The organism is Nocardia sp. NPDC059240 (assembly GCF_042753865.1).
In the GTDB taxonomy this organism is placed as follows: Bacteria; Actinomycetota; Actinomycetes; order Mycobacteriales; family Mycobacteriaceae; genus Nocardia.
Genome location: NZ_JBHZAC010000001.1, coordinates 1,074,472 through 1,132,142 on the forward strand (window position 1 = coordinate 1,074,472; position 57,671 = coordinate 1,132,142).

52 protein-coding genes (2 of these 52 only partly in view) are annotated in these 57,671 nt (G+C 65.0%); 21 read left to right on the forward strand and 31 right to left on the reverse strand.

Annotated elements, in window-relative coordinates; genetic code table 11:
• Positions 1-1,149, reverse strand: the 5' portion of a protein-coding gene (locus ACFXHA_RS05065) for a sensor histidine kinase (RefSeq protein WP_379353049.1). Its footprint begins 36 nt before the window's first position; only the first 1,149 of its 1,185 coding nucleotides appear in the window; it begins with the start codon at positions 1,147-1,149; the stop codon falls past the left edge of the window.
• Between the two features lie 114 nt (positions 1,150-1,263).
• Between ACFXHA_RS05065 and ACFXHA_RS05070 the strand changes: the two genes are divergently transcribed.
• Positions 1,264-2,784, forward strand: coding sequence for a cytochrome P450 (locus ACFXHA_RS05070; protein ID WP_379353051.1), 1,521 nt, complete (start codon positions 1,264-1,266; stop codon positions 2,782-2,784).
• A gap of 76 nt (positions 2,785-2,860) precedes the next feature.
• Here the strand turns inward: ACFXHA_RS05070 and ACFXHA_RS05075 are convergent, their stop codons facing one another.
• Positions 2,861-4,063, reverse strand: a complete 1,203-nt coding sequence (locus tag ACFXHA_RS05075; RefSeq protein WP_379353053.1) for an FAD-dependent oxidoreductase — start codon at positions 4,061-4,063, stop codon at positions 2,861-2,863.
• 324 nt (positions 4,064-4,387) lie between these two features.
• On the opposite strand from ACFXHA_RS05075, the gene ACFXHA_RS05080 reads away from it, so the two are divergent.
• Complete coding sequence (locus ACFXHA_RS05080; RefSeq protein ID WP_379353055.1) at positions 4,388-5,068, forward strand: MHYT domain-containing protein; 681 nt, start codon at positions 4,388-4,390, stop codon at positions 5,066-5,068.
• A 25-nt stretch (positions 5,069-5,093) separates the two neighbouring features.
• On the opposite strand, the gene ACFXHA_RS05085 is transcribed toward ACFXHA_RS05080, so the two are convergent.
• The 3 genes from ACFXHA_RS05085 to ACFXHA_RS05095 form a co-directional block, all read right to left on the reverse strand.
• Positions 5,094-5,714 carry a hypothetical protein gene (locus ACFXHA_RS05085; RefSeq protein ID WP_379353057.1) on the reverse strand — a complete coding sequence of 207 codons (621 nt, stop codon included), beginning with the start codon at positions 5,712-5,714 and terminating at the stop codon, positions 5,094-5,096.
• Between the two features lie 141 nt (positions 5,715-5,855).
• Positions 5,856-8,150 carry a WXG100 family type VII secretion target gene (locus ACFXHA_RS05090; protein ID WP_379353059.1) on the reverse strand — a complete coding sequence of 765 codons (2,295 nt, stop codon included), beginning with the start codon at positions 8,148-8,150 and terminating at the stop codon, positions 5,856-5,858.
• A 26-nt stretch (positions 8,151-8,176) separates the two neighbouring features.
• Entirely contained in the window at positions 8,177-8,485 is a 309-nt protein-coding gene (locus tag ACFXHA_RS05095; protein ID WP_379353061.1) for a type VII secretion target, read from the reverse strand.
• Positions 8,486-8,718: 233 nt separating this feature from the next.
• Between ACFXHA_RS05095 and ACFXHA_RS05100 the strand changes: the two genes are divergently transcribed.
• The gene (locus ACFXHA_RS05100) at positions 8,719-10,821 is read left to right on the forward strand and encodes an MMPL family transporter (protein ID WP_379353063.1); all 2,103 of its coding nucleotides are present in this window, start codon (positions 8,719-8,721) and stop codon (positions 10,819-10,821) included.
• Positions 10,822-11,102: 281 nt separating this feature from the next.
• Here ACFXHA_RS05100 and ACFXHA_RS05105 read toward each other — a convergent pair whose 3' ends face one another.
• Together ACFXHA_RS05105 and ACFXHA_RS05110 are read right to left on the reverse strand one after the other, a co-directional pair.
• On the reverse strand, positions 11,103-11,567 hold the full coding sequence (locus ACFXHA_RS05105) for a hypothetical protein (protein ID WP_379353065.1): 465 nt from the start codon (positions 11,565-11,567) through the stop codon (positions 11,103-11,105).
• A gap of 421 nt (positions 11,568-11,988) precedes the next feature.
• Positions 11,989-12,393: a hypothetical protein gene (locus ACFXHA_RS05110; protein WP_379353067.1), complete on the reverse strand. Its 405-nt coding sequence runs from the start codon at positions 12,391-12,393 to the stop codon at positions 11,989-11,991.
• A gap of 184 nt (positions 12,394-12,577) precedes the next feature.
• On the opposite strand from ACFXHA_RS05110, the gene ACFXHA_RS05115 reads away from it, so the two are divergent.
• Both ACFXHA_RS05115 and ACFXHA_RS05120 read left to right on the forward strand, forming a co-directional pair.
• The gene (locus ACFXHA_RS05115) at positions 12,578-14,005 is read left to right on the forward strand and encodes a serine/threonine-protein kinase (protein WP_379353069.1); all 1,428 of its coding nucleotides are present in this window, start codon (positions 12,578-12,580) and stop codon (positions 14,003-14,005) included.
• Between the two features lie 117 nt (positions 14,006-14,122).
• Entirely contained in the window at positions 14,123-14,803 is a 681-nt protein-coding gene (locus ACFXHA_RS05120; RefSeq protein ID WP_379353071.1) for a hypothetical protein, read from the forward strand.
• A gap of 39 nt (positions 14,804-14,842) precedes the next feature.
• Here ACFXHA_RS05120 and ACFXHA_RS05125 read toward each other — a convergent pair whose 3' ends face one another.
• On the reverse strand, positions 14,843-15,571 hold the full coding sequence (locus ACFXHA_RS05125; protein WP_379353073.1) for an alpha/beta fold hydrolase: 729 nt from the start codon (positions 15,569-15,571) through the stop codon (positions 14,843-14,845).
• Positions 15,572-15,724: 153 nt separating this feature from the next.
• Here ACFXHA_RS05125 and ACFXHA_RS05130 point away from each other — a divergent pair, with 153 nt between their 5' ends.
• Complete coding sequence (locus tag ACFXHA_RS05130; RefSeq protein WP_379353075.1) at positions 15,725-16,111, forward strand: winged helix-turn-helix transcriptional regulator; 387 nt, start codon at positions 15,725-15,727, stop codon at positions 16,109-16,111.
• Positions 16,112-16,515: 404 nt separating this feature from the next.
• Here ACFXHA_RS05130 and ACFXHA_RS05135 read toward each other — a convergent pair whose 3' ends face one another.
• Positions 16,516-17,682, reverse strand: coding sequence for a serine hydrolase domain-containing protein (locus tag ACFXHA_RS05135; protein ID WP_379353077.1), 1,167 nt, complete (start codon positions 17,680-17,682; stop codon positions 16,516-16,518).
• 159 nt (positions 17,683-17,841) lie between these two features.
• Between ACFXHA_RS05135 and ACFXHA_RS05140 the strand changes: the two genes are divergently transcribed.
• Positions 17,842-18,423: a TetR/AcrR family transcriptional regulator gene (locus tag ACFXHA_RS05140; protein ID WP_379353079.1), complete on the forward strand. Its 582-nt coding sequence runs from the start codon at positions 17,842-17,844 to the stop codon at positions 18,421-18,423.
• A gap of 152 nt (positions 18,424-18,575) precedes the next feature.
• Here ACFXHA_RS05140 and ACFXHA_RS05145 read toward each other — a convergent pair whose 3' ends face one another.
• Positions 18,576-18,815: a hypothetical protein gene (locus ACFXHA_RS05145; protein WP_379353081.1), complete on the reverse strand. Its 240-nt coding sequence runs from the start codon at positions 18,813-18,815 to the stop codon at positions 18,576-18,578.
• 276 nt (positions 18,816-19,091) lie between these two features.
• A complete protein-coding gene (locus ACFXHA_RS05150; RefSeq protein WP_379353082.1) occupies positions 19,092-20,426 on the reverse strand; it encodes a neutral zinc metallopeptidase in 1,335 nt (444 codons plus the stop codon).
• Between the two features lie 195 nt (positions 20,427-20,621).
• On the opposite strand from ACFXHA_RS05150, the gene ACFXHA_RS05155 reads away from it, so the two are divergent.
• The 5 genes from ACFXHA_RS05155 to ACFXHA_RS05175 are packed head-to-tail and all read left to right on the forward strand — an operon-like array spanning position 20,622 to position 23,330.
• Complete coding sequence (locus ACFXHA_RS05155; protein WP_379353084.1) at positions 20,622-21,347, forward strand: LpqN/LpqT family lipoprotein; 726 nt, start codon at positions 20,622-20,624, stop codon at positions 21,345-21,347.
• 20 nt (positions 21,348-21,367) lie between these two features.
• Entirely contained in the window at positions 21,368-21,670 is a 303-nt protein-coding gene (locus ACFXHA_RS05160) for a DUF4333 domain-containing protein (protein ID WP_379353086.1), read from the forward strand.
• Between the two features lie 16 nt (positions 21,671-21,686).
• Positions 21,687-22,076 carry a TM2 domain-containing protein gene (locus ACFXHA_RS05165; RefSeq protein ID WP_379353088.1) on the forward strand — a complete coding sequence of 130 codons (390 nt, stop codon included), beginning with the start codon at positions 21,687-21,689 and terminating at the stop codon, positions 22,074-22,076.
• Between the two features lie 11 nt (positions 22,077-22,087).
• A complete protein-coding gene (locus ACFXHA_RS05170; RefSeq protein WP_379353090.1) occupies positions 22,088-22,438 on the forward strand; it encodes a hypothetical protein in 351 nt (116 codons plus the stop codon).
• A gap of 4 nt (positions 22,439-22,442) precedes the next feature.
• Complete coding sequence (locus tag ACFXHA_RS05175; RefSeq protein WP_379353092.1) at positions 22,443-23,330, forward strand: hypothetical protein; 888 nt, start codon at positions 22,443-22,445, stop codon at positions 23,328-23,330.
• 9 nt (positions 23,331-23,339) lie between these two features.
• On the opposite strand, the gene ACFXHA_RS05180 is transcribed toward ACFXHA_RS05175, so the two are convergent.
• From ACFXHA_RS05180 to ACFXHA_RS05195, 4 genes are all read right to left on the reverse strand, one after another.
• Positions 23,340-26,417: a BTAD domain-containing putative transcriptional regulator gene (locus tag ACFXHA_RS05180; protein ID WP_379353094.1), complete on the reverse strand. Its 3,078-nt coding sequence runs from the start codon at positions 26,415-26,417 to the stop codon at positions 23,340-23,342.
• A 195-nt stretch (positions 26,418-26,612) separates the two neighbouring features.
• Complete coding sequence (locus ACFXHA_RS05185) at positions 26,613-27,314, reverse strand: hypothetical protein (protein ID WP_379353096.1); 702 nt, start codon at positions 27,312-27,314, stop codon at positions 26,613-26,615.
• 5 nt (positions 27,315-27,319) lie between these two features.
• Positions 27,320-28,114: a MerR family transcriptional regulator gene (locus ACFXHA_RS05190; protein ID WP_379353467.1), complete on the reverse strand. Its 795-nt coding sequence runs from the start codon at positions 28,112-28,114 to the stop codon at positions 27,320-27,322.
• Between the two features lie 470 nt (positions 28,115-28,584).
• Positions 28,585-29,226, reverse strand: coding sequence for a TetR/AcrR family transcriptional regulator (locus ACFXHA_RS05195; RefSeq protein WP_379353098.1), 642 nt, complete (start codon positions 29,224-29,226; stop codon positions 28,585-28,587).
• Between the two features lie 80 nt (positions 29,227-29,306).
• Here ACFXHA_RS05195 and ACFXHA_RS05200 point away from each other — a divergent pair, with 80 nt between their 5' ends.
• Complete coding sequence (locus tag ACFXHA_RS05200; protein ID WP_379353100.1) at positions 29,307-30,845, forward strand: FAD-dependent oxidoreductase; 1,539 nt, start codon at positions 29,307-29,309, stop codon at positions 30,843-30,845.
• A gap of 586 nt (positions 30,846-31,431) precedes the next feature.
• Here the strand turns inward: ACFXHA_RS05200 and ACFXHA_RS05205 are convergent.
• Positions 31,432-31,878 (reverse strand): MarR family winged helix-turn-helix transcriptional regulator, encoded by a 447-nt coding sequence (locus ACFXHA_RS05205; protein WP_379353102.1) that lies wholly within the window; start codon positions 31,876-31,878, stop codon positions 31,432-31,434.
• A 55-nt stretch (positions 31,879-31,933) separates the two neighbouring features.
• On the opposite strand from ACFXHA_RS05205, the gene ACFXHA_RS05210 reads away from it, so the two are divergent.
• On the forward strand, positions 31,934-32,899 hold the full coding sequence (locus ACFXHA_RS05210) for an amidohydrolase family protein (protein WP_379353104.1): 966 nt from the start codon (positions 31,934-31,936) through the stop codon (positions 32,897-32,899).
• A 126-nt stretch (positions 32,900-33,025) separates the two neighbouring features.
• Positions 33,026-33,655 (forward strand): LysE family translocator, encoded by a 630-nt coding sequence (locus ACFXHA_RS05215; protein WP_379353105.1) that lies wholly within the window; start codon positions 33,026-33,028, stop codon positions 33,653-33,655.
• A 326-nt stretch (positions 33,656-33,981) separates the two neighbouring features.
• Here ACFXHA_RS05215 and ACFXHA_RS05220 read toward each other — a convergent pair whose 3' ends face one another.
• A complete protein-coding gene (locus ACFXHA_RS05220; RefSeq protein WP_379353107.1) occupies positions 33,982-34,524 on the reverse strand; it encodes a hypothetical protein in 543 nt (180 codons plus the stop codon).
• Between the two features lie 182 nt (positions 34,525-34,706).
• Positions 34,707-35,777: a hypothetical protein gene (locus ACFXHA_RS05225; RefSeq protein ID WP_379353109.1), complete on the reverse strand. Its 1,071-nt coding sequence runs from the start codon at positions 35,775-35,777 to the stop codon at positions 34,707-34,709.
• Positions 35,778-35,795: 18 nt separating this feature from the next.
• Between ACFXHA_RS05225 and ACFXHA_RS05230 the strand changes: the two genes are divergently transcribed.
• Both ACFXHA_RS05230 and ACFXHA_RS05235 read left to right on the forward strand, forming a co-directional pair.
• Positions 35,796-36,149: a hypothetical protein gene (locus tag ACFXHA_RS05230; RefSeq protein WP_379353110.1), complete on the forward strand. Its 354-nt coding sequence runs from the start codon at positions 35,796-35,798 to the stop codon at positions 36,147-36,149.
• Positions 36,150-36,538: 389 nt separating this feature from the next.
• Positions 36,539-36,943, forward strand: a complete 405-nt coding sequence (locus ACFXHA_RS05235; RefSeq protein ID WP_379353112.1) for a hypothetical protein — start codon at positions 36,539-36,541, stop codon at positions 36,941-36,943.
• 125 nt (positions 36,944-37,068) lie between these two features.
• Here ACFXHA_RS05235 and ACFXHA_RS05240 read toward each other — a convergent pair whose 3' ends face one another.
• A complete protein-coding gene (locus ACFXHA_RS05240) occupies positions 37,069-37,785 on the reverse strand; it encodes a hypothetical protein (RefSeq protein WP_379353114.1) in 717 nt (238 codons plus the stop codon).
• A 410-nt stretch (positions 37,786-38,195) separates the two neighbouring features.
• Between ACFXHA_RS05240 and ACFXHA_RS05245 the strand changes: the two genes are divergently transcribed.
• The gene (locus ACFXHA_RS05245) at positions 38,196-39,752 is read left to right on the forward strand and encodes a recombinase family protein (RefSeq protein WP_379353116.1); all 1,557 of its coding nucleotides are present in this window, start codon (positions 38,196-38,198) and stop codon (positions 39,750-39,752) included.
• On the opposite strand, the gene ACFXHA_RS05250 is transcribed toward ACFXHA_RS05245, so the two are convergent.
• The 3 genes from ACFXHA_RS05250 to ACFXHA_RS05260 form a co-directional block, all read right to left on the reverse strand.
• Positions 39,741-40,052, reverse strand: coding sequence for a hypothetical protein (locus ACFXHA_RS05250; RefSeq protein WP_379353118.1), 312 nt, complete (start codon positions 40,050-40,052; stop codon positions 39,741-39,743). The two genes, ACFXHA_RS05245 and ACFXHA_RS05250, sit on opposite strands and share 12 nt — an antisense overlap.
• Before the next feature lie 759 nt (positions 40,053-40,811).
• A complete protein-coding gene (locus ACFXHA_RS05255) occupies positions 40,812-41,648 on the reverse strand; it encodes a hypothetical protein (RefSeq protein WP_379353120.1) in 837 nt (278 codons plus the stop codon).
• Positions 41,645-45,895, reverse strand: a complete 4,251-nt coding sequence (locus ACFXHA_RS05260; RefSeq protein WP_379353122.1) for a hypothetical protein — start codon at positions 45,893-45,895, stop codon at positions 41,645-41,647. The genes ACFXHA_RS05255 and ACFXHA_RS05260 overlap by 4 nt, the downstream gene beginning before the upstream one ends.
• Positions 45,896-46,885: 990 nt before the next feature.
• Here ACFXHA_RS05260 and ACFXHA_RS05265 point away from each other — a divergent pair.
• Positions 46,886-47,668 (forward strand): hypothetical protein, encoded by a 783-nt coding sequence (locus ACFXHA_RS05265; protein WP_379353123.1) that lies wholly within the window; start codon positions 46,886-46,888, stop codon positions 47,666-47,668.
• 374 nt (positions 47,669-48,042) lie between these two features.
• Positions 48,043-49,125, forward strand: coding sequence for a porin PorA family protein (locus ACFXHA_RS05270; RefSeq protein ID WP_379353125.1), 1,083 nt, complete (start codon positions 48,043-48,045; stop codon positions 49,123-49,125).
• Positions 49,126-49,138: 13 nt separating this feature from the next.
• Here the strand turns inward: ACFXHA_RS05270 and ACFXHA_RS05275 are convergent, their stop codons facing one another.
• The 7 genes from ACFXHA_RS05275 to ACFXHA_RS05305 all read right to left on the reverse strand — a co-directional run bounded on the left by ACFXHA_RS05275 (position 49,139) and on the right by ACFXHA_RS05305 (position 55,153).
• A complete protein-coding gene (locus tag ACFXHA_RS05275) occupies positions 49,139-49,792 on the reverse strand; it encodes a TetR/AcrR family transcriptional regulator (RefSeq protein WP_379353127.1) in 654 nt (217 codons plus the stop codon).
• A 187-nt stretch (positions 49,793-49,979) separates the two neighbouring features.
• Entirely contained in the window at positions 49,980-50,519 is a 540-nt protein-coding gene (locus ACFXHA_RS05280) for a hypothetical protein (RefSeq protein ID WP_379353129.1), read from the reverse strand.
• Positions 50,520-50,947: 428 nt separating this feature from the next.
• Positions 50,948-51,214: a MoaD/ThiS family protein gene (locus ACFXHA_RS05285; protein ID WP_379353131.1), complete on the reverse strand. Its 267-nt coding sequence runs from the start codon at positions 51,212-51,214 to the stop codon at positions 50,948-50,950.
• Positions 51,211-52,362, reverse strand: a complete 1,152-nt coding sequence (locus tag ACFXHA_RS05290) for an acyl-CoA dehydrogenase family protein (protein WP_379353133.1) — start codon at positions 52,360-52,362, stop codon at positions 51,211-51,213. The genes ACFXHA_RS05285 and ACFXHA_RS05290 overlap by 4 nt, the downstream gene beginning before the upstream one ends.
• The gene (locus ACFXHA_RS05295) at positions 52,359-53,198 is read right to left on the reverse strand and encodes a hypothetical protein (RefSeq protein WP_379353135.1); all 840 of its coding nucleotides are present in this window, start codon (positions 53,196-53,198) and stop codon (positions 52,359-52,361) included. Before ACFXHA_RS05295 ends, ACFXHA_RS05290 begins: the two co-directional genes overlap by 4 nt.
• A 25-nt stretch (positions 53,199-53,223) precedes the next feature.
• Positions 53,224-54,084, reverse strand: a complete 861-nt coding sequence (locus tag ACFXHA_RS05300) for a methyltransferase domain-containing protein (RefSeq protein WP_379353137.1) — start codon at positions 54,082-54,084, stop codon at positions 53,224-53,226.
• Positions 54,077-55,153 carry a class I SAM-dependent methyltransferase gene (locus tag ACFXHA_RS05305; protein WP_379353139.1) on the reverse strand — a complete coding sequence of 359 codons (1,077 nt, stop codon included), beginning with the start codon at positions 55,151-55,153 and terminating at the stop codon, positions 54,077-54,079. The genes ACFXHA_RS05300 and ACFXHA_RS05305 overlap by 8 nt, the downstream gene beginning before the upstream one ends.
• Positions 55,154-55,678: 525 nt before the next feature.
• Between ACFXHA_RS05305 and ACFXHA_RS05310 the strand changes: the two genes are divergently transcribed.
• A complete protein-coding gene (locus tag ACFXHA_RS05310; protein ID WP_379353141.1) occupies positions 55,679-56,314 on the forward strand; it encodes a TetR/AcrR family transcriptional regulator in 636 nt (211 codons plus the stop codon).
• Between the two features lie 15 nt (positions 56,315-56,329).
• Here the strand turns inward: ACFXHA_RS05310 and dmpG are convergent, their stop codons facing one another.
• Positions 56,330-57,343: a 4-hydroxy-2-oxovalerate aldolase gene (gene dmpG / locus ACFXHA_RS05315; protein ID WP_379353143.1), complete on the reverse strand. Its 1,014-nt coding sequence runs from the start codon at positions 57,341-57,343 to the stop codon at positions 56,330-56,332.
• Positions 57,340-57,671, reverse strand: the final stretch of a protein-coding gene (locus tag ACFXHA_RS05320) for an acetaldehyde dehydrogenase (acetylating) (protein ID WP_379353145.1). It continues 610 nt past the right edge of the window; 332 of the gene's 942 nt are visible here — the last part of the coding sequence; the start codon falls outside the window, past its right edge; the stop codon is at positions 57,340-57,342. Before ACFXHA_RS05320 ends, dmpG begins: the two co-directional genes overlap by 4 nt.

Sequence of the window (57,671 nt, forward strand, 5' to 3'; positions counted from 1 at the left end):
GCCGGGGCTGGTTGTCACCTCGACCGTCGCACCGATCTCCTGGGCGCGGCTGCGCAAACCGGCGAGGCCGAATCCGTTCACGCCGTCCACGTCGAAACCGATGCCGTTGTCCGCCACCGAGAGTCGGACGCCGTCGCGGGTCCGGGTGAGGTCGACGCGCACACTCTCGGCGCGAGAATGCCGGCGCACATTGGCCAGCGTCTCCTGCGCCGCGCGCAGCAGGACCACCTCGGTGCCGGTATCCAGCTGCGGCACCGTCGAATCCACGTGCACCTGTACCTCGATACCGGTCTCGTCGGTGAGGCGTCGGCAGCGGCGGCGCACCGAGTCGGCCAGGGAGCCGCCGCCCAGGTCCGGCGGCGTGAGCGTCTCCACCATGGTGCGGGCCTCGACGAGGTTCTCGCGCGCGGTCGCCTCGATCAACGCAACGTGGCGGCGCGCGGCGTCCGGCTCGGTGTCGAGTTCGGAGTCGACCGCCTGCGCCAGAGCCGCGATGCCCGCGAAACCCTGGGTCAGCGTGTCATGGATTTCCCGTGCCAGGCGCGCGCGTTCGGCCGCCGATCCCGCTTCCCGCGACAGCCGTTCGACATCGGCGCGGCTGCGTTCCAATTCCTCCAGCAGTACGGCCAGCTGTTCACCCCGGTCGATGGCCAGGGCGATCGTCGAGCCGATCGCCGGGTTGAACACCACGGCGACCAGCGAGATACCCAGTGCGACAGGCACATCCGTGCGCGTCACCAGCGCCGCGACCAACGGCGCGAAGCTGACCGGCGCGGCGACCAGGATCGCGGCTCGCACCGGCAGCGACATATAGATCAGCGCGTACACGACCATGATCGCCGCGACGGCAGATTGCGACCACCAGACGGCGGCCAGGAAGAACGCCAGCGCACCGGTCACGAAGGTCACCGATCGCCGGTTCACCGTGCGGCGGAAGAACGCGTCCGGGTTGCTCAGTCGCGGTGCCAGCTGCGCGGACCACAGCAGCAGGCAGCACAGGGCGGCCGTCGCGGCCCACCCGTCGGCGTGGTCCTGGCGTCGCATCACGATCACCAGCACCACGGTGGCCACACAGCCACCGACCACGTAGGCACACCAGATCCGGTACCAGAAGACCCAGCGTTCGGGCCCCGTGGCGTGCACGTTCATGCTCCGACCATAACCCCTGCTCATTGCCTCGCTGTCCCCCGAACGGTTGACGCGACCGCCCTTCTCCCCTGCCTACGCTGCGACAAAAGCAGCTCGCGAACAAGGGGATTCGCCATGACGACCACGTCCGTCGCACCCGATTCGACCCTCTACCCGCCCCGCTGGCAACCCGCGCCGATGCGCTGGCATCGCACCCGGGTGTCGTGGTGGCAGTCCTGGAAACTCGCCGCCGGCGTGGTGCCGCGCCTGCGGGACAGCACCATCGCCGAGTACTACGGCACCCTGCTGCCCGGGCAGGACGACATCATGGTGGCGCGGATGCCGTTGCTGCGCTTCGTGCTGGTGCGCAGTCCGGAGCTGGCGCGGCACGTGCTGGTCACCAATCAGGACAACTATGTCAAGAGCGCGGAATACGAGATGCTGGCCGTCGCGTTCGGGCGAGGTCTGGTCACCGAGCTCGACGAGCAGCGCTGGCAACGCAATCGACGCCTGGTCGCGCCGGTGTTCGGCAAACGCAATATCGCGACCCTGGCCGGTCCGATCACCGACGCGGCCCGCGATTGCGCACGGCGGATGGCCGCGCTCGGCGCCGACGGCACCCCCGTCGACGTGAGCGCCGAAATGAACCGGCTGACGCTGGATGTGGTGGCCCGCACCATGTTCGGAGTCGATCTGAGCGGGCCGATGGCGGAGATCACGCTGGCGCGGATGCTGCGCTTCTTCGGCGTCGGGTACCTCAGTGGCACCGCACGCCCGCTGCGCGCGCTCGCGAAGATCACCCACCGCCATGATCTGCCGCCGGCCGTCCTGCGCACCGCCAGCTGGGTGCTCTCGCCACGCATGATGACCGATCTACGGCACGTGGAGGGTGTCGTCGACCGGCTCATCGCCGACCACCGCAACGGTGTCCTCACCCGCGGCGACAACCTGCTCGCCCTGCTGATGGCGGCCCGCGACCCCGAAACCGGCCGAACCTACACCGACGCCGAAATCCACGACGAGCTCATGACCTTCCTCGGCGCGGGCATGGAAACCACCGCCACCGCGCTGGCCTGGACGTGGAAACTCCTGGCCGAACACCCCGAGGTCTGCGCCCGCCTGCACAGCGAACTCGACGAGGTACTGGCCGGCTGCACCCCCACCGCCGCCGATATGGACCACCTCCCGTGGACGAAAGCCATTGTCGCCGAGACGATGCGCCTCTACCCGCCCATCGTCGGTCTGGCCCGCGTCGCCAAATCCGACGACCTGCTCGGCGACTTCCCCATCCCCGCCGGCACCACCGTCTCCATCAGCCTGCACGCCCTGCACCATCACCCCGGCATCTGGCCCGACCCCACCGCCTTCGACCCCACCCGCTTCCTCCCCGGCACCCCCACCTCCGCCCAACGCCACTCCGCCCTCCCCTTCGGCGCAGGCAAACGCATGTGCGTGGCCCACACCTTCGCCAACACCGAAGCCACCCTCGCCCTCGCCACCCTCGCCCAACACCTGAACCTCACCCGAGCCACCACCACCCCCATCCGCCCCCAGTTCTCCTTCACCGGCGGCCCCAACTCCCCCATCCCCATGCACATCACCCCGAGAACCACTGCCCCACAACCAACCCCGGCCAACCCCGCCGCACCGTCCTGACCGCGAACCCGGACCAGCTCAACCGCCCACGGTCAACCGGGTCGCGAACGCGGAATCCACTGTGTCTGAATGCGGATCAGTTGTTGGCGCGTTGGATGGAGCGGCGGACCAGGGTGCGGATGCCGGGGAGTTGGATGGCGCGGAGTGCCTGTTCGGCGGCCCATACGTGGAAGCGTGAGGGTGGGGCGAAACGGGCGATTCCTTTGCGGGCCAAGGCTTGTCGTTTGTGGACTTCCGGGCGTAGTTCCGACTCCCAGGCGGCCAGGGCGGCGAGGATGTCGTCGCCGTGCGCCGCCAGTGTGGTGCCTAGGCGGTCGGCGCCGTCGAGTGCTAGGGCGGCGCCGTAGCCGGCGAAAACCGTTACGCACCAGGCGGCGTCGCCGAGGAGGACCACTCGGTCGCGACTCCAGCGGTCCATCACGATTTGGCCGACCGAGTCGAAAAAGACGGTGGCGGGGTCGATTTGCTGGAGGGCTTCGGCGATACCGCCGCCGAGATCTCCGAATGCTCGGGTGAGGGCGGGTTCGGCGCCGAGACTCAGGTCGGCGCCCGGGTCGGGGCAGCGGTAGGCGAAGAATGTCGACGACCGTTGCGGTCCGAGGTTCATCACCGCGGCGGTGCGGCCCGGGCCGATGTAGGTACTGCCGACGCCTTCGGGGATGCGCTCGGGCGGGGTTCGCAGCGGAAAGGCGCCGACCATGTGGCCGAGGTCTACGAAATAGTCGGGCTCGCTACCGAATACGAGCTCGCGGACTCGGGAGTGCACGCCGTCGGCGCCGACCAGGAGTTCTGCCTGCAGGCGGGTGCCGTCACCGAGGGTGACCACGACTTCCCCGGGGGTCTGGACGATCTCCTGCGGCGTGGTGCCGAAACGAATATCGGCGAAGTCGGCCACGGCGTCATACAGTGCGGATTCCAGGTCGCCGCGGAACAAGCTCAGTGCCCTTGTTCCAACGGCGGCCTCGGTGACTTCGGAAGGGACCCTGAGCTTTTCGCGGCCATCCGCGTGGACCAGAACCGAGGTGAAGAAGCCGATATCGCGACGAGTCAGCGCCGGCACCAGCCCGAGCCGCTCGGCAGCGGTGTATCCGGGTCCGTGCAGGTTCAGCAGGTAGCCGCTGCTGCGACGACTCGGTGCGCGTTCGAGCACGACCACGTCCCAACCGTGCTGATGCAGTCGCAACGCGGCAGCCAAACCGGCGATACCGGCGCCGATGACCAGCGCCCGCCGGCGCGATGACCCGGCATGCCGGTGTGCAGTGCTTTCAACAGCTTCCATGGCGACTCCTGGGTCGAGGTGTTGTCGGCGAAGGCCCTCCGTGAACGATCGCCACCTCGTCAACTAATAGTTGACTTGCAGTCAATCGTCAACCATTAGTTGACGCAATGCCGGTCCCGGTCCGCGATCGGCCATTCCGCGCGGGTCAACGTCCACGTCCTCACCCCGTCAGCGCTTACCGAACCTGTGAGTTCGGACGTCGAGCTGCGAAAAGCACAGCCATGCACTAGTTTCCACTCGACTGCTAGAACTCCGGGGGGAGCGAGCGTGTTAGAGCTCGATCAATTCAGCCATGGGTGGGTTACACCGACATTGGCGTATGCCATGTCCGTCATCGGATCGATGCTGGGGCTGCGGTGCGCCGCCCATGCGCGGACGTCCCCGAAACCGGATGCGTGGCTGGCCACGGGCGCGGTGGCATTGGGCGGGGCGGGCATCTGGGTCATGCATTTCACCGCCATGCTGGGATTTTCCATCCACGGAGCCACCATTCGGTACGACGGAGTGGTGACGCTGCTGAGCGCGGCCATCTCGATCGTCGTGGTGTGGATCGGGTTGTCGATCGCGGTGCGCGCCGCACGCAAGGCGGTCGCGATACCGCTCGGCGGTCTGGTCACGGGGACGGGCGTGGCCGTCATGCACTATCTGGGCATGTACGCGATGCATACCAGTGCGCACATCGAGTACCGATTCCCGCTGGTAGCACTGTCATTCGCCATCGCGGTGGTGGCGGCGACCGTGGCGCTGTGGTTCGCCGTCACCGTCCGCGGACTGCGCGCCAGTCTCAGCGCGGCGCTCGTCATGGGGCTGGCGGTGTGCGGAATGCACTACACCGGAATGTCGGCGATGCGGGCCCACATGTCGGCGGATATGTCGCCGCCGGAAGGCTCGCAGGCAGTGCAGCTGGTGACGCCACTGTTCGTTTCGGTCATCATCGTCACCATGGCGCTGATGCTGGTGGTGGGGCTCGCCGAGGTCGATGAGCGCAGCAAGTCGGAAGGTTGAGTCCCCCGGCCCGATCCGGCCGGATTCAACTCGGCCAGCCCGGCACCGGGGGCAACGCCGGCAGCGGCTTGTCGAATGTTCGAGGTGTGGCGCTCCGCAAGTCCGCGGGAACCGGGTTGTCGGACAACGCCGAACATTGGTCCACAAATCGTTGATCCGCGGATAGGTTGGCGTTGGTGACGCTCCACCCTCGGAACACGTCGGTCGAAGGGAACCGTTCGGGTCCGCTGCCGGCGGAGGTTCGCTCGGCCGCAGCGCCGGAGGGCGAGCGCAGTTCTACCCATGCGGCCGTAGGGATCAAGTTCATGGACGTGTCGGTGACATAGTGATCGGCATCCGCCGTGGTGAGTCCATTGATCCAGCTGCACACGGTTATCCGCCACACATCCGGCGACTTGTCGACCGCCATGACGCGCCAGTAGTAAGTCCCGTACACGGATTGCGGCGTCCGAGGCGGATCGAAGTACAGCAGGCTCGCGGGCTCGGTATTCTGCGGCGAGCGCAACAAGGAGGCCAGCTCGGCCTCGTACCCGGGATACGCATTCTTCGTACCCGCCAGCACGGATATCTTGCCGGACTCGAAAAACGCACGTGCGACCACGATTTCGGGCGCGGTCGTATCGACTCCCGATTCCGCGGACCACACATTATTGAAACGAATATTTCCGGGGAGAGTGTAGCCCTGCTCGGATTCGTTCGCGGTCCTCGAACACGAGGACAACACCGTCGCCGAGAGCGCGACAATCGAGACAACCATCGCTCGCCGATATACAGGCATCACGCTCCTTCACCAATCCGATCGGGCGGCACTGGCACCCTGCTGCCAGAGGTCGTCGAACCCCTGCAATCCAGGCCTGAGCACGGGGTTGTTCAGCATATTCTGTTTGAAACCCGGAAGATTCATCACCGGCTTCGAACCGCCGATGAGGTCGAACGATCGGACAGTTCCGTCGGCGTTCAGGTACTCCCGCAAATTCGGATCATTCAGCACGGTCGCGCGTTCCGGCCCGTCCGCCAGACCCTTCAAGATGTTCCAATACTGGTTCGCTCCCGAGGTATGCGGATCAGCGCCGCCGGATCCTCCCGGCAATGCCATCTCCACCAGCTGCCGTTGCAACTGCATCTTCGACCCGGTCCAACCCGCGTCCAGGCCCTGGGTGAGCAGCTTGGTGAACTTGGCGCCGGGTATTTCCTCGATGCCTGCCTTGACAATCGGTTTCAGTGCGTCGAAGTAGGCTCCGGTCCCCTCTTTGAGACCGGACTTATCGAAGTTCCCACCGAGCGAATCGCTCATACCGTATTGCGCGGCCCAATCGATCCGGGATGCGAACTCTCCCAGCTTGATCTCCTTGCACCCGCTCATTCCGAACTCGTAGTCGAGCTGCCCCACGGCCGAATAGGCGGCCTTGTTGAAGTACTCCGCAGCAGCATGATCGGTATCGATCACCGCGAACACGTTCCGCGCCTGGCGACTGGACAGTGGATCGAAGCCACCGGTATCGAGACCGCCGTCGAACCCGACCATATTCGGTATGTAATTGCCGATCGTACGGCTCAGCGCCCTGGCTATTTCCGGATTCGCCTCACCGAGTGAGCCTTTCGGGAAATCACCGAGCGGCCCCTGCGAGCCGGTCAGATCGAAGAGCTTGTCCTCGTTGTCACCGAGGTACTGCGCGAGGGCGTGCGCGGATTCGCCCGCCTGAACCTGCTGGAACCGGTTGGTGGACGCGGCATCCTGGCCGGCCTCCTCGATGAAAGAGACGACGCCTTTGTCGTGGCCGACGTAGTAGCGGTCGAGCAGGCTGCCGATGTGGTCGGTCGGGTCGTAGTGATGCCCCGATTTGACTGTGACATCCATGTTTTGGCCCGTCAGGGCGTCGTGCACGGCGATGTGATCGCTCTTCGCCACGGTGAGGATATTGCTCACCATGTCCCCGGCGGACCGGATCGTCATGGTGTCCGAGTCGAGGCCGGTGCCGTCCTGCCGTGTCGTCGTGAGGCGTGGATCCTTGGTGGCTCCGGCGATTTCGGATGCCTGTTTGATCAAACCCCGGTTCAGATCCGAGCCTTGGGCCACCCCCTGGTCGCCCTTGCCCAGCAAACGAGTCAGCGCCTCCATATCGGCCGAGCGCCCGAAATACGCCCCACCCCAAGGACCTTCGCGGACCAGCTTATCGGTGAGGAGGCTTTGGACGGAGGGCGGGAGGGCGGCCATTCCGCCGCGGGTTCCATCGATCGGAGCACCGTCCACGGTGGCGGCGTGCACGTTCGGATCGGAGATGATGCGCAGCGCGTCGGCGATTCCGCCGGTGACCGCATCGCGTTGACCTCCGGAGAGTTTCGCGCCGATTCCGGCGATGTCCTGCACACCCATGTCCCGCATGCCGTCCATGAGCCCGCCGAGGTAACCGTATTGCGGGAGGGCGGCCGTCTTGCCACCGGCGAGGTCGGTGCGGTCCTCGTCGGCCAGGTCGGTGGCCAGGCGGATTCGAGCCAGCGCTGCCGGGCTCGCCGTCCCATCGCGCCAGTCCGCGAGATCTTTTCGGGCACGGTCCGGGGTCAATTCCGCGAACGGCGACGTGTCCAGATGACCGGCGACGATGGCGGCGACCGCGGACTCGGGCGCGAAGGCTCGCAGGTCTTCGATCGCTGTGCTCATCGCGGCGGCGAACTTGTCATCGTCGGCGCCGAGGGTGGTGGCCAGCCCCTGCAGCCGCGCCGTCTCGTTCGCCGCTCGCTCGGCCCGCCCCGCATCCGCATGCTTCACGGTGAAGTCTTCGCCGACGGTGAATCCGTCCTGGTGCAATAGACCTACGGCCGTCCGGATTTCAGCGGCCACATGATCCATGCTGTCGAAGGCTTGTTTGCAGGCCGTCCCGAGTCGGTCGTACGCCCCCGCGAGCGCGCGAACCTGGGTGCGCTCGCGGTCGGCGCGGTCGGTGGCCGCGTTCGCCGCCGGTCCCGACCAGTCCAATCCGTGCAGGGTCCGATTCATGCTTTCGGCGCTCGCATCGATCGCGGTGACGATCGTGCCGCAATCGGTGGCGATATCGGACAGGGCTTGCAGCTTCCACCGCAACACCTGGGACAGGGTGGGTGCCGGCACGGCTACTGCGCCGAATTCAGGTCGCCGAGCCCGTGGATCGCGTCGGCCAACTCCACGTCACTGTCGTGATATGTCTTGGCGGCGTTGAACAACAGGGTGGCCATCGCGTCGTAGCGAAGGTGCACGGCCTGCTTGGCCTGTGTACTGGCGGCGTCCGCCGAGCCGAGCGCCGCGGCGATCGCGGAGCCCGCGCTGCCGGCCACACCTCGGGCAGCTCCGAGGTGGGGCACTCGCTCGGTGTCGTCGATGTCTTCACCCGCCCGGCCCAGTTGCGCTGCCGCGTCGATCAGAGATTGCGGTGTCACCTTCACCGTTCACGATCCCTTCCTGGCCGAATTCCCGCTCCCAGCTCCCCGCCGGGCCACTGTATCGGCTGTTCGGACGGGTTTGGCGTAGGCGACGATTCAACCCCGACGATCGGCACTGTGACGGAACCCTCAGGGTTTACCCGGAGGTGTCGAGAGCTGTTGTCGACCATAGTTACTCGTGTCTTATGTTCACGCCGCAGACAGGGGGGCGCGTGTCCGCGCCGACTGATCCAGATATGACCGACCTGCTCGGTCGATTGTCCAGAATTCCGAGTGGCAGACGCAGCAAGTGGGTTGTGGTGGGGGTGTGGCTCATCGCGTTCATCGCGTTGGCCGCCTTCGCCCAGCAGCTCACCGGTGCCCAGAAGAACGACAACGTGGCATGGCTGCCCGGCGGCGCCGAGTCCACCCAGGCATACCATCTCGCGGAACCGTTCGGCAGCGCCGACGAGGCCCCCGTGGTGATCGTCTACGAACGGCCCGCGGGCATCACCGAGGCGGACCAGAACGTCGCCCGCACCGATGCCGAGAAGTTCAGGAAAGTCGACCATGTCGTCGGCGCGAAAGTGATCGGGCCGATCGTCGCCAAGGACGGCCAGGCCCTCGAAACGGTGGTGCCGATTCGCATGGGCACCGGCGGCTGGAATCAGCTGGCAGACACGGTGAAAGCGCTCCGGAACGCCGCCGGGGAGCGGCCGGACGGGTTGTCCTTCCTGCCGACCGGACCGGCGGGTTATGCCGCCGAGTTCGGGTCCGCGTTCAAGGGAATCGACGGGATGCTGCTGTATTCCGCCGCGGCGGTCGTGATCGTCGTGCTGCTGGTGACCTACGGGCCGATGCTGTGGCTGTTGCCGATCATCGCGGCGGCCGTCGCCTTGACCATCGCCCAGAGCGCCGTATTCGGGGCGACCAAGCTGGGATTGACGGTGAACGCGCAGAGCGCGGCGATCCTGATGATCCTCGTGTTCGGCGCGGGCACGGACTACGCGCTGCTGCTCATCGCACGCTACCGCGAGGAGTTGCGCCGGCACGAGGACAAGCACGAGGCGATGGCCGTCGCCCTGCATCGCGCCGGGCCGGCGGTGCTGGCCAGTGGGGCCACCGTGATCATCGCCATGCTGACATTGCTTGTCGCGGAACTGAATTCCACCGCGGGCATCGGGCCGGTCGCCGCGATCGGCATCACCGTGGGTCTGCTCGCGATGCTGACCTTGCTGCCCGCCATGCTGGTCATCGCGGGCCGATGGATCTTCTGGCCACGGCACCCCAACTTCGGCACCGAGGATCAGACGGCGACCGGAATATGGTCCCGCGTAGGCGGTTTCGTCGCGACCCGGCCGCGAGCCGTGTGGGCGGTCACCGGATTGGCGTTGGTGGCACTGGCATTCGGTATGACCGGATTCGACGCCAACGGGGTCGCCAGCCAGGACTCGTTCACCACCAAGGTGGACGCGGTGCGCGGAACCGAGGTGATGGCGAAGCACTTCGACATGGGCACCGGTAGCCCGGTCGTGGTGGTGGCCAAGCAATCCGGGGCCGACACCGTGCATGACGTGCTGGCCGCGACGCCGGGCATCGTGTCCGCGACACCTCCGGTGAGCAAGGACGGCTACGCGTACATGGAGGGCACGCTGGCGGACGCGCCGGACAGTCGAGCCGCCGACGCGACCATCGACCGGGTCCGCGAACGCGTGCACGCCGTCGAAGGCGCCGACGCCAAGGTCGGTGGCGGCACCGCGATCCAGCTGGACATCAAACGCGCTGCGGCACATGACAACAAGGTCATCGTGCCCTTGGTGCTGGTGGTCGTGGCGGCGATCCTGATGCTGCTGCTGCGCTCCCTGCTCGCGCCGATCCTGCTCACGCTGACCGTGGTGCTGTCGTTCTTCGCTGCGCTCGGAACAAGCTCGATGCTGTTCCACGCGCTCGGCTTCCACGGAGCTGACCCGGGGCTGCCACTGATCACCTTCGTGTTCCTCGTCGCCCTGGGCATCGACTACAACATCTTCCTGATGTCTCGAGTACACGAGGAAACCAAACAGCACGGCACCCGCCGCGCGTCCCTCATCGGTCTGTCCGCGACCGGCGGTGTAATCACCTCCGCCGGCCTGGTCCTGGCAGGCACCTTCGCCGTCTTCACGACCATGCCCATCGTCACCTTCGCCCAGATGGGCATCGTCATCGCCATCGGTGTCCTCCTCGACACCCTGATAGTCCGCTCCATCCTGGTCACCGCCCTCAACCTCGACCTGGGCGACCGAATCTGGTGGCCCGGCAAACTCTCCCGGCCCAACCAAGCTCCACAGCACGAGCCGGAACTGGTCGAACTGAATACCTGACCGAGACCCGGCCTCACCCGGCAGAGACCCGAACAACGAAGACCCCGTCCGGATCGTTGATCCGGACGGGGTCGTGTCCCCCGGGCGAACTCGCCGGGCCTCGAACCAATCCTTGCAGAAGGCATCATTGCGACCTGGGGAAGTGCCGACGGTGGCGCATTCTGATCCACCAACCATCCGTTGGGCGGTCGGAGTCATGGCCCGGAGATCAAACTCGTCCCGCGCAATAGGCTTCAGCGAACGAAGGCGCGACGCGAGCGCGGGAGGCAGCGTTGCCACGATCAGTTGGCGGCGATGACCTCGTAGTAGGTGAAGCTGTGGCCCTTGGCTGAACAGGTGAAACTACCGTGGAAACCGCTGGCGCAGGAGGCGCCCCCGTAGGTGATCCGCGGTCCCCAGGTGTCCTGACTTGTTGCGACCGAGTCGAGGATCGGGTTGCCCCCGGGCAGGGTGTGCGGGGTGCCGGCGTCGAAGCCGGGATGCGCGGGCAGCCAGGGCACGTCGATCACCACTTCGCGGGTGGGGATCAGCAACGGCAGGGTCGCCCCGGCTATGGTCAGCTGCAGCGGGACCGTACCGGACAGATCACAGCCGGTCGTGCCGTCCGCGGCGATGGAACAGTTCCAGCTGCCACTGCTGAAATAGACGGTGCCCGGTGTGTCCGCGGTCGCAGTCGCCGACAGCACGACCGGTGCGGCCGCGGCCACCGTCAGCACGATCGCTGCCTTCTTCATGATTCGATTCATCAGTCTCCTCAGGGGCTTTCGGGGAACCTCGGTGGACCAGTGTCGGGAGCAATACCTTCATTACCTGATTCATGACCTAGATGTGCGTCCCGGGTACCAGGGTAGGTCCGGATCCGGGCCTGGCAGGAAGAAGCACTCGCCCGTATGGACAAGCTCGGCAGGACACGTCCGCCGATCTCGACCCATCCGCCAGGGAGCGGGCATGTGGCGATCTGTGAGCCGCGCCCTTGTCGGATGGAGAGGGGGCGGTTCAGTGTGGCGGTCAACAGGATTGCCGCGGCGCCAGTGGCTTCGTCCTCGTCGATGCCGTCGCCGCGGCCGGGAAAGGCACGGGCACGGACCTGGCCGACGGACTCGTTGTGCCTCACTGTCATGCCGCATTCCGCGCTGTCGGGAGCGGTCAGTGTGGCATGTCGGAAGATCAACTGGCAGTGTGGGTCTGAGCCCTGTGGTCGTCCGCGCGTTCCCTTTTACAGGTGTCGAGGTATGCGGCGGACAGGTAGTGCGTGCTTTGGAGGTTGGCGTCCGCGGGTAGTAGGAGATTGCGGTCCGGCGGGCTGAGGGCCTCGGCCAGTTCGTGGATCGGGTAGCCGAAGAGGTCGTAGTCGCCGAAGGCGACCGGAATGTCGGCGGCTCGGTCCAGGCCGTACTCCCGCTCGATGATCAAGTGTCCCAAGGTCTGCTCGGCGCACGCGGTGCAAGAGTAGGCCGTGACCTGAATGCCGTGGTGGATGAAGAAGAAGGTCCAGTGCGTTCCGCACATCCACCCGCCGACACGGATGTCCGCCAGAGTTGACGCCGTCCACTGCGCCGAATGCTCGGTCATGCCGAATCGCAGGACGCCTGCGTTCGCCGGAAGGACAAGCCCGGTGCTGGGCAGCAATCGAAAGGTCAACGGAATGCCGGGTGGGGTGGGTTTCCGGCGCGACACCGGCAGCCCGGTGCGATGATTACCGGGATATGTTGCGCGGCTCGACCACAACCGCGAGCCAGGGTGGGGGAAGGTTGCGATGGAGGGGACTCGGTTTGGGCGGTACCAGCTCGAAAAGCAGCTCGGGGCGGGCGGTATGGGGCAGGTCTACCGCGCCTACGACACCGGTACCGAACGAACGGTCGCGGTGAAGGTGCTGCATGCCCAGTTCGCCGCCGACCCGATCTATCGCGAGCGGTTCCGCCGCGAAGCCAAATCCGCCGCCGGACTGGGCAATCCGCATGTCGTGCCGATCTACGACTACGGTGCGATCGACGGCCACCTGTTCATCTGCATGCAGTTGCTCGACGGCGAAGGAGTCGACACGCTGCTGGCCCGGACCGGTGCGATGCCGCCGGAACAGGCGGTATCGGTCGTGGCACAGGCCGCCGAAGCGCTGGACACCGCTCACGCCGCCGGCCTGGTACATCGTGATGTGAAGCCCTCCAACCTGTTCATCACTCCCCGCGGCTTCGTATATCTGATCGATTTCGGCATCGCACACGCTGCCGGCGAAACGAAATTGACCAGCGTCGGCGCCACGATCGGCACCTTCGCCTACATGGCACCGGAGCGGTTCGCCACCGGCATCGTCGATGCCGGCGCCGACGAATACGCGCTGGCCTGTGTGCTGTTCGAGCTCCTGACCGGTGATTCACCGTACCCAGCCGCGAGTCTGGAACAGCAGCTCGCCGCGCACATGATGATGCCGCCACCACAACCGAGTCTCGTCCGCCCGGAACTCGGCACCGATATCGATGTGGTCGTCGCCCGCGGCATGGCCAAGAATCCCGCCGAGCGCTACGGTTCCTGCGACCACCTGGCAGCCGCCGCTCGGCAAGCATTGGCCGGAACTCATCCCGCTGCAACGGTGTTCGCCACTCGGACCGACGAGGAGCAATACCGCAAGGCCGCAGCAGCCGGCAACGCGAATGCGATGGGCAATCTCGGCTACCTGCTGGAGCAGCGCGGCGACCTCAGCGGAGCCGAGGACTGGTATCGCAGAGGCGCGGCCGCCGGTGACGAATACGCGATGGGCAATCTCGGCTACTTGCTCGAGCAGCATGGGGACCTGAGCGCGGCAGAAGACTGGTACCGCCGAGCTGCCGCGGTCGGCAATTCCGATGCGATGACCAATCTCGGATATCTGCTCGAGCAGCGCGGTGACTCAACCGAGGCCGAGAGTTGGTACCGCAAGGCCGCGGCCGAAGGCGATGGGTCAGCGATGGGCAATCTCGGGTTTCTGCTCGAGCAACGCGGCGACACGCGTGCGGCCGAGAGCTGGTACCGCGAGTCGGCAGCCGCCGGCAATTCGGACGCGATGAACAACCTGGGGGTTCTGCTCGAACAGCGCAGCGATCTTCGCGGGTCGGAGGAGTGGTACCGCAAAGCGATCGGCGCCGGTAGCGAGGACGCGATGCACAACCTTCAAGCCCTGCTCGAACATCGGGGTGGTCTGCGCGGGTGAACGCATAGTCGTAGTTCGTTGCGCAACTGGAACTTTCGACATAGAGTCGGCAGCATTACTACGCTACGTAGTAGGCGGGGTCGTTGCCTCGCGAAGTTCGACGGGGAGGAGTCGGCGGTGATCGCAACGGTCCATTTTGCGGACATTGGCAGGCGTAAGACGTTGTCTGCATTGCGAATTCGTCCGGAAGGCACGGTGGCAGGTCTGCGTTTCGGCGCTACGGCCTTCGCGGCCGATATCGGCGGAACGTTCATGCCGAAACTCACGCTGGGCCGGTTGGCGTTCGTCGGCTTCTGGGACGACGATTCGGCCCTCGAGACCTTCAAAAATAGCCATCCGCTCGCCGAGATACTGGCCGACGGCTGGCAAATTCGACTCGAGCCGATTCGGGCCACCGGCACTTGGCCAGGACTGCCCGACATTGTCGCGGGCGAAGGCCCTGACACACAGTCGCCCGCGGCTGTTCTGACCCTCGGCCGGTTACGCAGCAGCCAAGCCCTTCGCTTTCGGCGCTTCAGCATGATCGCCGAACGGCACGCGAAATCGGCCGCCGGCCTGATCTGGGCTACCGCCATCGCCCGTCCGCCGCTGGTGGCAACCTTCTCACTGTGGGAATCGGCCGCCGATTTGCGTGAATACGCCTACGCCGCGGGCGGCCACACACAGGTTCTCGAGGCCGACCGGGCACAGCCATTCCATCATCGCTCGGCGTTCGTCCGATTCCAGCCGACCAAGTCGACCGGCCGCTTGACCGGCCCCAATCCGCTGGCAGAGAACTGGGCCGACGGCTCACCGTAGATATCAATACGATGCCCGGACGCTGGGGGTCGAGGCGTGCTAGCGGGCGGCTTCCAGGAGCAGTTCGCCGAGTTCGACAGGCATGGTGATCATGCAGTCGTGCCCGGTCGGCAACTCCCGGACCCGTGCGGGAGAACCGTTGGGCTGGATCGCCGCGACCGGCCGACAAGCGATGCCCTGTGGTTTCGCGCCGACGCAGTGGATGTGCGTGCGCGCCACGGCATCTGCGGCCGGGTTGTCGAGGTGGACCGGTTGCTGCAGGCAGCGCACCGGATGATCCGACAGCATCGTGCGCAGCCACGCGGTATCGGCCGGGTCGGTGACTCCGAACAGGCCCAACGGCGCCGAGAGTTCGGGCAGCGGCGGGATGCGCCAGTCGATGCCGGTGTCGGCGGCGGCGTCGATCAACTGCTGAGTGAAGGGTTGGATATCGATGGCGGTCTCGCCGTCGCGCGGGACCATCGCGTCGAGATAGACCAGGTGCGCGATCCGTTGCGGAATCGCGTTGGCCACCGAGGAGATGACCAGGCCCGCATAGCTGTGTCCCACCAGCACGACGTCGGTGAGGTCCTCGTCCTTGATCAGCTCGACGATGTCGGCGACGTGGGTGTCCAGGCCCACGTCGGGTCCGAGCAGATGCGCCTTGTCGCCGTAGCCGCTCAGCGAGGGCGCGTACACCCGATGCCCGGCCGCCTCCAACAGCGGGACCACTCGATCCCAGCATCGGCCACTGTGCCAAGCGCCGTGGACCAGCAGAAATACAGACATGTTCACCCCTTGTCGATCTGCGCCGAGGTACCCCAGCCGAGCTGGTTACTTTTGATGCCTCGGTACACTTCAGGAACCACAGCCAGTGTGGTGCGCTCGATCCGAATCGGGCAATACGGCACATTCGTGTGCCTCGGTTCCCCGGAGGTAACCATGAACGTCGAGCCCGGCGACTTGCCGCCCAGCGCCGCCGACGCGTGCCGGACCCGGGAGGTCCTCGACATCGTGGGCGACAAATGGTCACTGTTGGTCGTACGCCACCTCAGCCAGGGATCTCGTCGCTTCACCGAACTCAAACGCGATATCGACGGCATCAGTCAACGCATGCTCACCGTCACCCTGCGCACCCTCGAACGCGACGGCATCCTGACCCGCACCGTGCGCAGCGTCATGCCGCCCCACGTCAGCTACGCACTCACCCCGATGGGCACGAGCCTGCGCACCGCGACATTGCCGCTGCTGGAGTGGAGCATCGCGCACGTGCCCGACATCGACGCCGCCCGTGCACAATTCGACACCCGCACCGAACCCGGCACCTAGCCTCACGGCGGACGCCCTGATTAAGAACACGTCGTCGCGACCTGTCGATGCGGCCGGTTGCTCGGGATCACCGGCTCGTTCCTGGACCTGGCGGAATTCCAGTCCGCGGGTGATCGAAGCCACAGTCTGCATCCTTTCCGAAGTGTGTGGGGCGCTTGGCATTCCGGCAATGCCAGGCGACCCGCCGGATGGCGCGTGCGGCCGAAGTGGCCTGCGCGGCAATGGCGTTCGGTGCCGCGGCGACGATCACCGGTGTTCCGGCTCGGCGGCAATGACCACACGCACCGATCGATGTCAGCCGGGGCCGGGCGCTGTGTCCGCGGGGCGTCGCCGCTGATGATGCGGTGGGTCGCCAGGGTGAGCATGTCGATCCGCTGGGAGATGTCCTCGGCCGGCGCGAGCGATCAGGCCTGTCGCGCGGCAGTGACCAGCGCACTCAGCAGTCCCAGGTGGTCGGCATCGGCTTGACGGGGGAGCAGGAAGCGGCGGCGGAGGAAGGCGTAGGACAGCTCGTAGCGTGGGTCGACCAACGCCTGTTGTCCGCCTGCTCCGCTGTGGCCGAACGCGCCGGCACCGAGGACCGGGTAGGTCTCCGACGACGCGTGGAATCCGACTGCCCATGCCTTGGGCTGTTGCAGGACCAAGTCGAAGCCGTTGGACTGGATCTGGCCGAACGACGACGCGGTGGCCGGTTCGAGCAGTGGGTCGACGCCGTCGACCGGTGACACGAGCGCCGAGTACAGCTTGGCGAGGCTGCGGGCGGTGCCGATGCCCCCGAACGACGCTGGTCCGCGGGAGCGGACGACCGCAATGTTGGGCAGTTCCCACACCTCCCGGTTGCGCGGATGGTGGTGGTTGAAGGCGATGCCGCTGAGACTGTCCGGGGAGGCCGCGGTCGCGGCGAGTTCGCGCAGCCGTTCCGGGGTCGCGGTCATCGGTTGCGCGCTGAGGAACCGGTCGTCCTGGCTCGCGGGCAGGCCCAGGTGCAGGTCGAGCTTCAGCGGAGCCTGGAGTCGTGTGGCGAAGTGTTCCTGGACGGTGCGGCCGGTGGCGCGGCGCACGAGTTCTGCGCTCAGCGCGGCCATCACCAACGCGTGGTATCCAGTGGCCCTGCCTGGTCGCCAGAACGGGCGCTGCGCGCCTAGCCGCTCGGCCACGAGTTGGTCGTCGGCAAGTTCCTCCATCGCGAACCCGTGCGTGGCACCGACCAGACCGGCCTGGTGGGCGAGCAATTCGCGCACCAGGAGGTCCTGTTTGCCCTCGACCGCGAATCGAGGCCAGTAGTGGCTTACCTTCTGGTCCAGGTCCATCACGCCGTCCTGGACCAGCAGCGCCACCACCAGGTGGGCGACTCCCTTGCTCGCCGAATAGATCCCCATGATCGAGTCGGCGCTCGTATCCGGCCCGGCCCACAGGTCGACCACCTTTTCCCCGCGGTGATAGGCCGCCACTTGGACGTCGAATTCGCTGCCCTCCGCGGCCAGCAGCGCGGCGAACTGCTCGCGCACAGCCTCGAATCCCGGCGCGACCGCGCCTTGGATGCCGACCGTGTCCTCGGTTGGTTCTCTCATGGTGCCTCCTGCTGTCTCGGTGACGGCCGATCTGTCGAGCACGACCAAGCCTAACCGATTAGTGACCATTGGTCACTAATAGTGGCGAGGCTGCTGTTGCCGACGTTTGTCACACAAGGCGGCCCACGACGGTGCCGCGTCCTGGCTATCGTCTGATTCATGACCGACGAAGTGGCCGAGCGGCGACGTCCGGGCCGTCCCGCCCAAATCAGCCGGGACAAGATCGTCGAAGCGGTGTCGCTGGCCGACAACATCGACACGCTGACCATGCGCGAGCTCGCGGCTCGCCTCGGCGTCGGCCACAGCGCGCTCTACCGGTGGGTCAAGAACCGCGACGAGCTCTTCGATCTCCTCAGCGAGGTCGTCGTCGAGCGAATCCTGCTGCGGGCCGATGCCGGGGACCTGGAATGGCGAGCCTGGCTTGCCCGGCTCGCGTGGGCGATGCACGACGAATTCCTTGCCCTGCCCGGCTATGCCACGCGCCTGTCCCGGCCACACGAGCACAACGCGCACGCCCTCGACCGGCTCAAAGGTGGGGTCGGCGCCGTTCTCCGCCGGTCCGGCGTCACCGACGAGATGGCCGAGCACAGCTGGCAGATCTTCATGACCTGTCTCGTCGGGTGGCTGGCGGCAACCGAGAATCCCCTTCACCTCGGCGCCGCTGTACCGAGATTCGACCTGTTCCTCGACACGCTGTTGCGTGGCCTGCCCGCCCGTGAGCCCGGCACTGTACGACCGTGAACCGTGTTCGCGTGACAGTTGACCGGGTTGTCAGGTTTCGAAGTCGTCTTCAGTGATTTTCGAAGTCGTGCTCGGTGGACTGTGGCGACCGCGTAGCTCGTCGCCGAGCCGACAGCCCTGAACGTTGAGCAGACACGCCCTAGATCGTCGGGTCACCGCCCGGACGGCTCCGGTGGGTGGTCGCCGAGGAAGGCGTGCAGTGTGTCGAGTAGTTCGGTGACGCGTTGCGGCCCAATGGAATCGAGACGCCGACGCAGCTCCGGTCGAATACGCCCTGCGATCAACTCGGCGATCCTCCGTCCTTCATCGGTCGGGGTCACCGTCAAACGCCGCGCATCGGCCGCGGCGCTGGAGCGCTGCAGCAGGTCGGCGCGCACGAGGCGGGTGATCATTTGCGGCGCAAGCTTCGCCAAATGGACGCGATCACGGGGACCGTCGTGGTCGGGTTCGGGGTGAAGCTGGCCATCAGCAACGAGTAGTTCCGCGCGCTGATCCCGAGCGGCCGACATCCGCTATACCGCCGACCGCACTGACCGAGCCAGCCATCGCGGGTGGGCCGAAGATCAACCGGCTGAGCCGATCTGAGGCCAGCGAAACATCCTACCCGGGATCCGATCCTGCCACCGGGTTTTCGGTGGTTCGCGCGGACGTGGTGAGGGGTGTACTCCTTACTTCGTTGCGAGATCTGGAGTGGTGCAGGCGTTTGCGCCGTTGAGTAGGCCGGTGCGGAAGGCCTCGACTCGCTGGTAGCCCGTGCCCTGGCGGTCGGCATCGCCGTCGCCGTGGAATACCAGGAGCGCGGTCAGGGCCTTGTCCAGGTCGCCGGGAGACATTCGGATTGTGCTGGTCGGGCGGTTTTCCAGGAGGACACTGGCGCTCCAGCCGCCGGCGAAACAGTCCGCGCGCAGTGACGCGGTCTTGTTGTCGGTGTTGTCCCCCGCTCGGCTTTCGGCGGCGAAACCGTATTGAGTGGCCAGCAGGGTCGCGACCGCGAAGTCTCCGCCGTCGGTGTAGAACTGCGGCATGGCATCGACGCCGTCGTAGCCGATGTAATCGTCAGGGACGCAATAGAACAGGCTGTATCCCTTGGTCGGCGAGCCGCCGCACGCCGGTGGATTGCGTGGATCGAAGCCCTGGACCTGGCGGAGCGAGTGCCAGGGCTTACCGGTCAATTCGGGATACAGCGCGTGCCAGTAGTCCTCGAGATCGACGGGGGCCAGCGACAGCACCTGCTCGTATGGCGCGTTGCCTCCGTCGGCCGCGTCCTGGGCCGACCGGAACGGCAGCTCGATCACCGCCGGGTCGCCGTCCTTGTAGGCCTTGCAGGCGGTGGGCCCGCCGTCGAACCCGGTTTGGAACGAGTTGACCCGGTCGAACCCGCTGCCGTGCGCGGAGGCATCGGTCTTGTCGGTGCCGGGTTCGTCACGCAGGGAAAGGAATCCGGCGAGTGCCTGGTCGATGTCCCCGGCGCTCACCGTGAACGAGCTGTGGCCCGCGGCGACGTCGGCGACCCAGGCACCGGCGAAGCAGTCGGCCTGGATCTCCTTGGTCACGGTGATACCGGAGAACTGTGCCCGCGCCTGGATCGCATGCCCCCATTCGTGGGCCAGTACGACCGGAATCACGAAGTCGCCGTATTTCTTTCGCAGATTCGGCAGCAGTCCCTCGGCGTCCCACGCCACCACGTCCGCCGTCGGGCAGTAGAAGGCGTTTCCGGCGATGTCGGCCGCTGCGGCGGCACACGGTGGCAGCGGCCCGGTCGATGGCCGTACGGCATAGAATCCGCCGGTTACCGGCTTGTAGTCGCCGCCGTATACCTTCGGGAACTGGTCGGCCCAGTATCGCTGCAGATCCGCAACCGCCTGTGCGGCAATCTTGTTCACCGGGTCCGCGGCGTCGCCATGGATCGTGGCGGTCGGCGCTGCCGGCGTCGTTGTGGTGGTGGACTGCGAACCGGCGCCGCAGGCCGTGGCCGCCAGTGCGAGTGTAGCGGCCACGCACATGGCCAAGCTTCCTGAAATTGGCGACCGGGCCATGACTCATCCTTCGATCGGAATCGGAAAATACGGCGGGAATCTAACGAAACCTCTTTGGAGTCGAATTGGATCCGTTTCCAATTTCGCTCCAACGGATTTCCAATCGTGCCCGCTTAGCGTTTTCTCGCTCGAACACTCCGAACGCATTGAGGGAACAGAACCATGAGGAATCAGCAGCGTGCCGCCATGACGACCGCGGTCGCGGCATTGGCGATCGCCGTGACATTGACGGGGTGTTCCAGCAGCAAGGACACCGCGACGCCCGCCTCGACGACCTCCGCGAAGTCGACGACCACCACGACGGCGGTGACCTCCAAGAGCAAGTTGGCGCCGCAGACAACGGCGAAAGCGGCTGCGGGCCCGAATAAAACGATCGCCGATTACATCACCGATCAGAACATCGTCGAAACCGCCGTACACAACGGCGACACCGGTGTGCCGCAGGTGGTGCTTCCCTATCCCACCGGATGGGTCAGCGCGGGCGACGACACTCCCGACTACGCGCTCGGCGCCATTGTTTACACCGGGCCCGAGGATGCCGCCGCGTACACCCCGAACATCATCGCGTTGTTGTCACGGCTCGACGGAAAAGCCGACCCGCAGAAGCTCATCGACTACGCCGGTGGTGAGGTGAAGAACCTGCCGGGATACGGCCAGGTCGGCAACGGCGGCGTGACGGCCGTCGTCTCCGGGTTCCCGGCCTACCGCATCGCGGGAACCTACAACCTCAACGGCGTCGAGGTGGTGTCCGCGCAGGAGACCGTCGTCATCTCCGGCCGCAGTGGACTGTTCGTGCTGCAACTCAACGCCACCGGTTCGCAACAGCAGGCCGACGTACTGCAGGCCGCGATCGAGGACATCGACAAGCAGATCGCGATCACGGCGTGAGCAACGAGAGGCGAAACCCGATGTCTCGCTCCATGACCGCTGCGCTCGCTCTCGTGGCGCTCGCCTTGGCGGGTTGTTCCACGGACCGCTCCGTCGACAAGAAGGATGTCGCGAACGAGATCAGCGGCAAGCTGGCCGATCAGGTCGGCCGCAAGCCCGAGAAGGTCGAATGCCCGGACAACCTGCCCGCCCGCAAGGACGCCACTCTGACCTGCACGCTCACCGACCAGGGCAGCAGCTACGACGTACACGTGACGGTCACCAGCGTCGACGGTGACCACACGAAGTTCGACATCAAAGTCGACGACAACCCGAAGAACTGACCTCAGGAGACCTGAAATGACCAATCCCTATGAACCCCAAGCTGATCCGGGCATGATCCAGCCGGGCGGACAGCAGCCCCAGCCTCCGCAGTACGGAGCGCCCCAGTACGGCCCGCCCGCAACGGTTCCCCCGCACGGCGCCGATCCGGCGGCGCCCTACGGACGTGACCTGCAGGGACAACCGTATTCGGACAAGACGAAACTCGTCGCGGGCCTGCTCGGAATTCTGCTGGGCAGCTTCGGTGTCGGCCGGTTCTATCTGGGCTACACCCGGATCGGCGTCGCCCAGATCGCGGTCACCTGGCTCACCTGCGGAATCGGTGGACTCTGGCCCCTGATCGACGGCGTCATGATGTTGACCGGCAAGGTGCCCGACACGCAGGGCCGTCCGCTCCGCGACAACTGAGAGGAGCGATCGTGTCGACCGAGCCACCCCCGCCGCCACGCGGCCGGACCCGGCAAGAGCGGGGTCGCGATGTCAGTGCGGCCCAACAGGATGCAGAGGCGAAGACTTCGCTGTTCGAACAGTTCCGGGCGGCGGCGAGTCCTCGGTTTCTGCTGTCGCAGGCCGAGGAATATCCGATCGTCATCAAGCAGTTCCTCCAGTTCTGCTTGATCCTGATCTATCCCGCATGGGTGTTCGTGGTGATCGCTTCCGGTCTCACGTTCGGAGCGTTGTACTGGACGTTCTGGCTGCTGTTGTGGCCGGTGCGAAACCACATGAAGAAGTCCGATCCCGCGGCGTACGCGGCCAGCCAACGGAAGTGAATCCATGCTCTGGCGTCGAAATCCGATCCGCTGCGAGGTGAGCCCGGGCGTCGTCCGCCCCGGCGACACGATCACCGTCCGGGTCGTCGCGGATGGGCCGATCGACCGAGTGGACGACGCGCGAATAGAGTTGGGCTACACCAACTTCTATTCCTATCGGTGGGCCGGTCGCGCAGATTCGGCGGCCGGGGCGGTCTCGGATACGTTGTCGTTGTTGGGCGAGGTGGGCACCAACTACGGCGGAGAACGCAACACCTCGGATTGGGTTTCGGCGCTCAGCGTGCCGATTCCGGTGCCGGAAGGTCTATTCCGGGCCTTTGATCAGGAGATCCGCATTCCTTCCTGGTCGCCCGCGTCGTCGCCGGCCTTGGCCCGCTGGGAGTGTCACGCACGCCTGATCCGATCTCGGCGAAATATGGACGCGCACTGCGTCTTTCAGGTCGTGGCCGGTAAAGCGGACCAACCGCCACCCGCTGTCGAACGGATGATCGGCGACGCCTCCGAGATCGAGATCGCGGTCGATTCCGCGGTGGTGCGGGCGGGCGAGCCGGTGACGGGCCTGCTGACGGTCATTCCGACCGCCGATCGGCCCGACGCCGACATCGCGGTGTATCTGGAGCGCAAGCGGCTGTCGCATCCGCTCGAGCGAAATCCGGGCGGGGGTGAGTCGCAGACCGCGCCGATCGTCAAACTCGGTATGCGCATTCCCATGGCCGCGCGTACTCCGGTGCGCATACCGTTCGAGGTGCCCGTTCCCGCGGATGCCGCCCCTTCGGCGGCCGCGGTGCACTCGTCGCTGGAATGGTCGCTGATCGCCCGGATCTACTACAAGGGATTCTCCACGATGCCCGAACGAGTCCGCCGGAGGCTGGTCGTCGTCAACGCGGACTGAACGTGACGTTCACGCCCCACGGTCGCGGCGGCCGTCGATGTGATGCGGTGCCGCCGACCGTTCCCCGAGACTGCGCAAGCGCTCCGACACCAGCGGATCCCAGACGTGTTCACCGGACGCGTCGATCTGCAGTTCCGCGCGGTGCAGCAGTTCGCGTGCGGCATTCCGATTCCCGCGCGTGACCTCGATGTCGGTGAGCAGCAACAGATACAGCGGCGCCATGATCCGGGTGCCGTCCGCTGTGCAGACCTCGTAGGCGGCGTGCGCGTCATCGGCGGTGTCGAGGCGATCCGGCCCGAGCGCCCGCGCCCAGGCGCCGATCAGCCGCGCGGCGGCCGCCATCTGGGCCAAGGTCAGCTCCGACATCTCGGTGGCGAATTCGTCCGCCAGCTGGGCGGTTCCCGCGACGACACCGTGAATCGCATTGATCCACAACAGTGTCAGCCGCACGATGGCGGTGCTGTACAGGTCACCGGAGTCCACGCCGACCGCGATGCCTTCGTGCGCCACCCGCCACGCCCGATCCTTGTCGCCGCGCAGCGCGAAGATCAGCGCCGCGGTCGAGTACAGCCGTACGTCCACCCGGGGAATGAGCCGACCCGCTCCAGGGAGCGGTGGCATCGCGAGCACGAGGTCGATATCGGTCATCGAGGCCTCGAAATCCCCACGCATGCAGCGGATCACCGCACGCGTGTAATGACCGAACCAGCCGGCCGTCCGATCCTCGCCGGTGGCATACCGTTCGACGAGTCCCTCCACGATGACCGCGGCTTCCCGATAGCGCCCCTGCGTGGTGATGAGCCCGACCTGCATGGCGATGACCAGGATCTGGTTCCCGCCCGGTTGCCCACCGGGTTCCATCGCGCGATCGATCGCCATCCGGGTATCGGCATGGCCGAGTCCCTTGAGCACCTGCCAGACCGTGGCAAGTCGCAGCCACAGCGTGGTCTCGCGGTCGAATCGGGCCGGCTCCCAAGGTAATCGGCTGCATATTTGCAGTGCGTGCTGTGCCAGGATCTCGATGTCGGCGTAGGCCGACCGATCGGCCGCGGCGGCCATCGCGGCATCGGTGATCGCCAGCGCCGCCGCCACTTCCAAGACCTCACCGGCTCGCCACGCATGATCGGCGGTCGCGATCGCCGCCTCATAGGAGCGATGCCCGGCGGCATCCGCCCCGGCGACGGCGATCGCCGCGTGCAGAGCGGCCCGCTCGCCCGAGGTCAACTGGGCGGTGACGCAGTCGCGGGTCAGGCCGTGGGTGAACCTGAACCAGCCCGGCCGCCCGGCGGATTCGTCGATCATGCCCGCCTGCCGGGCGATCTCCAGGCAGCCGCGGACGATCATGGTGGACAGCTCCCGCACTTCGGCGACGGTCGCCACGTCGAACTCGGCGCCGAGTACGGCCGCGGTGCTCAGCACCGTCCGGGTCTCCGGATCCAGCCCCGCCATGCGTCGGCGGATGACCCCGGTCACCGCGTGCGGCACCGCATCCGCGTCCCATGCCGGGTCGTGCCCGTCGAGCGGTCCGCGGGTTGCCATCAGTCGGACGACTTCACGGACGAAGAACGGATTTCCGCCGCAGCGGCGCTGGATCGCCCGCACGACCGGAGCGCCGGGCCGGGCGCCCGAATGGTGCGCGACCAGTGCGGCGACCGCCTCGTCGTCCAAGCCGCCGAGGTCGATCGTCGAGATGTCGGTGCGTTCGGTCAGCCGCCGATGCTCCTCGTGCACGGCCGCGGGCACTCCGGTCGGCCAGGCCACCAGGACCAGTACCGGTAGCCGATGCAGACGGTCGGCGAGCAGACCCAGCACCTCGAACGTCGCGCGGTCGGCACGGTGCGCGTCATCGAGCACCAGCAGCAGCGGCCCCGCACCCGCGAATTCCCGGACCGCACGGACGATTCCGTCGACAACCGCGAACTGCGAGTCGAACTGCCGGGGCACGGTCGACGACCCAGCCCATTCCGGCCATTCGGGCACCAGGGTGATCAGTTCCGGCGCCGCGCCGCAGGCGGCCGCGCGCGGCGCGGCACCGAGGTGCTCGCCCAATTCGCGCAACAGTTGAATCCAACCCCACAGCAACGGCTTCTGGACGCCGTCGGGGTGAGTCGCCCAGGCGACGGTGGTGCCCAGACCACGGGCGTGATCGGTCATCGTCGTGGCGAGAGTCGTCTTGCCGATGCCGCTCTCGCCGGTCAGCACCATCAGACCACCGCGGCCTTGCCGGGCCGTCTCCGCTATCTCGGCCAGCCAGGTCAGCTCCGCGGTTCTGCCGATCAGGTTCGGCCGCGGTGGCGACGGCCGCGCCTGCCCGAGGATGATCGGTGGATCCGTGGCCACTTCCGCACCGTCTTCGCACAATTCCCGGAACAGCCGCCGCAACTCGTCGCCGGGCCCGATCCCCAGCTCATGGTCCAGGACCTCGCGGACCCGATCATAGGCTTGCAGGGCCTCGGCGCGCCGCCCGGATCGGGCCAGCGCGGTCATCAGCTGTACCCACAACCGTTCGTGCACAGGCGATTCCGTGATCGCCACCTCGATCGCAGGTATCACCTCCGCGAACCGGCCCACACTCAGCGCCGCATCGAAACCGGCCTCCACCGCCGCCCTGCGCAACCCCGCCCAACGTTCGATCACCGGATCGGCGAAGGACCATCCGGCGAACTCCACGAGGGGGTTCCCGGTCCACAGCCGTGCCGCGCGGGTCAACACCTCGTCGGCGGTACGGGCATCACCACCGTCCAGCGCACGCCGTCCGGATCCGACCAGTTCCTCGAACCGGTGGATGTCGACGAACTCGTCGCCGATGTCGAGCTGATAGCCCGACGAACGCACAGTCAACTGCGGCCCGGCGGCATCGCCGGGATCGAGCAGGCGCCGCAGATTCGCCACATAGGCGCGCAGCGACGCCGGCGCCTTCGCCGGCGGGTGTTCGCCCCAAAGCCCATCGGACAGCTGATCGAATCGAACTACCCCGCCCCGTGCCAGCAGCAACATCGCCAGTACCGCCCGCTGCTTCGGCCCGCCCAGCGCAATCTCCGCGCCCCCGGCCCGCACGCGCATCGGCCCGAAGAGAAAGTACTCCACCTACACACCGTTTCGTTCAGCGGAGCGGTCCCGAGCCCGCTTGCAACCCTGCTCTATCCAGCAAACTCTAAACCGCCCACCGCATACTTGCGTCGGTAAGGGCGGTGCACCCGCAGCTCTGCGACGTGCGACGGAAGAAGAGATTTGCCCAAAATGACCGATTCACTGACAGATTCGCCGTAAGCCGTCGCGAACTTACGTTCGGTCGACGGCGGCGTGGGCGCGGAGCGCGGCGAGGGCGGCGCCGGGGTCCTCGGCGTAGAAGCGGAAGGCCCTCGCCCGCGCGGGTTTGCCCAGGGGCCTGGTGAATTCGATCGGTTCGGTCAGTTCCACGGTGACGGTGGTCTGGCTCGCGACGGGAATGTCGGCTCGCCCATGAGCGTCCACAGCGGCGATCTTGCTGTCAGGGTATCGACGTTCGAGGCGGGCAGTGGCGATGTGGCGGGCGGAGACACGGATGTCGAGCAGTGCTCCGTAGCGCAGCCGCAGCGAGCCGTCGGCACCGATGACGTGCGGACGTTGGACACAGGAAAGCTGCACGGCGAGAACGAAGAACACGCCCCACACGTCGAGCACGAGCACGATCGCGTGGATCAGCGGCCAGGGAATGAGGACGGCGAGCGCCACTGTCTCGACGACAGCGACCACGAGGAAGCCGTACATGATGGCTGCTTGACCGGACGCGTACGGGACCGCCGTATCGCCTGCCCGCACACCGTGGGGCCCACGTCGAGTCACCCAGCGCGCAACGCTGATGAGCAATCGCCATTCGTGGGCAACAAGCTTGCCGACCATCCCGGGAACAAGATCCGCGACGGCAGCGGCAGCAGCACGGCGCCGGGACAGCTCCAGACGCCGGTGACGGCGGTAGTCCATGGCCAGCAGGGCTGTCCGCATTCTCGTCATCGGATCGGCGCCTGTGTCAACTGGACAGCGCGGCGTATGGCCGCGGCTTGTGCCGGTGCGAGATCTGCGAACAGTGCCTCGACGAACCCGCCCTCGTCCGTCGTGGTCGTCTGTTGCCCGCCAGCGACTTTCGCTGCCTCGAGCAGGGCGGCGGGCATACCCGCGACGATGGCGTGGGCCAACTCCTCCACCCGAGGATCGTCTCGAGTCGCTTCCGCCAGGTCGTCGAGCCGCGCGTATATCTCGTAGGACCGCGCGATCGCAGTGGGATCCGAGCTCATCGCCTGAACCAAGCCATCGAGCCACCCGCGATCATCGCCGGTCTCGAGTATCGCCAGCAGTTCCCGTTCCTTGCCCGCCATGGCCGATTCCGGGCCCGGACGGCGTGCTGCGGCCTGCGACATGTCATGGAACAGCGCGGCGAGCGTGGGAGAAACCGGCGCCTCGGCCGACAGCGTGCCGTCTTCCTTCGCCTGCCGCAGCAATTGCGCCAGACGTGCGCGCCGCTGCCGGATCGACTCCTCTTGGCGCGCCAAGTCCGCATCGAGTTCGCCGAACACCTCGACCAGGTCCTTACCGGCATCGTCGGCCAGAACGTCGCGCACCTCATCCAGACTCAACCCCAGTTCGCAGAGGCGCCGAATCCGGGCGAGTTCCACCGCATCACGCAGCGAATACCGCCGATAACCGTTGGTTCGACGCGCGGGTTCGGGCAGCAACCCGATCCGGTGATAGTGCCGCACAGCGCGAGTGGTGATCCCGACCGCGTCAGCAAGTTCCTTGATCCGCATAGCCACCAGTAGAAACCTTGTCGCTACGACAATGTCAAGCTCCAGGCATGCGACCGTGAACGGCCGGCTGATGGCCGACCAGGCAACTGGTCATCGCGAGTCGTAGCGGTTCGAGCCCGGGGCACGGGGGGCTTCGGTGGCGAGCCTGTTGTCGGAGATCGACCGCTGATTCCTCCGGTTAGGCGCTCCCACAGAGAACTCGTCATCAGCGCGCACCACCACGCCACCCTCGCGGGATTCCGGAAATCGACATCGTTCGCGACCTTCAGCGCTGACACCGTACCACTGTCCGACCGACACGCCGCGATCGCCGAACTGTTCACCGCCGCGGGCCGCTGTGAGCTCAACGCTGTTGTGCACGAGTCGATTTCCCTGGACAAGGCGGTCCTAGCGCACCAGAAGATGGAATCCGGCGAGGCATTCGGCAGAGTCGCGCTCACACCCACGGCGTAATAGACCAGCACCCCGCCCTACGGTGTCGCGGCTCCAGCCGAGATCTCGCAGTGGAGCCGCACCAGGGGCAGGAATGTCTGATCGACGATCGACCGGATGCGTTCGACGTCGAGGGGTTCGAGATCCATGAGCAGGTCGTGGCGCACGAGGTCGAACGGCAGGGCGAGTACCGCGGGGGGAACGCGTTCGAGGTCGAGTTCGCCGCGGGCCGCCGCCTGCCGGTAAATAGTTCGGTGCTGTGGCGGTGCCTGATCACCCATGGCTCGTTCGCGGATCTGCGCGGGTGACAGGCCGGTCGCAGCGAGCAGTCCCGAGAAGGACGCGGCCACCGCGATGGCGTAGAACCCGGCGAAGGAGTCGCTGAGTGCGGTCAGGTAGCCGATCAGATCCTCACGCAGATCGCCGGTGTCCGGCACGGCGACCGGATGCAGCTGCCGATAACGGTCGAAAACGGCGAGCACGAGCTCGTCCTTGTTTGCCCAGCGGCGATAGAGCACCGGCTCGCTGGTGTGGGCACGCTTGGCGACGGAACCCATGGTCAGGCGTGCGTAGCCGGTCTCGACCAGCTCGTCCCACCCGGCGTCGAGGATCGCGGCCTCGAGCGCCACACCGTGCCGCCGGTTCGCCGACTGCGCGGGGTTCGTCTTCGATGCGGCCACCGTCCCACCTTAGAAAGGTTTGCCTTTCTCCGCAACGAGAGCTAGCCTGCAAGAAAGGTTTTGCTTTCTTGGGAGATGCGATGAACGAACCACAGCGCACCGCTTCCGCCGGAGCGGATTCCACCACCGTCTTGATCGTCGGCGCCGGACCGACGGGGTTGACGCTGGCCGTCGAGTTGGCGCGCAGCGGTATTCCATTCCGCCTGATCGAGGCCGAGCCCGGTCCACATCGAGGCTCGCGCGGCAAGGGCGTGCAACCGCGCACCCTGGAGATCTTCGAAGACCTCGGCATCGCCGAGCAGGTGATCGCGAACGGCCGGATGGCCATGCCGATGACCTCGACCGATCCCGACGGCCGGGTGACCTACGGTGGCGCGATCCCCGAGTCACTGGCGAATCGGCCGGACATCCCGTACCCGGCGAGCCTGATCACGCCGCAGTGGCGAGTCGAGGAAGCGCTGCGCCTTCGGCTCGAAAAGCTCGGGGGCGCTGTCGAATTCGACACCACACTGGTCGGCTACACGCAGGCCGGTGACGGCATCACCGCCGAGATCGTCACCGGCGGCACGGCCGCGACCGTCACCGCGCGCTGGATTGTCGGCACCGACGGCGGACACAGCGCTGTCCGCAAACAGGCCGGGGTCGCCTTCGTCGGCGAGACGCGCGAGGACATCCGCATGGTGGTGGCGGATCTTCCGGTGTCCGGCGCGAGTCGTGACGCGTGGCAGATCTGGCGGCACTCGACCGGATTCCTGAATCTGTGCCCGCTGCCCTCGACGGATGTGTTCCAGTACGCCGCCAGCCTCGCCCCGGGCGAGGAGCCGCGGCTCGGCCTCGCCGACCTGCAGGCGACCCTCGACGAGAGGACCGGCCGCACCGACATCCGCCTGCATGAACCCGAGTGGATCTCGGTGTGGCGCGCCAACATCCGGCTGGTCGACCACTATCGCGTGGGCAATGCGTTCCTGGCCGGTGACGCGGCGCACATCCACTCACCTGCCGGAGGGCAGGGTATGAACACCGGAACCCAGGACGCACACAATCTCGCCTGGAAGTTCGCCGCCGTCGTGAACGACGGTGCCCCGCTCACCCTGCTCGACTCCTACGAGGCCGAGCGTCGCCCCGTCGCCGCGCACGTCCTCGAGCTGTCGAACGCCCGCCTGGCCGAAACCGTTCGGACCAACGTGATCCCGATCGTCCGGGACGCGAGCACGATCCAACTCGACGTGGGCTACCGCGGATCCACCCTGGCCGCCGACGACCGCGACGAACGGGCGGACCTTCGCGCCGGCGACCGCGCACCCGACGCGACCGGCCTGACCACCGCCGACGGAGTCCACCGCCTGTTCGATCTGATCGGCCGAGGACGGTTCACCCTGCTCAACTTCGGCCCTCGACTGTCCACGACATTCCCGGGAACCGCGCCTCGGATGCTCCACCTCGTCGCCGAGTCGCCCGACGGCGACGAGATCACCGACACGGCAGGCAATCTCGCAGCCGCCTATCACCCCTCCGACAGAACACTCGTCCTGATCCGCCCCGACGGCTACATCGGGCTGATCTCCGACACCGGTGACATCGACGCCGTCACAAAGTATCTCGCCTCGCTACGCTCTTAACTCAGCCGAGTTGCGGACAACTCGCTCTACCTCGCACAAACCGCTTCCCAGTGGCTGCAACGCACTACTCTGCCGCTGATCGCGCTGATCGAAACTCGGCGGCTCTCCTACAGGCGATGCGCTGAGATCCGGAGGACGCCTCGATGACCGGTTAGGCGCAGATCACATTCGGCCCCGGATGTGAGTCGATCACAGACGACTGTGCCGTCGGTCCCAACGCATTGCCCTGCTGCGGCCCGGAATCCTACGCTCGCGATTGGTCCACTGTTTCTCCGAACGACGAAGGGCGGTACCTCATGACAACGCTCGTTCTCGCGGGCATTGCGACAGCAGGAGTGTTCGCGATCTTCCACGACCGCAACAACATGGACTTCCGCGCACGCGAAATCGCCGAACACCGCAACCGGAAGTAAGCGACCGGCCCCCGGGCCCTAACACCTGATGGCGGGTATTCCCTTGCACTGCAAGGGAATACCCGCCTTACTCGTTCTCGTGGCCTGATCCGACATCCGGAAGGCCCAGCAGGAGTTGACGGGTGCGGGTGCGCAGCCGTTGCAGTGAATCGCGGCAGAAGGTCACCTTCGAGTCACCGCCCGGACGGCTCCGGTGGGTGGTCGCCGAGGAAGGCGTGCAGTGTGTCGAGTAGTTCGGTGACGCGTTGCGGCCCAATGGAATCGAGACGCCGACGCAGCTCCGGTCGAATACGCCCTGCGATCAGCTCGGCGATCCGCCGTCCCTCGTCGGTCGGGGTCACCGTCAAGCGCCGCGCATCGGCCGCGGCGCTAGAGCGCTGTAGCAGGCCGGCGCGCACGAGGCGGGTGATGGTGCGGCTGGTCGCGCTCGGGTGAGTGCTCAGTTGCTGCGTCAGTTCCGCCGGTGAGATCGCTGCCTGGGAGGCGGCGCGCAGCACCATGAACTCGCTTACGTCCAGATCCGAGACCTCGGCAATGTGCTGGCGGGCGTCGTCGACGATCAGCCGATTCACCCGATACAGCACCTCGAGGAAATCGAGCACCGGTCCATCCGTCACCATGCGGAGTATGTTATCAGGTGTCAATAATTAACAAGTGCAAAGTATTGGAGTGATCATGCAACGATTCGATGTGCATGCGCATGCGGTCATGTCGGGAACCGATGCCGCATCCCAGGCCCTGATGAAGGACGAAGGTTTCGCCGGCAGCGTCCCGGGCGCCGGTTGGAGTGTCGAGGGGGCGCTGCGCTTCATGGACGAGCAGGGCATCGGATTGCAATTGCTGTCGATGCCGGGCGCACTGGATGCGGAACCGGCAAGGAGGTGGAACGAGTATGCCGCCGGTCTCGTGGCGGCCCATCGCGATCGATTCGGGCTGCTGGCGGCACTACCGATGTCCGAGCCCGACCGTGCCATCGCCGAAATCCGGTATGCGATCGAACATCTGCACGCCGACGGGTTCGCTCTCGCGACCAATTACGGTGGCGTGTATTTCGGCAACAGCCGTTTCGACGCGATGTTCGCCGAACTCAACCGACATCGGCTGCCAGTGTTCGTGCACCCCGCGCTGCCACCGGGCTTCGACCGATTCGGGCTCGGCCGACCCGGCCCGCTGATCGAGTACCCGATGGACACTGCCCGCACCATCGTCGACGCCATCTTCGCCGGAGTGCTGCTGCGATACCCGAACCTCCGGTTCGTCCTCGCCCACGCCGGAGGCGTACTCCCGGCGCTGCAGAACCGCATCGCCCTGCTCGCAGGTGAGTCCTGGGTCGCCAACCCGCTGGAGTTGACCTCCGGGCAATTGACCGAACAACTCCGCAGCCTCTATCTGGACACCGCGATCGGCGGAGGGCCCGCCGACATCGTTCCCGCCCTCGAGATGGTGGGCGTGGACCACCTGGTGTTCGGAACCGACTATCCACCGGCAGGAGCCGCGACTATCGCCGCGACGTCGGAAAACCTCCGCACCACCCTCGACCGCGCCGCGCAACAGCAACTCAGCGCCACCTTCGCCGGCCTGTTCCCGAACGCGGCCGCCCGCGCGGCTGCCCCGGCCGCGGGCCCGACCACGTCGCAATAGCAACGGCGGGCAGCCGAATATGAGGAGCATCCCACCGGGCACCTGAACCGAATCCTGGCCGGGACCCGGTCCACACCAGTCTCGAGTAGCCGCCGATGACGGTGACTTCACGCCTAGCCTGAGATGATGTTGCACGCTGTGCTGTCGTTCGCCGCGGTCGCTGGGTTGCTCACCCTCGTGCCGGGTCTGGATACCGCCCTGGTCTTGCGTGCGGCGTTGAGCAGTAGTCGCCGCTGCGCCTTCGCGACTTCCATCGGAATAGGTTGCGGCACTTTGGTTTGGGGTGCCGCCGCCGCGCTAGGGGTGTCGGTACTGCTGACTGCGTCGGAGGTGGCCTACACCGGATTGCGGATTGCGGGCGCAATCTACCTGGCGTGGATGGGTATCGGCATGGTGCGTGCGGCATTCCGGCGTCCGGCGACGATCTTCGCGGCCGCAGCGGACGACTCGCCGCGGACCCTGGGCGGGGCATGGGCGCGTGGGCTGGGCACCAATCTGCTGAATCCGAAGATCGGAGTCTTCTATGTGGCCATGCTGCCTCAGTTCCTACCGGACGGGGTACCTCACCTGCTGATGGGCTGCACGCTCGCGATGGTTCACAACCTCGAGGGCATGCTGTGGTTCACCGTGATCATTTGCGCTGCAAGCTTCGCCAAGACGTGGTTGAACCGCGACAGCGTCCGGCGTGCGACGGACGCGATTACGGGGACCGTCGTGGTCGGGTTCGGGGTGAAGCTGGCCATCAGTAACGAGTAGTTCCGCACGCTGATCTCACCTACGGCTGTGCCACGCTGACCGAACCAGCCAGCGCGAGGAGATCGAAGACCAACGGGCCGAGCCGATCTGGGGCCAGCCGAACACACTGAAATGCCGAGTCCCGGATGCTCGACGAGCATGCATTCCGGTACGTAAACATCGAGAAGACTTGTACCCCAGTGCATTCTGGTGATGCATGAGCGGGTGTGAGTGTCCGGAAATGCCGCGAGGCGCGCGATCGGGAATGGTGAGGAACCTGTGGTTCGAGGCAGCGACCGCGGATTTGCGTGATCCTGATGCGGTGTGCCGGTCGGTGTTGGTCGAGATCAGCCTTCTGCGAAGAAAACTCCGAAGATCCCGAGAGTTGTTGTGGAGACTGCCTCTTCGACCCAACCCATCCAGAGGCCGATCTGCTTGGCTGCTTCAGGTGTGAGGCTGGCTCGCTGATCGGGGGTGACTGCTTCCCATTGCTGCCACACTCGCCGACAGTCTTCATGGGACCAGTGGCAGCCCTCGGTGAACCATTCGGGCCGGGCGGCGTCGATGTTCAGCGCTGCCAGTTCGTCACCCAACGACTTGACCCACTCGACATCGATGTCCTCCAGCCAGCGGCAATCGAATCCTGAAGCCAGCGTGCAGAACGCGTGATTGAAGGTGTTGTTCCAGTCGTTGCCGGTGTAATCATCGAAAATCAACCTGCGCAGGGCTTCCAGCTCGCTGAGTTCTTCGGGTTCGCGTTCCGCGAGGTCGGCTTCGAGGTCTTCGCGATTCTCGTCAACGATGCGGTCGAACAGTTCGTCGTCACAAGACCCGGCCGCAGCCTCGATCTTCGACACCTCGGCCAAGGCGAAGCTGATACAGATGCTCACCCGGGCACCGTAACGACGAGCACCGAGACCGGCCACTGCAGAGCCTGATCTCCCTCCCGAATCGAACGCACTATTTTGCCGCTGGTCGCGCTGACGGAACCGGCGAGCGAGTGCGGCCGAAGATCAACGAGGCGCGCCGTTCTGGGTCGGCCGACATGCCGCGCGGCCGATTCCAAAGCATTTCAATCCGCATGCGGGTACCCCTCGACCTGACGTGGGGTGGGTGTCATCCCCATTGCGGACACGTCGGGTTCCTCACCGAAATTGTTGCTGAACGAAGAAAGCGCGAGTTGCTGCGGAGATCGCACATCGAGCACACCCCGCAGTGCTGACACGGTTGCTGCGGCAGCGCCCTGGTATTCGTCACCGCTGACCGGGCGCTGTATGCGTCGATGCCAGTCGAACAGGTTATCGGGTTCGTGCCAACCCAATTCCCTCATCGCCGCCTCACCGTCCGGCAGGCGGAGCGGATCCTTCCCGAGGGAGACATGGCCGATGACCTCATCACTTGACCAGCCGAGGAATTGGACGAAGCCTTCTCCGTCGGTATCGAGAGTGATGCACTCGCCCTCACACAGCCGCATCAATGTCACCGAGAGCCGGGCAGCGAAGTCGTCCCAGGTCGTCACTTCGGAATCGCCATCCGGCAGCAGTTTCGATGCCGGTGGACCAGGAATACGTGGATAAGCGACCCTGTCGCCGGATCGGACCACGATGGTGTTTGTCCATTCCGGCTCATCGGAGAACCGTAGCCTGCCAACACATACCGATCCGTTGTCGTTCGAAGCGGTGGCGTCGGCCCTGGCTGCCAGCCAGCAGAACAGTGCCTCGAGGCGATCGACCTCGTCCGGGGCCGGCTCCTGCCAGGCGGTCAGCACCAGCTTGCCGTCCACGCCCGATGAGAGATCAACCATCAGATCGGGGTCACTGCCTCGGCGATACGCCGGACCCCGTAGGAAGACATTCACTTCGTCCGACAGCGCGAGCAACGACTGTGGCCGCGGCCCCGACCCTAGATGCCAACGCAGCTCGGCGATCTCATTCTCAGGTACCTCCGCGCGAAGCGTTACCGACAGCTGCATGTGGTAGTACGCGTTCACCATGGCAGACACCGTATCGGTCGATTCTGACATGCACAGACCATGAGAACCGTTGTGGAATACAACATCCGCTACTGCCGCGTGGTGTGTGCTTCCCATGATCATCGCCAGCACCCGCAGGACGCTGCTTGCGCTCGTGGATGATGTGCTCATGACTAGCCCGAGAATGCGATGACAGCCGACGCTGATATGACGACTACTCAACCCGCTCGGTGGCGGCTCGGCTGGAAACGGGCTCTGAAAGCGATCGCCGCTGTCGCGATTGCCATCGTGTGGGGCTTCGCCGGCCTGGTCCTCATCACGATCAACGCTCTTTCCGCTGGCTGCGACGTTAGGGCGACATGGACGAGCCCCAAGACAGCCGACCATGCCACCGGGGCCATCATCGTCGGACTTGTCTGGATTGCTCCCTTCATCGTGGCCGCCGTGCTACGCCGCACTCGGATGACGCTGGTCCTGGTCGCCGTCGCAGTCGTGGTGACGATTCTTGCCATAGCAAACAGCGGCTGCGTGGGCTTCGCCTGAATCAGGCCACCCCCTCTTGAGCCGGATCACCTTGGGACAGGCGGGCTCGACTGACGCAGAAATCGGACAGCCCGATCACGTCGATCGCTGGCTGCCACGTCGGCGAACCCTGGACCGGGCAGGACGTAGACGTGTGGCGCGTCATGCAGCTGCCGCCATCCGAGAACGCCGGAGATCGAAGAGGTTTCGCACATTCCGATCGTAGAGAGCGAAGCTTCGCCACGGCAGCACTGAACATCCGACATTGCCGCTGGTCGTTCGGTCCGCGAGGGTCGGGCGACGTACCTGAACATCAACGGTCCCTGGTCATCTCGGGGGCCGTCGCCGTGTCCGCACATAGGTCCGCGTGGTGAGGTCAGGACCGTCTCCAGGTGTGGTTGTGTATCCGGGTGAGTTTGACTGTCCGTACCTTCCTGCTAAGCGCCGACGGCAGCTGGGATGGCGTCGGCGAGGTGCTCGATACCCCGGAGGGTGTCGACATCTCTGCGGGTTTCGAAAGCTGGCGAACCGAGGTGTGGGGCTCGGAGACTATGCGTTCGCTGGATGCGCGGTTGTTTCCGGTCCTGGCCGATCTCTCGAGGCCGCGCGCGGCCCTCATCGTCATGCCCGATGAGATCCCAGAGCTTCTGAGGGAATGCCGAATGGTGCGTAGGTGGCTGGTGGAGGTCGATCCACGGGATCCCGACGAGGCATTTTTCGCAGGTCACGCGCTCGGAATCTTGGACCGCTTGGCGAATATCGAGATCGCAGCTGGCCGAGCGTTGGGCGTGGGCGGGGGCGTGCTCATCTGGTAGCAGCTGACCTTCCAGTCGAACGCACTAATCTGCCGCATACCGCGCTGACCGAACCGGCCAGCGCGGCGCTGTGGAAAATCAACCAGCGGTGGCGATTCGAGGCCGCTAGGACATTCATCTGGTGGCTATGACATCAGAGTTCGGGCCTGCGCGTACCCGGGGAACCGTTCCCGCAAGGCCGCGTCGAATGCTGTGGCCTGTTCATAGGAATCGACCTCGCTGAACAAGCCGGTCTGTAGGTACCAGCCCATCAAACCCGCCGCATCAGCCAACCGCTCATTGAGCGCCGACACGATCACCGTTGTTCGCACCAGCTGGGCGCGCGGGCTCTGATCGTTCACCGCGTTCTCCCGCGGCCGTCTGGCCTGCGCGAGCAGCTTCGTCAGGCTGTCTCGTTGCGAAAGCCAGTCGCCGACTGGACCATCGACACACCGCATGAACCATCTGGCAGCGTCCACGACCTCGGCCACGTCGTACATCGCGTACAGGTCGTACTCGCCCGGATCGATATGGTCGCTGAAAATCGTCAAGTCCATCAATCCGAGGTCCAGGTCGGTTTCCCCCCACTCCGCCATCCGTGCCGCCCTCGGAAGGCCCCTGATCACCTTTCCGGCATCGATCGATATCAGGCTGGCCGAACCATACAACCGATGCGCACCCTTGATGTACTCGACAATCACGTAGACCGACGCGGCCACACCAGGGGCGGCATCCACTTGCCCCGCGAACATCAGCACTTCATCATCGCTCCAGTGAGGGGCCACCAGCAGGCCCCGTTCGGCTAGCTTCGGTGCCAGCTCCGCTTCCAGCGCTGTCCTGTACTGATGGATATTGCCGCTCAACACATCTCATTCCACTTGGCGATCGCGTTCATGATCATCAAGGAAGTTGTAGCGGACCGCACTGACACAGCACAGAGCACGCGCAAATGCCGTGGACGGAGGAAGCCGTCAGCCAAAGCCGTGGCGGTCCGGCGAACACACTGTTATGCCGCGTGGCGCGGTTCGAAACGGCCGACACGGTCGACGGGGAGATGGACTGCCCGAGACCGGCTGGCATGAAGGAGAATTCCGCACTGCCTCCTGCCACTCCGACCCAACGGCGAAGACCCCGTCCGGATCAACGATCCGAACGGGGTCGTGTCCCCCGGGCGAGCGGGCCGCCGGGTCTCTCAGCCCTACTTGGCCGGAGTGAAGGGCTGGTTGATGGTGGTGAACTTCATTTTTGGGGGGATACCGTCTAACCTGGCATTATGCCGCTAAATCCGAAGGATTTCCCAGATCTGGCAGCTTCGATTTATGGTCGGAACTCCCAGGACAAGAACAAGGGGTTATCGGTCCCACAGCAGATTCGTTGGGGCCGGGACGAATGCATGCGGTTCGGGTGGTTCGTCGCGCATACGATCAGCGACACCGATATCGGCGCAACGCGGCACACGGTCAAACTGCGGCCCGGCTACCAGCAGTTGGTGGCGGCGCTGCGGGAGCCCAGTGCGGGTGGTCGCCAGAGGGTATTGGTGACCCGATCGTCGTCTCGGGCGAACAGGCAACTGCTCGACTTCGCGATCCTTCGCGAGATGTGCGCCAAGCTGGGGGTGTTCTGGTACTCAGGCGGACAGCTGTATGACCTGAACAATCCGACCGATCGCCGGATTCTGGCGCAGGAAGCGGTCGATAACGAGTACGGGCCCGAACAGAACCGCTTCGATTCGATGCAGCAGCTGCACCAGAACTTCCTCGATGGCAAGCCTCACAGCCGAGAAGCCTTCGGCTACATGATCATCTATAAGCGCGGGCGGGCAGTCGGGCGTGTACCGAGCCCAGACAATGCCCCGATCGTCGCAGAGATGGCGCGGCGGACGCTGGCGGCGGAAGCGACGGCGAGTATCGCTCGGTGGCTGACCAGTGAGGGCGTGCTGATTCCGAGCGTGGATCTGGGGCTGCCGTGCCGGAAGTGTTCGGTGACCGAGGGCCGCAAGGTCCTCAAGGCTGTGGACCGGCGAACCTGCCCGTGCGACAAGGGTTGGCGGACTCGGTGGGATCACGTGATGGTCCGCCACGTGCTGACGAATCCGACAATTGCGGGAATGAGAGCACATAGAAACCGCGTGACCGGCCAGGTGGAAACCGTACCTGCGCGCTGGGAAGCGATCATCCCCTTCGACGATTTCATCCAGCTGGTGGAGCTGTTCGCTCACCCCGCACGGATGGCCACCGGCCGGAAGGGCAATGCGGCGAAATGGTTGCTGTCGGGCATTCCGACCTGCGGTGTTTGCGGCGGGGTGGTGCGCTCTCGCTCGGGTGGTCGCAAGCGCACGCGGATGTACGAATGTGAGAACTTCTGTGTGTCGCGGCTGGCTGATCCGATTGATGACTTGGTCGAGGAGGCGGTGTTGCAGCGGTTGGAGGATCCGAATCTGCTAGTCGCGCTCGCACGCACGGACGCTCAGGCCGAGGCAGCGCAGGCCGAAGCGAAGCGGTTGCGTGGTGAGTACGACAAGTGGGTGGGCGAGGCGATCTCCGCCGAGCTTGCGCCAGCGGAGATCAGGCAATATAAGGACCGCAAGCTTCCCGCGATCAAAGCTGCCGAAGCCCGCGCACAGGCAGCGTTGCCCATGCCGCACGTCGTCGAGGTCGCCGGTCCACAGGCCCGCGCGAAGTGGAACGATCCCATGGTCACCCCACTCGAAGCCAAGCGGAACATCATCCGCTCGTTGCTGTCGATAACGATCGAACCAGCGGGGAAACGCCAGGGTTACGGTGCCCCGGCCAGCCTCGACAAGGTCAAGGTCGATCGTCTAGTCGCTTGAATAGCCCTCGAGTCGCGGGTCATCGGTGGCGTCGGCGGCATAGCCGCCGTTCCACCAGTGCCGCAGAACCGCCAACTGCGCGTCGGTCAACGGTCCGGCCAGGCGTGTACGGACATCGGCCAGCCACGCCAGCTCCTCAGCGGTCCACTTCTGCCGCCGCGCCCGCACGCCGCCACCGCCCCGGGCGGTGGTGGTGCGGCACGGGGTGCGATTGTGGCCGGTCGTGGCGGACGCGGGCCCGTGACGGGGTACGCCGCACGCGGCAGTGTTATGCGGGGGCGGTGTTTTGCGTATGGTCATCGTTCGCTCCCTGGGCGGTGGGCGATCGCAGAGGATCCTGATACCCCAGCACATGCGCGTGGACCCCGGTTTTTGACCGACACGGCGGGCCGCAGTTCTGTGTCTGCTCGACGCGGACACACGAGACTGGGTGTCCTTGATCGATCAGTCCCGCGGGCAAGCCCCCACCCTGCTACGACTCGGTGGATGCGGGGCCCTGTCGATTCGCAGCATTCCTTCTCTGTCAGCTGAACAATCGCCGGGCCAGGGCCCAATCACCCCAGTTCGGGTTGGTACTAATTCGATGGTCCTAACCATGATCAACCCGAACCACCCAATAGCCCATGGACCGCAATTGCGGATCAAACCGGTCGGCACACGCAGCCTGCGAGCCAGGGCTTGACCTGCGGCTTCATCTGACATCTTCCGCACCAACACCGCTTGCGCGAAGTACTCGGCGTATATAACTCACCCTAGATGCTCCACAACCGGCGAATTGCGCTCGCTGGCGGCAGCCGAGTCGACCGGCAATGGTGAGGTTTGCCTATCACGCTCCTCGGTTCAGCCACAGCTCATGATCTGGACGCGTTACTAGTCGGACGACGTCCGTAACGGACAACTCTGGATGGCGCATCGTCACGATTTTGTTCGTCGGCTAGGTACAATATTGCCTGTTTCCGTGGGCGACTTCCCTCACGCTGGCGGCCCGTAGTTTCGCGCGGCACTCCAACTGTCAACTCTCACAAAGCTTTCCCGGACCCGACGATCACGCCGACCAGGTCAGTGCCGACGTGGCGATTGGAGATGGCCACCGATGATGTCACGCAAGTCCCGACTTGACAGGTAGGCGCTGGCGGCGTGCGTGAACCACCACCCGACGGGCCGTTCGAGATCCTCGTCGATGCCGTCGAATCTGTTCCTGAGTGGGCGAGGTATCGCAACGATGTCTGATGGGTCGGCGATATTCACCCACCGCTGCACGCCGGGCGGTCGTGCGCCTATGCCGTTCACCGGTGCAGGCTGCAGCAAAGGGAAGATCGCATTCGGCATCGCCAGCGGCGACCCGATCGTGACGAGGAGCTCGACGGCCAACCGCGGGTACGCCCAAAGGGTTTCGTAAGTCACGACCGACCCGAGCGAATGCGCGACCACGATCCGCGGCTGATGTTGATGGATCGCCCGCGCGACTATGGATTGCACCGCTTGTCGTTTGGAGGGGTCACGCGGGTCAAGATAGACGGCGACCTCCTCCAAGAATTCCGAGACAAATGGAAGGACGATTGCCCGGTCGGCACCACAGCGGGTGACGAACCACGACATCAGCTGCCGAAGCGGCACCAAGGCGCGACCTTGCGCGGCGCCGCCTTCCCAGCCGAGTTCGGCAATCCATGCCTCAAGCAATTGACGAGGCATTCCGTCGAGCGCACCATCAAGCGCACCGAGGTCGTCGCCAGGGCCATGGTAGCCCAGGCGAAGGTGATCGGCGTAATAGGCGACGGCAACCGATTCCATTGCGAGTGCGTCGGCCCAGCGCTGTGTGAGTGCAGTCTCAGCGTCAGTGGCAGTGGCATCACGGTAGTTCCAAATCCCATGCACGCCAAGAACATCGGTGCTCATCGATCGACTCCCAATCCAGAATAACGCAGAGCAGCGACATCCATGCCATACCCGACCACGATCGTCTGCGGGGCGCAAGCCACTGCGCGTACGGCGGCGGGAAAGTCATGAACGGCCAGTTGTTCACCCGTGGTCAAGTCCCAGACTCGCACAGCCATCTCACCGCCAGTGACGGCGATCGGTCGTCCACGCAACGACGAGCACACGATCACGGACACCCTTTCGTTGGCCCGCCCTCCCAGTTCACCGGACGGGTCTCCGGTCGCCAGGTCCCACACCCGCACACCCATGTCTCCGGCGGTAACCGCGACTGGTCGTCCGCCAAGCGACGAGCAGGCTATGGCCGACACTTTCTCGGTGGCTCTTATGGGTGTTTCGCAGATCGGTTCTCCAGTGCCCAAGTCCCAGACACACACACCTATGTCACTGCCGGTGACTGCGACTGGCCGCCCGAGCGACGTGGTGCACGCAACCGATGAGATTCTTTCGCCTGGCCATCGTGCCAATTCGCGGATCAGTTCTCCAGTGGCCAGGTCCCAGACCAGTACCATCTCGACGCCAACGGTCACAATGACGGGGCGCGCGTTCAGCGTCGCACAGGCGAGCGACAACACCCCGCCGGCATTTCCGGGCAGTGTGCCGACGATGTCTCTGGTACTCAAATCCCATATTCGAGGCACCTGGTCGGTGCCAGCAGTGACTACGACTGGACGGCCGTTCAGCATAGTGCACGCCATCGACCGCACGGGGTTGGTGTGACCGAGGAGCGGTTCACCGACCGCTCTTCCGGTGTCCAGGTCCCAGACTCGCACGTCCCGATCGTCGCCAGCTGTGACCGCGACGGGGCGCCCGTCGACCTCGGCAGACACCATCGCCCGAAGCTGGAATGTGTGTCCACGTAGCAGTTTGGCGACCTGCGCCTCGGCGTCGAGGTTCCAGACCCGCACCGTGGTGTCGTCGCTGCCCGTGACCATGACCGGAAGCCCGTCGAACTGGGTGAACGCGATAGCCCGAACTTTGCGGGTGTGACCATACAGCAGCTCGCCTACCTGCGATCCTGTCGTTAGATCCCGCACCCGAACAAATCCCGAGAGTGACTCCGCACTTCCCACGATCAGGTGCCCATTCACCTCTGTGAATGTGGCCGCCCCCTCCCAGGGGTATGCCTCGGCGAACGGCTCGCCGACAAGAGTCTTCCGGGCCAGGTCCCAGACGCGCCAGGTCCGGTCCTCTCCGGTCGCGATGATTGCGACCGGGCGCCCACCCAACTCGGTGAACCCCGCTGCCCCTACCCACCGCGTATCCGTCTGGTGCAGGGTTTCACCGACCACAGTCCTGCTGACCAGATCCCAAACCCGCACATTCGGCTCGTGTCCGGTGGCAATGACTACAACCGCGCGTCCGTCCAGTTTGGCGCAGGCCAATGAACGGAGTCGACCAGATCCGACGTCTAACGGTTGGCCCATCAGGTGTCTGGTGGACAAATTCCAGATTCTTACCACTGCGTCTTCGCCGCTAGTCACTGCAGCGGGGCGACCCGCCACCGTGGTGCACGCTATCGCCGAAACCGCGAGGGTGTGGCCGTTGAGCGGCTCGCCTATCGGGGTTCTGGTCAGCAGATCCCAGATTCGCACCGTCGTGTCTTGACCGCCAGTCACCGCGATCGGCCGACCATCCGCCATGGTGCACGCTATCGCGGAAACCGCGAGGGTGTGGCCGTTGAGCGGCTCGCCTATCGGGGTTCCGGTGATCAGATCCCAGATTCGCACCGTCGCGTCTGCCCCTCCAGTAACCGCGACCGGACGACCGTTTATGGTGGCGCAGGCAACCGACACCACAGGTCCGGAATGACCTTCCAAAACGTCGAGCATTCTGACGTCTGCCCTAGTGCCGGTCGACCATCGGACGGCACCGATGGCTGTTGCGGTGTCGTGCAACATTGTCGCCCCAAACCGAGCGGCGTCGAGAGCGAGCAGGCGTAGGCGATGCTCCGGTCTCGCAGTTCGGTGAGAATCGTGCGACGAACGATAGATCGCCGCGGCGAGTCGGGCGTCCCTCGACTTCGCGAGGCGTAAATCGCGCATCAACTCGTCGTGCTCAGCATGAGCGAGGAATTCCAGATCGCCGACAAGTTCGTCGAAGCGCCCGGCGGCGATCGCGTGCTGGCCGAGATGACGTTTCAGGTACGGAACGGCGCGGTTAGCCCAGTCACCGCCCACGCCGGGGATGTATCCGAACGTGTCGAGCAGCGCGTCGAGTATGAGCCCGTCAACTCCGGGCCCGGATCGCTCGCTTGTCGAGCCATGAACCGCGACATACGGATAGGCGATCAGATACTCCTGCAGGCTCTGATGGAACAACGCGTATAGCGCCGAGCAGTCGGCCGAATCGATGTCCGAGCGCAGGTAGAACCGAGCTTGTTCACTCACGAGTTCGGCAAGTTGCTGGTTTGAGCGCTCGGGCAATCCGGGGTTCAGACGCCAGGCAATCGTGTGAGCGAGTCCGATCGGCATGCCGGTGCCTCGGGCGTGGGCGAACGCGACGAGCATCGGCCCGAGCCATGGGTCGGTGCCCTCGGAATCTAGTTCCTGACGGAATGCGTCCTTGACCGACTGCGGCGCCCAGCGCCCCAAAGCTGCTGCTGCAGCAGCCGTTTCGGGTGCCGGGCTGCGTGTCACTCGATGGGTATACAGCTGGGCGAGCAGCATCGGACCGACTTCGACGGCCCCAGCCTCGACGGACGTTACGGTCTCCGCCGTCGCTTCGGCGAACGCTATCGCTGTCTCGCTTGGCCACCGTCGCGCGTGTTCGCGCAACAGGTCGACAACGTAGGCGGCCACGTCCACCCGGAGCTGATCGGGCGCTAAGTCATCCAGGTCGATCTGGCCGCTGGCGGCTGTGGCGAACAGGTCATCAAACCTCACTTGTTTGCGAGCGCCGACCAGCAGTCGGCACACGCCGGCGGCCGCCAGCGGCACGAGCAAGCGAAGCAGCACGTCGCTCGGATCGATCGCCTCATCCAACGCGTCCAGAACGACAATCGATCGAGGCGACAACCGCAACTTCGTGATCAGATCCGCAGTATTCGTGGTGTTTTCGAACCCCAGCTGACGGGCGATCGACGCCACCAGTTCGGCAACCTCGCGGTTGCGCGCGTGAACCGCTGCCATCTCGCCGGACTGGCGCGGATTCGGCTTCGCCGTGGGGTCGGCGATGCGTGACTCGACCACCGGCGAGTAGGCGCGAAGGTCGTGATGGGTCAGACAAACCATCACACCGAGCAGCGCAGACTTGCCCATGCCGGGGCTGCCGGTGACGACTCGCAGCCACCCGTTCTGCTCGGGATCGTCGAGCCACCGAGACAGCAACCGCAACTCCGCAAGCCTACCCGTGAAGTGGCACCACGCCGTATCTCGACTGGGGTCGCCGCCGCGGGCCCGTGATGAGAAGTGACGCTCGCCCAGCAACGGATCGACAATGTCGCCCAGCACGGGGTCTCGTGGTCGGTTTGGGTCGACAGCTGCTGGCGTGTAGTTGCGATTGCGAAAGAGCGGATGCGTCAGGTCATCCCAGCCATGCTTGCTCGACACCAGCCGCTGGTGAGATCCGTTCCCACACAGTCGCTGCAGCTCGTCTGCGATCGCGGTTCTCACCAGGCTGAGGTTGATGTGTTCGACGCTGCGATCGGCTCCGAGACTGTCCCCTCGTTCGATTCGATCAAGCACGGTAGTCACAGCCCTGGTGAACCGGGCGTCGAACGCAAGATCCCGGGGTGCGGTGGCAGCGAGGATATACACCTTGCGATCGTTCTGCGTGAAGTCAGCGTCGAGCGGCTCAACGTCGATCTCGGCAGCGGCGCCTGCGTAGCACACATCGAGCAACACCAGCATTGCATCACCTGGTGTGTCGATCAGCTCTGAGACTGTGTTGTGCACCGACACCCATTGATGGGACTCGGCCGCAGGTTGATGCGCGTCGGAACCTGCAATGAGCAACCGCTTGGAACGGGAGACCTCGCCGTGAGACAGCAGATGCACAACATCGAACCGTTCGCGAGGCACACACGAGAGCAGGTCGCTCAGTTCCTTCTTCGACGGACAGGCAGCATGAACTACCGTTCGATCATGCCTTCGTATCGCGTCCGCCAAGAGGCGCACAGGCTCATCCGGCAGGTTAGCGAGGCCGTGCTGGAACGTCGTGACACCGACGACCAGGGCTTGCCGTGATTCCTGCCCCGGTTCCGCCATGACAAGACGATATCTGAGCGAGCCCGGGCGGCACGCCCAAATAACGACCGAATAGATGGTCTCCTGCGATACAGAACCCATACTGGACTGCGGATTTCGACGCAACCACCCCGCGATCTGCTGCTGCGACCAGCAGTGAGCCAACAGCTGGGCCACCAACCCAGCCAAGGGTTGACCTCGGGATAACCTGGTCAGTTTCGGTCGTAATGCTCGCGCCGAGGCCGCGTGATCGACGGTCAAGGCGCGATACTGGTCTCGGCCGCCTTGCCGACAACTTCCCGGATGATTGTCGAGGGCGCGCCCGAGGCCGACGGCGATCGATGGCAGCAACTCGCCTTCCGACCCGTCCACGCGAGATCTCGTCCAGCTCAACCACACTCAGCCACACGATGCTGCGGCAACGCTGTGCCGGTCGCACCCGCCGCAGCGTTTGAGCAGACCACGCACCGCCAAGGGATGCCAGTACGCCTCGCGGGCCAACACTCGCTCTCACCCACAGACCGGGTTGCGTCCAGCAGAGTGGTGTAGCAGCAACTGACCGGCTGCGGACTTGTCGAATTCCCGGACAATAGAGCAGCCACCACGTGATCCTCGGCGCTGACCGAACCAGCCAGACTGAGCGGCGAGCGCAGCCGACCCGGGACGGGGGCCGACCGCGAAGACATCCTCGCCGACCTGGACGTAGCCAACGGAAACGGAGACCGTGCATGGATCGCCTTCGCGGAGAAGCAGCTCGAAGGGATTGACGGGACGATCGGGGCTTTGCTGGATCGGATCACCGATGCCCGGAAAGATCTGGCGAATCGTTCACGGGCCGTGGACAACTCATCCCCAGGAGACCACGGACGATTGGTTTGATACGACATATCTGGATGTGACTACGACCGGCCCAACCAGTTGACAGAATCATCATATTCGATCATCCTTGCCATTCCGTTAACCTGAGGAAATTATCAGGAACCCTCTTTCCCGTGGGCACAAGGAGGCACGGTGACCGCGTCCCCGATCCGCGTGACCTCATTACTGAATTTGATGCGGTTGCGGGAGGACATCGTTCGGAACGACGGCTTTGCGCACTGGGCAGGGCCTCACGCGAGGCTCGCAACCGAGCTCCCGAACCTGGTGGAGTACGTCCAACGTCAGCTCTCTAATACCGATCACGGATACTGGCCCGCGACACCCGGGGTGGAGACCTCAATCGACGAGGAATTGCGCATGGACGGCCTTCTCGAAGTTCGCGCGACCAGCACGCCGGCAGGATTGAACGCCATCGTGCGCATGCGCTCGGCGTACCTCGAAGGGCGGGAGGTGTTCGATCGGGCCCTTGGCCAGCTGACCGGCGCCGGAGGGGGACGATGGTGGCCGTCGCGCGACGGGGACAGCGTGAGACACCAAACCGTCGTCCTGTTCCGACGGAATCGCAGCGTGAACGGGATTGCTTGCCGCCAGTTCGTCGACGAAACCCTCGGCCGCGCACTGTATTCCGCAGGCGCCCTGGGCTTGCGGACGTATGCGCTCAGAACGGCCACGAAACTCGAGCTGATACCGAGCAGCCACCGCGGACCATCGTCCCTCGGCCGGTACCACGCCGCGATCATGATCGATACAGCCAGCCGTGACCACCTCATGGAGTTACTCACCGCGCCAGCGGTTTCAGAGGTGGTCGCCATCCAAGCCGACACCTTTTCCGCAGCGCATGCCTATACAGTCGACCGGTCGGTCGATGTGATCCGGGACCGAAAGGTCGTCAGCCTCGCGAACCAGGCTTCATGAGCAGCTCTTGAACGCTGGACCGAACCGAAACCGCTCAGCGAGGAGGATCCGCCCCGCTCGCGCAACTCGGTGCCGCCAAGACACCACCCCGCCTCAGACTCCTCACCCGAGGCGGCGGTTCCGCGACTGGAACCCTTCTCTGCACACAGGAGTACGGATCCGATATCGCCATGCCCGCGATCCGATCCATCCATCTCACCGGTCCAAGAAAATGACGAAATCGTCAGATTGCCGTTGACGTGGTGCTGCAGCCCTACTTACACTGCGTAGCTACACGGTGTAATTTACGTCACGATCTCGCCATCACATGCCGTGCACCACAGTCGGCGAGCTTCACAGCGGAGAGTGTTGTGAGACACATACGTTCGGCCCGAGTGCGGGTGTTCATCGGCGTCACGCTTCTGGTCACAGCGGCGCTCATCAGATACGTCGGCGTGCCGTTCGCCTGTCGACTGCCAGCGGATTTCGCGTCGTCCCAGCGGTTGACCGGCGAGTATCAGGTCCTCGATCCGAAGACGTTCGACCTCGGCGCACCAACTGCTGTCGGCGCGGTGCGGGATACCGATGTCGAGCGGAGCGACGGGTCGACCGCCGTCATCAGATCAACCACCGTTCTGCAGTTGCCGACCGGTTCCGTGACATCCGAGTACCACTACGCCGTTGATCGGACCGACTTCAGCCAGCGCCTCACACCGGCTGGAACGAAGGTCCAGGATCAGCTTGGCGGCATGGTGATTTCACGGCCGGTCGGCTCCGGCACAGACAGTTTCAAGGTGTACAACCCGGCACTCGACAAGACGCAACGGATGACGTTCACGGGAGCGGGCGAGGTCAAGGGCCGCAAAACCTACGGATTCAGCGGCACGACATCAGGGGTCATTGCCGACGCCGAGCTGGTCGCCCCGTATCAGGCGGCTATCGCAGAGATGGCGAAAACCGGTGACGGAACGACGATTCCGAAGCTGCTGCTCGAAATGATCGCCTCGGATCTGCCAGCGCGGTACTCGGCGGGGTTGAATGCCGTCCTCCCGGATCTACCCGACGAGGTGCCGATCAGGTTCACCATGGACGACACGACGTCGATGGCGCTCGATCAACAGCTTGGGGCACCGATCACATTGGCCGCCGCGCAAACCACGATTCTGAACATCCTGGTCGACTTCAAACTGATTCCAGTCCTGCCTCTTTCGAAGGTGGCGCTGCACAGCACCGACGAATCCGCCATGGAGGCAGTACATTTCATGGCCGACAATGGGCGGAAGTTGACGGTGTTCGGCACTGTGGTGCCGATCGCGTTGGCAGCCGTTGCGGCGTCCGTTCTCATCGCAACAATCGGAGGCATGGCAGTCCGCAGGCGCCGCCGGCAGTCCAGCGCGACCATCGCAGTAGGGGCGGCGGACCATTCCCAGGACGGGCCGCGCCACCCTGAATCCGAGCACCTGGAACTGGTGCGATAGCAGGGTGGAGAGGTTAGCGGGGCCGCCGTTTCCCCGCTTGGGGCATGGTCAGGATGCTGTTTGCCACACCTTCGACCGCGGCGGTGTAGTACGCGACGAACTTCCTCCGAGACAACTTCGGATTCGCGAGCAACCAACGCCCGAGCTGCTCACCGATGCCTGAGACGGCGTATGCGAAAGCGGTGAGCGCTTCGTCGGTCAGGTCGGGGGTGTACGGTCTGGCCGTCTCGATGGTCGCGTTGATCGATCCCTGCCGCAGCTCCCTGAGTTCCTCCGCCAGCGTGCCATCGAGGTTGGCCGACGTTGTGAACAGGAGATTGAAGCGCCGCGGGTCGGCGGTGATCATGTCGCAATAGGCGGTGCTACCCGCCTTCAGCCGAGCTGTCAGATTGTCCGGGGCGGCCGCGACACGGTCGAAAACCATCTGCTCGCATTGCTCACGAGCCCGCCTGACACACGCGATGAAGACCGACTCCTTCGAGCCATAGCGCTGATAGACGACGGGCCGCGTCACGTGGGCAGCGCGCGCGATGTCCTCAATCGTCACACCGTCGAATCCCCGCTCGGTGAACAGCTTCTCGGCGACATCGAGAAGCTGCACCTCACGCTCGGGAACCGACAGCCGAGCACGCTTGGGACGGTCGTCATTTGCGGGCGCGGCAGACACGTGCGCGATGTTACATCCCGTAGCTTTCCGAAACGCCGTGCTTCTACGGCGAGGCGCGAGGGCGGCGAACACGCGACCACCCCGACGATTCTGGAAGTCCCAGGCTGTGCCCGGCCAAACGATCGAACCGGGCGAACGCGTCTGGCCTGCACCGAGGACACCGTCGAAGGGTTCGCGATCGTGCGGACTAGTGCTGCGGAGCAGTGTAATAGCCGACGCCTGCACCGATCCCGGCACCCACACCGGCACCGACCAAGGCACCAGCTGCAGCACCGACGGCGACCGGAATAGCCTCTCCTGCAGCGAAACCGAGCCCGGCGCCCGCGATAATGGTCGCGGCCATGACGGGCGGTACCACGGGTGCGCCACCGACCAGAATCGCCGGACCACCGATAGCCTCACCCACCGCCAACCCGGCGGCAGCACCAACTGCCGCACCAGCCATCCCGACCGGCAGGCCGACGACTCCGCCCGCCAGACCACCCGCGACTCCCCCGGCGACCGCGCCGACGCCGGCGCCGACTGCGGCGTCTTGGCCCATGCGGTTCAGGGTGTCGACCGGGATTCCGGTGGTGGGATCGCGCGGGACGTCGGTGTTGACAACCGGAGCGGGAGCCGGGTCGCTGGAAATGGTCGCGGCGGAAGCAGTTCCCGCCCCGGCCAATACGACGGCAGCAGCAACGGGAACGGCGACGATAGAGGAGATGACCATCTTGTGGACAGACATTTGTGGTACCAGCTTTCATGGGGAGTTCGTTGTTCGAAACACATCCGATGAGTGCGGGTTTCGCAGTTCCATCGGATCCACTTCGAACGCTAACCCCAACTGGTCACTCGTCCAAGATGAGTGCACTCAGTAATTGACGTGACCGCCGCCATAGAAAGCAGCCTTTCGAAGTGTGATACTGCCGGTCACAGCAATGCGGTTGATTCAAACTGTCCCGTCCGCCACATGTGACCGACAGAACAGCCAGCCGCGATCCAACCGAACACATCCAGGCCCCCTCTCGAATTTGCCCTGGTGAACGGCTCGTTGAGCAGGTCAGAAATGCCGACGAATCCGACCCATAGAAATATGCGGCCCGTCAGCGATCAACTGCTGCGACGGGATCACTGCGAACGCCTGGACGGTCACCGGAATTGAGCAATCGATTCTCATCCGCCGGCGATAGCAGTGATGATGTCCAGGGTGTCCTCCCCGGTGGTCGCTGTATCGAGTTCGGCGGTGGTCATCTGAGTGCCGTTGAGGAAGTACCGGTTGAGTGAGCTGACAGTCTCGTCGCTGTTGAAAAGGACCTTTCCCAAGTCTGGGTAGTCGCTGCACATCTGGTGAAGCGCAGCCGTGATCGTGGATGCGTTGTATGTCAGATCGCGCTGATAGTTGACGAATCGGCGGAGGGCTCCGCTGAGGATGATTTTCATCGCGAATTCCGATCGGGATGTGCGCTCGAGCGCATGCGGTGAAGCAGATCGATGCCAAGATCGATCTGCACCTTTTCTTGAGGGTTGCCCCCGGCGAGAAGGCCGGAGAAGTCGCGCAAATGGCGCGCGTACATGTCGCTGTGAAGGAATCCGTTGGTGCCGACCAGTCGTTGGGCGAGCAACGCCAAGCGCGGAGCCGCCTCGGCCACGGTGTATTTGGCCATCCACAACGAGGTCGTCCACACCGCGTCGGCATCGGCAGGATAGTTTTCCAGGGCGAGGTGCACGGTCGCTCGAGATGTCTCCAACAGCGCACACATCTGCCCGAGCACGCCCTGCACAGTCGGATACTCGGCTAGTGCCGTACCGTGCCGTTCGGTCGTCATGACATGGCGCGCACAAGCTTCCACGATCGCCCGCATACGCCCCAACGGACCTGCAACAAAGAACGGCGCCTCGCCATTGAGGACCTGTTGGGCGTGCGCGAGTCCATCGTTGGAGACGATCCGGTCGATTGGCACGACGGTGTCGAGGGCGGTGAGTGTCCCGAACCCAGCGGCCCGGAACCCGGTGACCTGCAACGGAGCGATCGTGACGCCCGGATCGCTTCGATGCAGCAGAACAGCTGTGACATAGCCCTTTTCGTCGGGTACGTAGGTGACGAAGCCGTCGAGGACGAGGGCACCCGCGACAATGGTCTTGGAGGTGGCAACACGCACCGTCCGTCCGCATCGCGTCAGCCGTCCTCGCATAGACAACGCGTCCCGGTTCTCGGTGAAAGCAAACCCGATCAGCGGCCGGTCTTGGCATGTCAGGGCGAGCTGCTCAACGGCGGGTGTTCCGTGCAGACGTCGCCCCATGCCCGCGCACAGATAGGCCAGCAAGGGGAAGGCAAGGTCGTCACACAAGTACCCCAACTCTTCGAGGACCAGTCCCCATCGCAAGGGGTCGAAGTACCTTCGTGTCGCTTCGTCGTTCAGTGCGTGCCTGAACAATCCGTATCTGGCTGCCTCGTGCAACAGTGACGGATCCAGTGGAATCGCGTCGGTATCTCGCTCGACAGTGCCCGGATTGATCCTGGTCCTAATGAATTCGCTGAGCCGATAGTCGGTTTCGGCTGCGAGGATGTCGCGGTCGGACTGGTTCACTGCGGGGGCTCCAGGGTTTCGATGGCGATGGCATGGACCGCCCCGGACGCGCCACTGATGTGATGGACAAACAACCTCCGCTCGTGGTCTGTGTACATCCGGGTCCGAATCGCGGCCCGATCGTGCAGAAACAACGGACGGCGAAGCTTCACCACCACCTGGCACAGACGCTGGCTCAGTCCCGTACGGAGAACCGGGAACTCATCAGCCCGATCGTCGATCAGTGTTTCGCGCGCGCTGGCAACCAATCCGATCACCTCGGTGAAGCACCATTGATCGGCGGCTTCGCAGAGTTGCCGGTCGATGAGCCGCTGCGATGTTCCTTCGACCAGTTGTGGGACGGTGGCATCCAGCCTGCTGAGAATCGCTTCGACATGGTCGACCGGTTTGTCGTCCTGATCGATCTCCTCTGGCCGATACGATCCGACCACCGACGACGCCAACCGCGATGGGGCAGCGAGCATCCCATCACCCGGAGCAACGTCGAGCGCACGACACAAGAGGCTGACAGTGGCCAGATGCGTGGTGTCCGAGACGATAGTGGTGACCGTCTCCATCAGGGTGAGCTGACTCAGAAGTCTGCTGGTAGACGACATTTGCAGACGGGTGCCGTCGAGAAAGGTGAAAGGGCGGCCATAGTCGAGGCGGATCCCGACGACCGCGAACCCCGCATGGTGCTCGGCGATCATCGTCGGGAACGGCGCGGCATGTTCGGCTGCCCAACGCGCGTAGCCCAGAAACGACAGCCGGACCGCTGCCACCGGATGTAGCTGACGAGTCGTGAAATAGCTCGAGTCATAGAACAGTTCGAATTCGGAGCGACGCTGCACCATCATCACCACTCAGGGTCGTGGACCGGACTTAGGACGGGGTTTCGACGACACACGCCGCTTCCGACGGGGGGATCCGCGGCTCGTCTGCCGACGGTGGCTTCGAGGCTGCAACAACCACGATCGGCAGGATCGATCGTGGTCCGCGATCGGAGGTCATCGCGAGCAACCGACGAGCCTGCTCCCGTCGCCATCCTTCGTCGCCATCACCGACATTGGATGCCCACAGCGCGCATTCTCGTAGGCCCAGGATCTCCTCGGTGAGCCGTTCGTCGCACGGCTGCGCGAAGGTCCGCGTGTAGTCCAGGCGTAGGCCGGCACTGCTGAGCCACCGCGGCAACAGACGACCACATTGAGGCTGCGCGAACCGTCGTCGCAACCAGTCCGTCAGCAATGCTGTCACCTCGATGGCACCGGACAACGTTGTGCGGGTGGCTTGGAAGTCCGGTTCCACCAGCACAACCCGAGCACCTGCGGCGACACAGCGAGCCATCTCGGTGACGCTGGCTTGCGGCTGCTGATCATGGATCAGCAGCCGTTCACACCGCGCACCCGCTAAGGCGCCGGTGCGAAACGGGAGACGGTGAGCGTGTGCGCAGACAAAGCGGCCGCCGGTCGTGAAGCGGCGAGCCTCGTCCAGCATGTGCTGACTCGCGTCCACTCCGACCGCTATCGCACTCGTGACACGGGCCATCTCCTCCAGATCGCGCCCGAGGCCACAACCGACGTCGGCGACGACGCCGACCAACTCGGTCCCGAGAGCAGCGAACGACGCGCCCTTCGCGGCAACTACCTCGGGAAGGATGGCCGTGCGCTCCAAGAGATCGACCAGCATCCACGGTGCCGCGGTCTGATCGACGCTCGCGAAGCTGCTTCGAACGTTCTCATCCACGGTGGCCCGACACCACCCATGCGGTCATCGGTGCACGCACCCGCGCCTGCGTCGTCGTCCAGGGTGCTATGGATTCGGCGAAATCGTGCGCGAATGTCTCCCGCTCCCGCTGTCCCATGCCGAGTACCCGTCGACCCACCGGGGAAAGAACGAGCACCCACATCGCCTCCTGCGCGGAGTCGAATTCCACGTCCACCGTGAGGCGTTGCACGATCACCGCCTTCACCCCGGCACCCGTCATCTCCGCAGCAATGCGCTCTACCGGTAGGGACCACGGGGTGGTGAACACCTCGTGGGCATCGCTCCCCCAAGTCCGCTCGACCAGGTCGGCGACTGCAGCAAACAACGGGCTGTCCGCCAACTCCGACCACACCACCACCCAAAGGTGCCCACCAGGGGCGGTCACACGAACCATCTCCGCGATCGCCCCGCTCAGACCCGGCACGAACTGCAGGACATGCTGGCACACAACGAGATCGAACCCAGCGTCCGCAAGCGGCAATGCCACAGCATCAGCGATCTGGAATCGCATCGAGACACCCTGCGGGGGAATGTGTTCGGACGCCAGCTCGACGAATCGCGGGCTCAGGTCGACCCCGACTATCTGCGCGCCCGGCTGTAGGCGTGCAGCTATGGCCCGGGCCACGACTCCTGACCCAGTCCCAACATCCAGCACACTGTGCACACTGGAATCGACTGCCACTGCCGCCAATCGCTGTGCAAGCGAGGCGAATACCGCTGGCACCAATACCCTGTCGTACGCCAAAGCCTGATCATCAGCAAATTGACCGAACTGGGCAGTCCATGAAACGGGTTCACCGCTACGGTCCGACATCGGCACTGTCATCACTCCAACCACGGCGCATCGACTGCTGTCGCCGCATTGAACCAGGAGGTCGTAAACACCTCGATGTCCGAAATGGCCGACGAGGTCCACGATCGCGAACAGTCCGATCTCCCGCGTCGAGGACATACCGAGTTTGCCCGGCAACCCGGCGATGTTGATATTCGGAACTGCGGCGAATGATGTTCCCTGCCAATGTCGATGATGAGCCGCAAGAGGTTCCACTGTCAATCCCGGGGATGACCCAGCAGAATATTCGAATAGACCAAATCGTTGCCGCGTCGAGCTCGACTGGACAGTAGCCCGCGCTCCGCGCGCCAGCATCGCGAGACAATCTGCGTAAGTGAAGAACTCGGCTCTAATTCGACCGACCCGGACGTTCTTCGCCAAGCCGAGCCCTGGTGCGTCTACGCCAACAGTGAGCAGGCCGAGAGGGTGCTGTTCTCGACGTTGAAGATATAGCTCTACAAAACTGATTCGTACCGATTGGCCCGATTCAAGTCGGGCCGTGAGCATTTCACAGTAGCGGTCAAGCCCGTCGACAAATATCCGCAACGGCCTCGGCCTGCATCCGATCCGGAGCCGCATCAAGCCGATGGAGAATCACCCGTCGAGTGGCCATCCCGTGAGAGACGAGGGAATGAGCCCCGAGACCCAGCGCGAGACGTCTCACACTTCGGGACATGAAATCTTGTCTGATTGTTTTGTCAGATATGATTCCTCTGATGAACGTGGATGGAAGTGGGACCGATGACTGAACCTGTAGTGCGAAACCGCGTGGATAGGCGCCGTGAGCGCACCCGCAACGCCCTGCTCGGAGCAGCTCGGAAGTTCTTGTCCGAGGGCCGTTCCGCGGTCAGTATCCAGGAGATCACCGATGCCGCCGACGTCGGTTTCGGCTCCTTCTACAACCACTTCGATTCCAAGGAGCAACTGTTCGACGAAGCGGTGCGGTCAGCTCTGCAGGTGTACAGCGAGATGCGGGACGGCATCGTGGCGCTCTACGACGACCCCGCCGAGGTGTTCGCGGTCAGCTTCCGCATGACCGGGCGGCTGCAGCGCCAATCGCCGGAAATGGTGCGGGTGCTGCTGCACTCCGGTACTTCGATACTGCTGCGCGACGAAGGTCTGGCTCCGCGCGCTCGGCGCGACATCATCGCCGCCCAGCAAGCCGGTCGGTTCGAGCCGATGCATCCAGACATGGCGGTCCTGGCGGCAGGCGGCGCCCTGCTGGGTCTGTTGCAGATGCTCGACGCCCAGCCTGACGCCGATGCCGATGCGTTGACCGACGAAATGACCTTCCACATGCTGCGCATGTTCGGCATGAACAAGCGCACCGCGCAGAAGCTGACGGCCGGTCCACTGCCGCCACAGCCTCGGCTGTAGCGGCAGGACCGCCCGTCAGGCGACTCGGTCTCCGACCAGGGACAGCGCGATGTCGACGATCATGTCCTCTTGCCCGCCGACGAGGCCGCGGGCTCCAGCCTCGACCAACAGGGTGCGCACGTCGATGCCGTATGTCGCGGAGGCTTTTTCGGCGTGGCGCAGGAAGCTCGAGTACACACCGGCATAGCCGAGCGTCAGAGTCTCCCGGTCCACCTGCACCGGCCGGTCCATCAACGGCCGGATCAAGTCGTCTGCTGCGTCGGTGAGCGCATCCAGGGTGGCGCCGTGGTCCCATCCGTTGAGATCGGCGACGGCGACGAATGCCTCCAACGGGGTATTACCCGCTCCCGCACCGAGACCCGCGAGTGAAGCGTCGACCCGGGTCACGCCCTCTTCGACGGCGACCACGCTGTTGGCGACTGCGAGCGACAGGTTCTGGTGTGCGTGGATGCCGATCTCGGTGGTTTCGTTCAGCACCTCCAGATACGCCCGCACACGGTCACGGACTCCGTCCATGGTCAGGCGTCCGCCGGAGTCCGTGACGTAGACGCAGTGCGCGCCATACGATTCCATCAGCTTCGCCTGCTCGGCCAGCCCGGTCGGCGTGTTCATATGGCTCATCATCAGAAACCCGGATACGTCCATACCGAGATCGCGGGCACAGGTGATGTGCTGCGCTGCGATGTCGGCTTCGGTGCAATGCGTGGCGATGCGTACCGAGCGCACACCGAGGTCGAACGCGCGCCGCAAGTCCTCGATGGTGCCGATGCCCGGTAGCAGCAGGGTCGTCAGGCGTGCATGGGTGAGCGCGCCCGCGGCGGCCTCGATCCATTCCCAGTCGGTGTGGCTACCCGGACCGTAGGTGAGGCTGCCGCCGTGCAGGCCGTCGCCGTGGGCGACCTCCACCGCGTCGACCCCGGCGGCGTCGAGTGCGGACACCACTGCCGCAACGGTTTTCGGCGTCATGCGGTGCCGCAGTGCGTGCATGCCGTCGCGCAACGTCACATCCTGGAGGAATACTTCGGTCATTTCACACGCTCCGGGGTGGTGGCGGCCATGCGCTCGGCGACGCGCAGGGCGGCCGAAGTCATGATGTCGAGATTTCCGGCGTAGGCCGGCAGATAGTGCGCCGCGCCCTCGACCTCGAGGAAGACCGACACCTGGTGCGTGACAGAGTCGTCACCGACCAGCGTGCGCATCGTGTCCGGTGTGACCGGGGTGATCTGAATGGCCTGCTTGAGACGATAGCCCGGCACATAGGCCGCGACCTGCTCGACCATCGATTCGATCGAATCACGTATGGCCGCATGGGTTCCCGGATCCGGGTCCCCGATCAGCGCGAGCACCGTGTCACGCA

Excerpts from the sequence above, each read along its gene's own strand:
- ACFXHA_RS05070 (WP_379353051.1), top strand. The coding sequence starts at position 1,264 with ATGACGACCACGTCCGTCGCACCCGATTCGACCCTCTACCCGCCCCGC.
- ACFXHA_RS05075 (WP_379353053.1), bottom strand. The coding sequence starts at position 4,063 with ATGGAAGCTGTTGAAAGCACTGCACACCGGCATGCCGGGTCATCGCGC.
- ACFXHA_RS05080 (WP_379353055.1), top strand. The coding sequence starts at position 4,388 with ATGTCCGTCATCGGATCGATGCTGGGGCTGCGGTGCGCCGCCCATGCG.
- ACFXHA_RS05100 (WP_379353063.1), top strand. The coding sequence starts at position 8,719 with ATGACCGACCTGCTCGGTCGATTGTCCAGAATTCCGAGTGGCAGACGC.
- ACFXHA_RS05105 (WP_379353065.1), bottom strand. The coding sequence starts at position 11,567 with ATGAATCGAATCATGAAGAAGGCAGCGATCGTGCTGACGGTGGCCGCG.
- ACFXHA_RS05110 (WP_379353067.1), bottom strand. The coding sequence starts at position 12,393 with ATGACCGAGCATTCGGCGCAGTGGACGGCGTCAACTCTGGCGGACATC.
- ACFXHA_RS05115 (WP_379353069.1), top strand. The coding sequence starts at position 12,578 with ATGGAGGGGACTCGGTTTGGGCGGTACCAGCTCGAAAAGCAGCTCGGG.
- ACFXHA_RS05125 (WP_379353073.1), bottom strand. The coding sequence starts at position 15,571 with ATGTCTGTATTTCTGCTGGTCCACGGCGCTTGGCACAGTGGCCGATGC.
- ACFXHA_RS05130 (WP_379353075.1), top strand. The coding sequence starts at position 15,725 with ATGAACGTCGAGCCCGGCGACTTGCCGCCCAGCGCCGCCGACGCGTGC.
- ACFXHA_RS05135 (WP_379353077.1), bottom strand. The coding sequence starts at position 17,682 with ATGAGAGAACCAACCGAGGACACGGTCGGCATCCAAGGCGCGGTCGCG.
- ACFXHA_RS05140 (WP_379353079.1), top strand. The coding sequence starts at position 17,842 with ATGACCGACGAAGTGGCCGAGCGGCGACGTCCGGGCCGTCCCGCCCAA.
- ACFXHA_RS05145 (WP_379353081.1), bottom strand. The coding sequence starts at position 18,815 with ATGATCACCCGCCTCGTGCGCGCCGACCTGCTGCAGCGCTCCAGCGCC.
- ACFXHA_RS05150 (WP_379353082.1), bottom strand. The coding sequence starts at position 20,426 with ATGTGCGTGGCCGCTACACTCGCACTGGCGGCCACGGCCTGCGGCGCC.
- ACFXHA_RS05155 (WP_379353084.1), top strand. The coding sequence starts at position 20,622 with ATGAGGAATCAGCAGCGTGCCGCCATGACGACCGCGGTCGCGGCATTG.
- ACFXHA_RS05160 (WP_379353086.1), top strand. The coding sequence starts at position 21,368 with ATGTCTCGCTCCATGACCGCTGCGCTCGCTCTCGTGGCGCTCGCCTTG.
- ACFXHA_RS05165 (WP_379353088.1), top strand. The coding sequence starts at position 21,687 with ATGACCAATCCCTATGAACCCCAAGCTGATCCGGGCATGATCCAGCCG.
- ACFXHA_RS05175 (WP_379353092.1), top strand. The coding sequence starts at position 22,443 with ATGCTCTGGCGTCGAAATCCGATCCGCTGCGAGGTGAGCCCGGGCGTC.
- ACFXHA_RS05185 (WP_379353096.1), bottom strand. The coding sequence starts at position 27,314 with ATGCGGACAGCCCTGCTGGCCATGGACTACCGCCGTCACCGGCGTCTG.
- ACFXHA_RS05190 (WP_379353467.1), bottom strand. The coding sequence starts at position 28,114 with ATGCGGATCAAGGAACTTGCTGACGCGGTCGGGATCACCACTCGCGCT.
- ACFXHA_RS05200 (WP_379353100.1), top strand. The coding sequence starts at position 29,307 with ATGAACGAACCACAGCGCACCGCTTCCGCCGGAGCGGATTCCACCACC.
- ACFXHA_RS05205 (WP_379353102.1), bottom strand. The coding sequence starts at position 31,878 with ATGGTGACGGATGGACCGGTGCTCGATTTCCTCGAGGTGCTGTATCGG.
- ACFXHA_RS05210 (WP_379353104.1), top strand. The coding sequence starts at position 31,934 with ATGCAACGATTCGATGTGCATGCGCATGCGGTCATGTCGGGAACCGAT.
- ACFXHA_RS05215 (WP_379353105.1), top strand. The coding sequence starts at position 33,026 with ATGTTGCACGCTGTGCTGTCGTTCGCCGCGGTCGCTGGGTTGCTCACC.
- ACFXHA_RS05225 (WP_379353109.1), bottom strand. The coding sequence starts at position 35,777 with ATGAGCACATCATCCACGAGCGCAAGCAGCGTCCTGCGGGTGCTGGCG.
- ACFXHA_RS05230 (WP_379353110.1), top strand. The coding sequence starts at position 35,796 with ATGACAGCCGACGCTGATATGACGACTACTCAACCCGCTCGGTGGCGG.
- ACFXHA_RS05245 (WP_379353116.1), top strand. The coding sequence starts at position 38,196 with ATGCCGCTAAATCCGAAGGATTTCCCAGATCTGGCAGCTTCGATTTAT.
- ACFXHA_RS05250 (WP_379353118.1), bottom strand. The coding sequence starts at position 40,052 with ATGACCATACGCAAAACACCGCCCCCGCATAACACTGCCGCGTGCGGC.
- ACFXHA_RS05255 (WP_379353120.1), bottom strand. The coding sequence starts at position 41,648 with ATGAGCACCGATGTTCTTGGCGTGCATGGGATTTGGAACTACCGTGAT.
- ACFXHA_RS05260 (WP_379353122.1), bottom strand. The coding sequence starts at position 45,895 with ATGGCGGAACCGGGGCAGGAATCACGGCAAGCCCTGGTCGTCGGTGTC.
- ACFXHA_RS05280 (WP_379353129.1), bottom strand. The coding sequence starts at position 50,519 with ATGTCTGTCCACAAGATGGTCATCTCCTCTATCGTCGCCGTTCCCGTT.
- ACFXHA_RS05285 (WP_379353131.1), bottom strand. The coding sequence starts at position 51,214 with ATGAAAATCATCCTCAGCGGAGCCCTCCGCCGATTCGTCAACTATCAG.
- ACFXHA_RS05295 (WP_379353135.1), bottom strand. The coding sequence starts at position 53,198 with ATGATGGTGCAGCGTCGCTCCGAATTCGAACTGTTCTATGACTCGAGC.
- ACFXHA_RS05310 (WP_379353141.1), top strand. The coding sequence starts at position 55,679 with ATGACTGAACCTGTAGTGCGAAACCGCGTGGATAGGCGCCGTGAGCGC.
- dmpG (WP_379353143.1), bottom strand. The coding sequence starts at position 57,343 with ATGACCGAAGTATTCCTCCAGGATGTGACGTTGCGCGACGGCATGCAC.